Annotated in this window: 50 protein-coding genes, 1 tRNA gene and 1 pseudogene (1 of these 52 running past the window's edge); 24 read left to right on the forward strand and 28 right to left on the reverse strand. The window is 60.5% G+C overall.

Annotated elements, in window-relative coordinates; genetic code table 11:
• Positions 1–83: 83 nt before the first annotated feature.
• Together B2589_RS06725 and B2589_RS06730 are read right to left on the reverse strand one after the other, a co-directional pair.
• Entirely contained in the window at positions 84–1,259 is a 1,176-nt protein-coding gene (locus B2589_RS06725; protein WP_286816012.1) for a type III PLP-dependent enzyme, read from the reverse strand.
• 107 nt (positions 1,260–1,366) lie between these two features.
• Positions 1,367–1,558 (reverse strand): annotated as a pseudogene (locus B2589_RS06730) (hypothetical protein); the annotation flags it as partial.
• A 155-nt stretch (positions 1,559–1,713) separates the two neighbouring features.
• Here B2589_RS06730 and B2589_RS06735 point away from each other — a divergent pair.
• Positions 1,714–2,085: a DUF6746 family protein gene (locus B2589_RS06735; protein WP_273131343.1), complete on the forward strand. Its 372-nt coding sequence runs from the start codon at positions 1,714–1,716 to the stop codon at positions 2,083–2,085.
• Positions 2,086–2,100: 15 nt separating this feature from the next.
• Here B2589_RS06735 and hrpB read toward each other — a convergent pair whose 3' ends face one another.
• From hrpB to B2589_RS06770, 7 genes are all read right to left on the reverse strand, one after another.
• On the reverse strand, positions 2,101–4,575 hold the full coding sequence (gene hrpB / locus B2589_RS06740) for an ATP-dependent helicase HrpB (protein ID WP_286816014.1): 2,475 nt from the start codon (positions 4,573–4,575) through the stop codon (positions 2,101–2,103).
• A 470-nt stretch (positions 4,576–5,045) separates the two neighbouring features.
• Positions 5,046–6,248, reverse strand: coding sequence for a YbfB/YjiJ family MFS transporter (locus tag B2589_RS06745; RefSeq protein ID WP_286816015.1), 1,203 nt, complete (start codon positions 6,246–6,248; stop codon positions 5,046–5,048).
• Between the two features lie 92 nt (positions 6,249–6,340).
• Positions 6,341–7,006 (reverse strand): SCO family protein, encoded by a 666-nt coding sequence (locus tag B2589_RS06750; RefSeq protein ID WP_286816016.1) that lies wholly within the window; start codon positions 7,004–7,006, stop codon positions 6,341–6,343.
• Between the two features lie 36 nt (positions 7,007–7,042).
• On the reverse strand, positions 7,043–7,963 hold the full coding sequence (gene cyoE / locus B2589_RS06755) for a heme o synthase (protein ID WP_022990460.1): 921 nt from the start codon (positions 7,961–7,963) through the stop codon (positions 7,043–7,045).
• On the reverse strand, positions 7,960–9,033 hold the full coding sequence (locus B2589_RS06760; protein WP_199457904.1) for a COX15/CtaA family protein: 1,074 nt from the start codon (positions 9,031–9,033) through the stop codon (positions 7,960–7,962). The genes cyoE and B2589_RS06760 overlap by 4 nt, the downstream gene beginning before the upstream one ends.
• Positions 9,034–9,115: 82 nt before the next feature.
• A complete protein-coding gene (locus B2589_RS06765) occupies positions 9,116–9,757 on the reverse strand; it encodes a hypothetical protein (protein WP_199457713.1) in 642 nt (213 codons plus the stop codon).
• Between the two features lie 62 nt (positions 9,758–9,819).
• Positions 9,820–10,515, reverse strand: coding sequence for an SURF1 family protein (locus B2589_RS06770; RefSeq protein ID WP_286816018.1), 696 nt, complete (start codon positions 10,513–10,515; stop codon positions 9,820–9,822).
• Between the two features lie 60 nt (positions 10,516–10,575).
• Here B2589_RS06770 and B2589_RS06775 point away from each other — a divergent pair, with 60 nt between their 5' ends.
• On the forward strand, positions 10,576–10,779 hold the full coding sequence (locus tag B2589_RS06775; protein ID WP_199457711.1) for a twin transmembrane helix small protein: 204 nt from the start codon (positions 10,576–10,578) through the stop codon (positions 10,777–10,779).
• Positions 10,780–10,787: 8 nt separating this feature from the next.
• Here B2589_RS06775 and B2589_RS06780 read toward each other — a convergent pair whose 3' ends face one another.
• The 4 genes from B2589_RS06780 to coxB are packed head-to-tail and all read right to left on the reverse strand — an operon-like array spanning position 10,788 to position 15,070.
• Positions 10,788–11,675, reverse strand: coding sequence for a cytochrome c oxidase subunit 3 (locus tag B2589_RS06780; RefSeq protein WP_022990455.1), 888 nt, complete (start codon positions 11,673–11,675; stop codon positions 10,788–10,790).
• A 16-nt stretch (positions 11,676–11,691) separates the two neighbouring features.
• Positions 11,692–12,291 carry a cytochrome c oxidase assembly protein gene (locus tag B2589_RS06785; protein ID WP_199457710.1) on the reverse strand — a complete coding sequence of 200 codons (600 nt, stop codon included), beginning with the start codon at positions 12,289–12,291 and terminating at the stop codon, positions 11,692–11,694.
• Positions 12,292–12,304: 13 nt separating this feature from the next.
• Positions 12,305–13,888 carry a cytochrome c oxidase subunit I gene (gene ctaD, locus B2589_RS06790; RefSeq protein ID WP_022990453.1) on the reverse strand — a complete coding sequence of 528 codons (1,584 nt, stop codon included), beginning with the start codon at positions 13,886–13,888 and terminating at the stop codon, positions 12,305–12,307.
• Positions 13,889–13,945: 57 nt separating this feature from the next.
• Positions 13,946–15,070 (reverse strand): cytochrome c oxidase subunit II, encoded by a 1,125-nt coding sequence (gene coxB, locus B2589_RS06795; RefSeq protein WP_036220212.1) that lies wholly within the window; start codon positions 15,068–15,070, stop codon positions 13,946–13,948.
• A gap of 258 nt (positions 15,071–15,328) precedes the next feature.
• On the opposite strand from coxB, the gene B2589_RS06800 reads away from it, so the two are divergent.
• The 3 genes from B2589_RS06800 to B2589_RS06810 all read left to right on the forward strand — a co-directional run bounded on the left by B2589_RS06800 (position 15,329) and on the right by B2589_RS06810 (position 17,911).
• Positions 15,329–16,600 carry an MATE family efflux transporter gene (locus tag B2589_RS06800; RefSeq protein ID WP_286816078.1) on the forward strand — a complete coding sequence of 424 codons (1,272 nt, stop codon included), beginning with the start codon at positions 15,329–15,331 and terminating at the stop codon, positions 16,598–16,600.
• 190 nt (positions 16,601–16,790) lie between these two features.
• Positions 16,791–17,435: a hypothetical protein gene (locus B2589_RS06805; protein ID WP_022990449.1), complete on the forward strand. Its 645-nt coding sequence runs from the start codon at positions 16,791–16,793 to the stop codon at positions 17,433–17,435.
• 89 nt (positions 17,436–17,524) lie between these two features.
• Complete coding sequence (locus tag B2589_RS06810; RefSeq protein ID WP_058342216.1) at positions 17,525–17,911, forward strand: DoxX family protein; 387 nt, start codon at positions 17,525–17,527, stop codon at positions 17,909–17,911.
• A gap of 3 nt (positions 17,912–17,914) precedes the next feature.
• Here B2589_RS06810 and B2589_RS06815 read toward each other — a convergent pair whose 3' ends face one another.
• Entirely contained in the window at positions 17,915–19,630 is a 1,716-nt protein-coding gene (locus tag B2589_RS06815) for a sensor domain-containing diguanylate cyclase (protein ID WP_286816022.1), read from the reverse strand.
• 199 nt (positions 19,631–19,829) lie between these two features.
• On the opposite strand from B2589_RS06815, the gene B2589_RS06820 reads away from it, so the two are divergent.
• A complete protein-coding gene (locus B2589_RS06820) occupies positions 19,830–20,060 on the forward strand; it encodes a DUF1653 domain-containing protein (protein WP_058342215.1) in 231 nt (76 codons plus the stop codon).
• Between the two features lie 114 nt (positions 20,061–20,174).
• Positions 20,175–21,497 (forward strand): Na+/H+ antiporter family protein, encoded by a 1,323-nt coding sequence (locus B2589_RS06825; protein ID WP_286816023.1) that lies wholly within the window; start codon positions 20,175–20,177, stop codon positions 21,495–21,497.
• A 376-nt stretch (positions 21,498–21,873) separates the two neighbouring features.
• On the opposite strand, the gene B2589_RS06830 is transcribed toward B2589_RS06825, so the two are convergent.
• Together B2589_RS06830 and prlC are read right to left on the reverse strand one after the other, a co-directional pair.
• On the reverse strand, positions 21,874–22,125 hold the full coding sequence (locus B2589_RS06830) for a YheV family putative zinc ribbon protein (protein WP_286816025.1): 252 nt from the start codon (positions 22,123–22,125) through the stop codon (positions 21,874–21,876).
• Positions 22,126–22,180: 55 nt separating this feature from the next.
• Positions 22,181–24,226: an oligopeptidase A gene (gene prlC / locus B2589_RS06835; protein WP_286816026.1), complete on the reverse strand. Its 2,046-nt coding sequence runs from the start codon at positions 24,224–24,226 to the stop codon at positions 22,181–22,183.
• A 293-nt stretch (positions 24,227–24,519) separates the two neighbouring features.
• Here prlC and B2589_RS06840 point away from each other — a divergent pair, with 293 nt between their 5' ends.
• Positions 24,520–25,059: a gamma carbonic anhydrase family protein gene (locus B2589_RS06840; RefSeq protein ID WP_286816027.1), complete on the forward strand. Its 540-nt coding sequence runs from the start codon at positions 24,520–24,522 to the stop codon at positions 25,057–25,059.
• Positions 25,060–25,066: 7 nt separating this feature from the next.
• Here the strand turns inward: B2589_RS06840 and aroE are convergent, their stop codons facing one another.
• The 5 genes from aroE to B2589_RS06865 all read right to left on the reverse strand — a co-directional run bounded on the left by aroE (position 25,067) and on the right by B2589_RS06865 (position 29,686).
• Positions 25,067–25,894, reverse strand: a complete 828-nt coding sequence (aroE, locus tag B2589_RS06845) for a shikimate dehydrogenase (RefSeq protein WP_199457703.1) — start codon at positions 25,892–25,894, stop codon at positions 25,067–25,069.
• Complete coding sequence (gene hemF / locus B2589_RS06850) at positions 25,884–26,813, reverse strand: oxygen-dependent coproporphyrinogen oxidase (protein ID WP_199457702.1); 930 nt, start codon at positions 26,811–26,813, stop codon at positions 25,884–25,886. Before hemF ends, aroE begins: the two co-directional genes overlap by 11 nt.
• A gap of 8 nt (positions 26,814–26,821) precedes the next feature.
• A complete protein-coding gene (locus B2589_RS06855) occupies positions 26,822–27,394 on the reverse strand; it encodes an L-threonylcarbamoyladenylate synthase (protein WP_022990437.1) in 573 nt (190 codons plus the stop codon).
• A gap of 46 nt (positions 27,395–27,440) precedes the next feature.
• Positions 27,441–28,586, reverse strand: coding sequence for a DNA-processing protein DprA (gene dprA / locus B2589_RS06860; RefSeq protein ID WP_286816028.1), 1,146 nt, complete (start codon positions 28,584–28,586; stop codon positions 27,441–27,443).
• A gap of 83 nt (positions 28,587–28,669) precedes the next feature.
• A complete protein-coding gene (locus B2589_RS06865) occupies positions 28,670–29,686 on the reverse strand; it encodes a LysM peptidoglycan-binding domain-containing protein (RefSeq protein ID WP_286816029.1) in 1,017 nt (338 codons plus the stop codon).
• A gap of 299 nt (positions 29,687–29,985) precedes the next feature.
• Here B2589_RS06865 and def point away from each other — a divergent pair, with 299 nt between their 5' ends.
• The 11 genes from def (at position 29,986) to B2589_RS06920 (ending at position 42,068) form a co-directional block, all read left to right on the forward strand.
• A complete protein-coding gene (gene def, locus B2589_RS06870; protein WP_058342206.1) occupies positions 29,986–30,489 on the forward strand; it encodes a peptide deformylase in 504 nt (167 codons plus the stop codon).
• 92 nt (positions 30,490–30,581) lie between these two features.
• On the forward strand, positions 30,582–31,517 hold the full coding sequence (fmt, locus tag B2589_RS06875; RefSeq protein ID WP_286816030.1) for a methionyl-tRNA formyltransferase: 936 nt from the start codon (positions 30,582–30,584) through the stop codon (positions 31,515–31,517).
• A 2-nt stretch (positions 31,518–31,519) separates the two neighbouring features.
• Positions 31,520–32,821 (forward strand): 16S rRNA (cytosine(967)-C(5))-methyltransferase RsmB, encoded by a 1,302-nt coding sequence (gene rsmB / locus B2589_RS06880; RefSeq protein WP_286816031.1) that lies wholly within the window; start codon positions 31,520–31,522, stop codon positions 32,819–32,821.
• Positions 32,818–34,221 (forward strand): Trk system potassium transporter TrkA, encoded by a 1,404-nt coding sequence (gene trkA / locus B2589_RS06885; RefSeq protein WP_058342203.1) that lies wholly within the window; start codon positions 32,818–32,820, stop codon positions 34,219–34,221. Before rsmB ends, trkA begins: the two co-directional genes overlap by 4 nt.
• Before the next feature lie 135 nt (positions 34,222–34,356).
• Positions 34,357–35,379, forward strand: a complete 1,023-nt coding sequence (glyQ, locus tag B2589_RS06890) for a glycine--tRNA ligase subunit alpha (protein WP_022990430.1) — start codon at positions 34,357–34,359, stop codon at positions 35,377–35,379.
• A gap of 2 nt (positions 35,380–35,381) precedes the next feature.
• Positions 35,382–37,463 (forward strand): glycine--tRNA ligase subunit beta, encoded by a 2,082-nt coding sequence (gene glyS / locus B2589_RS06895; protein WP_286816033.1) that lies wholly within the window; start codon positions 35,382–35,384, stop codon positions 37,461–37,463.
• A gap of 87 nt (positions 37,464–37,550) precedes the next feature.
• A tRNA-Pro gene (locus B2589_RS06900) sits at positions 37,551–37,627 on the forward strand.
• A gap of 128 nt (positions 37,628–37,755) precedes the next feature.
• The gene (locus B2589_RS06905) at positions 37,756–38,076 is read left to right on the forward strand and encodes a nucleotide pyrophosphohydrolase (protein ID WP_232901969.1); all 321 of its coding nucleotides are present in this window, start codon (positions 37,756–37,758) and stop codon (positions 38,074–38,076) included.
• The gene (locus B2589_RS06910) at positions 38,073–40,283 is read left to right on the forward strand and encodes a DUF2075 domain-containing protein (protein WP_286816034.1); all 2,211 of its coding nucleotides are present in this window, start codon (positions 38,073–38,075) and stop codon (positions 40,281–40,283) included. Before B2589_RS06905 ends, B2589_RS06910 begins: the two co-directional genes overlap by 4 nt.
• 184 nt (positions 40,284–40,467) lie before the next feature.
• The gene (locus B2589_RS06915) at positions 40,468–41,217 is read left to right on the forward strand and encodes a HipA family kinase (protein ID WP_286816035.1); all 750 of its coding nucleotides are present in this window, start codon (positions 40,468–40,470) and stop codon (positions 41,215–41,217) included.
• A complete protein-coding gene (locus tag B2589_RS06920; protein WP_286816036.1) occupies positions 41,214–42,068 on the forward strand; it encodes a DUF3037 domain-containing protein in 855 nt (284 codons plus the stop codon). The genes B2589_RS06915 and B2589_RS06920 overlap by 4 nt, the downstream gene beginning before the upstream one ends.
• A gap of 47 nt (positions 42,069–42,115) precedes the next feature.
• On the opposite strand, the gene B2589_RS06925 is transcribed toward B2589_RS06920, so the two are convergent.
• Entirely contained in the window at positions 42,116–42,634 is a 519-nt protein-coding gene (locus tag B2589_RS06925; RefSeq protein WP_286816037.1) for a lipocalin family protein, read from the reverse strand.
• Between the two features lie 134 nt (positions 42,635–42,768).
• On the opposite strand from B2589_RS06925, the gene B2589_RS06930 reads away from it, so the two are divergent.
• Positions 42,769–43,140, forward strand: coding sequence for a VOC family protein (locus tag B2589_RS06930; protein WP_199457688.1), 372 nt, complete (start codon positions 42,769–42,771; stop codon positions 43,138–43,140).
• Positions 43,141–43,214: 74 nt separating this feature from the next.
• Here the strand turns inward: B2589_RS06930 and B2589_RS06935 are convergent, their stop codons facing one another.
• The 6 genes from B2589_RS06935 to B2589_RS06960 all read right to left on the reverse strand — a co-directional run bounded on the left by B2589_RS06935 (position 43,215) and on the right by B2589_RS06960 (position 52,673).
• Positions 43,215–44,333, reverse strand: coding sequence for an ABC transporter permease (locus B2589_RS06935; protein WP_199457901.1), 1,119 nt, complete (start codon positions 44,331–44,333; stop codon positions 43,215–43,217).
• Positions 44,334–44,335: 2 nt separating this feature from the next.
• Positions 44,336–47,071 (reverse strand): ribosome-associated ATPase/putative transporter RbbA, encoded by a 2,736-nt coding sequence (rbbA, locus tag B2589_RS06940; RefSeq protein WP_286816039.1) that lies wholly within the window; start codon positions 47,069–47,071, stop codon positions 44,336–44,338.
• Positions 47,064–48,062, reverse strand: a complete 999-nt coding sequence (locus tag B2589_RS06945) for an HlyD family secretion protein (RefSeq protein WP_286816040.1) — start codon at positions 48,060–48,062, stop codon at positions 47,064–47,066. The genes rbbA and B2589_RS06945 overlap by 8 nt, the downstream gene beginning before the upstream one ends.
• A 119-nt stretch (positions 48,063–48,181) precedes the next feature.
• Positions 48,182–48,574 (reverse strand): globin domain-containing protein, encoded by a 393-nt coding sequence (locus tag B2589_RS06950; protein WP_286816041.1) that lies wholly within the window; start codon positions 48,572–48,574, stop codon positions 48,182–48,184.
• Positions 48,575–48,720: 146 nt separating this feature from the next.
• The gene (locus tag B2589_RS06955; protein ID WP_286816043.1) at positions 48,721–50,976 is read right to left on the reverse strand and encodes an ATP-dependent DNA helicase; all 2,256 of its coding nucleotides are present in this window, start codon (positions 50,974–50,976) and stop codon (positions 48,721–48,723) included.
• On the reverse strand, positions 50,973–52,673 hold the full coding sequence (locus tag B2589_RS06960) for a VRR-NUC domain-containing protein (RefSeq protein ID WP_286816045.1): 1,701 nt from the start codon (positions 52,671–52,673) through the stop codon (positions 50,973–50,975). Before B2589_RS06960 ends, B2589_RS06955 begins: the two co-directional genes overlap by 4 nt.
• 157 nt (positions 52,674–52,830) lie before the next feature.
• On the opposite strand from B2589_RS06960, the gene B2589_RS06965 reads away from it, so the two are divergent.
• From B2589_RS06965 to recB, 4 genes are all read left to right on the forward strand, one after another.
• Positions 52,831–53,304: a hypothetical protein gene (locus tag B2589_RS06965; RefSeq protein ID WP_014420008.1), complete on the forward strand. Its 474-nt coding sequence runs from the start codon at positions 52,831–52,833 to the stop codon at positions 53,302–53,304.
• A 20-nt stretch (positions 53,305–53,324) separates the two neighbouring features.
• Positions 53,325–53,540: a hypothetical protein gene (locus B2589_RS06970; protein WP_286816048.1), complete on the forward strand. Its 216-nt coding sequence runs from the start codon at positions 53,325–53,327 to the stop codon at positions 53,538–53,540.
• Between the two features lie 135 nt (positions 53,541–53,675).
• Positions 53,676–57,269: an exodeoxyribonuclease V subunit gamma gene (recC, locus tag B2589_RS06975; protein WP_286816050.1), complete on the forward strand. Its 3,594-nt coding sequence runs from the start codon at positions 53,676–53,678 to the stop codon at positions 57,267–57,269.
• Positions 57,266–57,671 carry the 5' portion of an exodeoxyribonuclease V subunit beta gene (gene recB / locus B2589_RS06980; RefSeq protein ID WP_286816051.1) on the forward strand. Its footprint extends 3,320 nt past the window's final position, so only the first 406 of its 3,726 coding nucleotides appear in the window; the start codon lies at positions 57,266–57,268; its stop codon lies off the right edge, out of view. The genes recC and recB overlap by 4 nt, the downstream gene beginning before the upstream one ends.

Genomic DNA, 57,671 nt, shown 5'->3' on the forward strand with positions numbered 1-57,671 from the left:
CGAAGCGAGTTGTTTTTTCCAGAGGAAAGCTCACCCCCGCCCTGCGGCTGGACTCCGAAATAAAGCGGAGCCAGACTCCGAACCTAGATGTAGTAGTCCTTCAACGGAGGAAACCCGTTAAACTCGATGGCACTGTAGGTGGTGGTATAAGCCCCGGTCGACAGCCAGTACATCCGGTCCCCAATCGCCAGGTTCAAAGGCAACGGATACTTATGGTGCTCGTACATAATGTCGGCACTGTCACACGTCGGCCCGGCAATCACACAGTCTTCACCCTCACCGGTCTTCTCGGTCCAGATCGGAAACTTGATCGACTCATCCAGTGTCTCGATCAGGCCTGAAAACTTGCCCACATCGGTAAACACCCATCGGTGCAGCGCCGTGCGGGACTTGCGTGAAATCAGCACCACCTCACTCACCAACACCCCGGCATTGGAAATCAGCGACCGCCCCGGCTCGATAATGATCTCAGGCAGATCGTCGCCAAAATCCTCTTTCAGGAAACGCAGGATCTCCCGGGCATAGACACTCAGCTCGTTGGTGCGAGTCAGGTAATTGGCCGGGAAACCGCCACCCATGTTGATCATCTTCAACTCGATGCCGTCTTCTTCCTTCAGGCGCTCGAAGATCACCTTCACCTTGTTCAGCGCCGCATCCCAGGCACCGATTTCCCGCTGCTGGGAACCGACATGGAACGATACGCCGTAAGGCACCAGGCCCAGATCCCGGGCCAGGATCAGCAGGTCCATGGCCATATCGGTCTGGCAGCCGAACTTGCGGGACAGCGGCCAGTCGGCGGTCAGGGTACCTTCTGTCAGGATACGCACATACACCTTGGAACCCGGGGCCGCCTTGGCAATGTTGCGCAGGTCTGCCTCGGAGTCAGTGGCATACAGACGCACACCCTTCTCGTAGAAGGTGCGAATGTCCTTCGCCTTCTTGATGGTGTTGCCGTAGCTGATGCGGTCGCCGGTGACCCCCAGCCCCATGACCTTGTCCAGCTCATACACCGACGCGATATCGAAATTGGCACCCTTGTCCCGCAGCATGGTCAGAATCTGCGGGGCCGGGTTGGCCTTCACCGCATAGTAGACGCTTGCGTAGGGGAAACCGTCGATCAGCTCATCGTACTGGCGTTCGATGGTCTGGGTGTCGATCACCACAAACGGGGTTTCCTTGCCATCGGCAAAGTCCTTGATCCGCTTGAACGTCTCGGCGCTGTAGTAATCGGCGATATCGGCGTTGGGGGTCTGGTTCATGGGTGGTGTGTCCCTCCACAGGGTAAACGGGCATAAAAAAAGGGTAGCACAGTCTCGCCGTGCTACCCGTGAATGGCGCGATCATCAGGCTTTTTTCTGATCACCACAAATGCGCATATGTACCCATAAATCAGGCATTTCAGGCCGTGCACCAGGGCACTGAGCTGCCAGTATTCGGGGAACAACACCCAGTCTGCTTCCTGCAGCAAAGGCTTGTGGCGCAAAAAATGTTCAGGTTTGAGGAATGTGGTGTCCGGAAAGCCGAGAGTACGGAACACGTTGAAGGAAACAAGGTGCATGGTTATCGCCGCACAGGGTGGAGAATGGCGGCATTTTATACAGCTTCCGGCCACTGGCAAGCGGTATTTTTCCGTTTGTACGCGAATTCCTGTTGCACGCCCAGATATTATTGGTAATAATTCGCATTAACGTTTAACAGTGAAGAGGATGCTCCATGAAAACCACCCTGCAAATTGCCGCAGCCGCTGCGGCCCTGCTGTTCGCCGCCCTCGCATTCGCCGATGACGACTACGAGCATTACAAGGGCGAACCTTCGAAAACCCTCGAACAGGCGGTTGCCAATCTCTCCGAGTACAACAACCGGCTGGAAAAAGTACTTGCCGGCGAGCTGACCCCGGAAGCCATGAACGAAGTGCACCAGCTCACCTACACCCTGGAAAATGCCCTGGGCAAAATGGATGACGAGCTGGAAGACATTGCCGAGCGTCTGGAGCTGGTTCACAAGGCTTCCGAGCGCGCCGACCCGGATACTGTGAAGAAGGAAGGCGCGGTGTACCTGGAAAAGAGCCGCACCATCGTGAAATAACCGTTACGGCCAGGCTCATCTGGCCGGGCGCTTTTTCGTGCCCTGCTGGGCCTGGGCGGTGAGCGGGTCTTCCGGCCATGGATGTTTGGGGTAGCGGCCCCGCAGTTCCTTGCGCACTTCCGGGTAGGCGTTCTGCCAGAAACTGGCGAGATCCGCCGTTACCGCCAGCGGCCGCTGAGCCGGTGACAGCAGGTGAATCACCACCGGTACCCGGCTGCGGGCCACTTTCGGGGTTTCCGTCCAGCCAAACAAAGCCTGAAGCTTGGCCGCCAGCACCGGGCCGTTGTCGGCACTGTAATCCAGGGTCACGTTCTGGCCGGTGGGAATGGCCAGGGCTTTCGGGGCCAATTCATCCAGTTGTTGTTGCTGCGGGTAATCCAGCAGAGAATTCAGGGCCTGAACCAGGTTGATGCTGGCCAGGTCTGACCAGCGCTTCGCCCCTGCCATGAAAGGGCCCAGCCAGATTTCCAGGGTCTCCAGCAAGGCGCTGTCGCTCACCTCCGGCCAGTCACCGGGAAACTGCGCAGCCAGCAATCGCACCCGGGCAACCCACTGGCGGGCACCCGGATTCCAGGGCAGGCTGTCCAGCCCCTTGCGGCGCACCGCATCCAGCAAACCCTGCTGGATCAGTTCCGGGGCTACCTGTTGCAGGGGCTTTTCCGCCAAGATCAGGGCACCGAGTTTGCGAACCTTCCGGGCCACCACGGTGCCGCGTTTGTCGTCCCAGAACGCTTCTTCCCGCTCTTCAATGTGCCCGGCCAGATCCTGCTCCAAATCCACCAGGTCTAACGGCGCCGCCAGGTACATCGTCGCTTCCCGGGCCTTGCCATCCAGGTCTGCCGCCACCAGCCACTCCTGCCGGGCCAGAGGGTCTTCCTCCCGCAATACTGCGCCCTTACCGTTGCTGAGCTGGTAACGGGGTGTTGTGCCCGGTCGGCGGCGGGCAATACGGTCCGGATAAGCCTGGGCCAGCACCCGGCCGACTTCAGTTTCTGCCGGTAGCTCCTGCACAAACCGGCCCCGACACAGCCGCTTCGCCGCCTGCTGAACCGCTTTCAACCGAGCCGGATCCAGCCCCCGGTGACCGCGCTCGCCCCGCAGCACCCGAATCCGCTCATGCAGATCGGCCCCCGAGCCCGGCCCCAGCAAATCCCGCTCTTCCAGCAACGCCGCCAGTTCTGCCGCCAACTGATCCAGACCCAGTGCACGGCCCTTGATCACCATATGGGCAAGCCGCGGATGCAGGCCCAACTCCCGGGCGGCCTTACCATGGTCGGTAATGGCACCCTCGGCATCCAGCAAATCCAGCCACTGCAATAACTCCACCGCCTGCTGCCAGTGCGCCTTCGGCGGCGCATCAATCCAGGCCACCTGCTCCGGCGACCGGGCACCCCACTGGGCCAGCTCCAGCACCAGCGGTGCCAGGTCCGCCTGCTGGATTTCCGGCGGCGTGTAATCCGCCAGCCCGAACTGCTCTGATTCACTCCACAACCGGTAACATACCCCCGGCTCAACCCGCCCGGCCCGGCCTTTACGCTGCTCGGCAGAAGCCTTCGACACCCGGCCGGTGACCAGCCGCGTCATCCCGCTGTTCGGATCAAACACCGCCCGACGCTGCTGGCCAGCATCAATCACCACCCGCACGCCTTCAATGGTCAGACTGGTCTCGGCAATGGCCGTGGCCAGCACAATCTTGCGAGTACCGTCCGGCGCCGGCGAAATCGCCCGGTCCTGCTCCCCGGATTTCAAATTGCCATACAGCGGCGCAAGCACTACGTTATCCGCCAACTGCCCCGCCAGCTGCTGCGCCACCCACCGAATCTCGCCAGCCCCGGGCAGAAACACCAGCAGGGAACCGGTCTGATCCCGAAGCGCCTCCTGAACCACCGCCACCACCTGGTCCACAACCCGGCCATTGCGGGGCAAGGGCCGATACGCCACCTCCACCGGAAACGCCCGCCCCTCCGAAGTAATCACCGGCACATCCCCCAACACCCGGGCAATGGGCGCAGTGTCCAGCGTGGCCGACATCACCAGCAACCGAAGATCCTCCCGCAACGCCTGCTGGCTCTCCCGCACCAGCGCCAGGCCCAGATCAGCCTGTAACGACCGCTCATGAAACTCATCAAACAACACCGCCGCATAGTCTTCCAGCATCGGGTCGTTCTGAATCAGGCGCGTGAGAATGCCTTCGGTAACCACCTCAATCTGCGTGGCCCCGGATACCTTGGTATCCAGCCGGGTCCGATACCCCACGGTCTGCCCCGGCGCTTCCCCCAACTGCTTCGCCATATACCGAGCCGCCGACCGGGCCGCCAGCCGCCTCGGCTCCAACATCAGGATCTTCCGGTTCTCCCTCCAGGGGGCATCCAACAAAGCCAGCGGCACCCTCGTCGTTTTACCGGCGCCCGGTGGGGCCTGCAGCAGGGCTGTGGTGGCCTCGTTCAGGGTTTGTTTTAGCTCTGGGAGTATGTGTTCTATTGGGAGCATGGGTTGTGGTTGGGGTTAGCCTGTTTGTTTCGGGGGTGGCGCGGGGGGTGTTTTAATTTTTTGGGCGAAAAAGAACTCGCTGCGCTCAGACACCTTTATTCGACCAAAAAATTAAAACACCCCCCACACCCTGCGTAACTTTTAGGGTATCTCAAGAGGTTACCATGGTCTGTCTGAGGTTAAGCTGTTTGACCTTTTAACCAGTCAGGTCAGGTTCACCTGCTATTCGCCAAACACCCTTGGAAACAAACCAGTATCAATCTCAAAGTGCTACCGAAAACCATCAGCCCTGAGAATTTCAACCAAACAGTTTTTCAAACCAGCGGAACCGCCGTGGTCAGCTAGAACGGGGTGGTGGGGTATTTTTTTCCGCCGGAAATGAATGTCTGAGCGCAGCGAGTTTCATTTCCAAGGAAAAAAATACCCCACCACCCCGATCAATCCCCCACAACCCACAGTCTGGGGCCACATCAAGACCGCGAGTGCCATACCTCAGGCCGGGGCACAAAGAACGCGAACACCAGGCCAAACACCAGAGCCGCGACACCGATACCAAAAGCGGACACAAGCGTACCGCCACCATCGAGCCACTGCTTGGTCAGCCACGGCCCGACCATCTGGGTGAAGCCGTAGAGGGCCACCATGGCGGCCGACAAACGCGGGCCCTGGTGGGGATGGAGAGCGCGGCCAATGCGTTGGGTGAGGAGAACAGTGCCCAGGAAGGTGCCTCCGACCAGGACCGCGCACAGCACCAAACCGATGGCCCCGGGCCAGAGCACGGCGGCCAGGACACCGGCCAACTGTATGATGAAATTCAACCGCAGCGCCGGCAGGTCGCCCATGATGGCTCCGAGTTTGTTCCAGAGCCAGGGCGCGGGGATGGTGAACAGGGCGACCAGCATCCAGGTGCCATCCTGCAGGAAGTGGCCATCCGGCAATTCGATTTTCGCCAGAAGCGGCAGGAAGGTCATGGGCAGGATGTAGCCCAGGCCGGCACCGGCGTATGAGAGAAACAGCGGGATGCTGGCGCGGTCGATCAGGGGGGTGTTGGTGATGGCCTGGCCGGAATCATCGTGTTCCCGCACCGGCACATCCAGCTTGCGCAGCTGCATGACACCCCACCAGGCCAGCGGGATTGACACCACTGCCGCCGGCCACCAGCGCTGGGCACCTTCGAGGAAATTCGCCGTGCCGGACACCAGGCCGCTGGATACCAGCAGGCCGGCACCGACGCCGATGTACACCAGTCCACTCATGGTGGCGCGGTTGCGCAGGACCAGCCATTCCAGGATCAGCGCCGGAGCCTGTACAAACACCACGCCGTTAGCCACGCCATTGAGCCAGCGGGTGGTGGAGATGACCGTGAGGTTGTCGGTCTGGGTCATGATCAGGGTGGTGAGTACATGCACGGCCAGGAACAGGGGCAGCATGAAACGAATCTGGTCGATGCGATGCCAGCGGATGGCCAGCATGGCGCCCATCAGGTAGCCAAGGTAGTTCCAGGTGGCGACCGCGGCGCCGTCCGGGGCGCTGAACTGGTTGTCGGCCACCAGGTAGGGCAGCAGCGGCGTGTAGATAAACCGGCCAAGGGTGTGCACCACTAGCAGCACCAGGCTGCCGGCCAGCAGTACCGTGAACAGCTGTTTCGGGGTGGCAGTTGGAGAAGACGTCATGAGCACGGCCCGGGTTCTGGTGGCTGGATATCAGAGCCGGGCAGTGTAAGGGAGGCGCAGGGTTTTGTCAGTGGGACCTTGGCCCAAGCCCCTCAGGCTCCCGAAGCCCGGGGGTCGTTTGCCTTCGCCCACTGGTAGATCCGCTCGTAGGCCTGTACCAGTTCTTCCGGCTTGTGGGGAGGCTGGATCAGCGCCTGCAGTTTTCCCTCCGGGTTCAGCAGGGCGAAGTGGCCGCTGTGATCTACCAGCAACTGGCCATCAACCTCCCGGTGCACAAACACCGCGCTGACACTTTTCGCCACTTTCCGAAGGGTATCCAGGTCGCCGGTCAGGCCATGGAAGTTTTCACCGAAGAAGCCGGTATAGGCTTTGAGTTTTTCCGGGGTGTCGTGTTCCGGGTCTGCCGTCACCAGCAGGTAATCCGGCCGGGGCAGTTCCGCCGGCAGCAGGCTGTTGGTTCGGCGCAGGTTTGCCATGGCCGCGGGGCAGATGTCCGGACAGTTGGTGTAGCCCACAAACACAAAGGTCCAGCGGCCTTTCAGGCTGTCCCGGGTCACGGTTTCACCCTGCTCATTGGTGAGGGTGAACTCGGCAAGTTCACGGGGCTGGTCGTACACGTAGGTGTTGTACTGGCTCAGATCCGGTGCCGGCGCGGGTTCGCTGCTGCTGAGGAACACCTGCCGGCCGACGGTCAGTCCAAAGATCAGCACAACAAGTAGTAACAGTACAAACAGCGTAATGCGTAACGACCGCCCCATGGGGCCTCCAACTCAGGTTAGTGCAACCGCCTCTGTTCAGAAAAAGGCGAAGTGATCCACCAGTAACACCACGAACAGCGCCATCAGGTAGGTGATGGAGTATTTGAAGGTGTTCAGGGCTACCCGGCGATCATCCCCTTTCAGCAGGCGGATGGCATATTGCAGGAACCTCAAGCCTAGCGCCAGGGCACCGATCAGGTAAATACCACCAGACATCCCTGTGACAAAAGGTAGCAGGCTCACCGCCAGCAGCATCAGGGTGTACAGCAGGATGTGCAGCTCGGTGTACTTGTTGCCGTGGGTAACCGGCAGCATGGGAATACCGGCCTTGGCGTATTCTTCCTTGCGGTGGATGGCCAGGGCCCAGAAGTGGGGCGGGGTCCAGGCAAAGATGATCAGCACCAGCAGCAGCGCATGGCCTTCCACCTGCCCGGTGACCGCGGTCCAGCCCAACAGCGGTGGCATGGCACCGGCCAGGCCGCCAATGGTGATGTTCTGGGGCGTGGCCCGTTTCAGGAACAGGGTGTATACGCCGGCATAGCCCACCAGCGAGGCCAGGGTCAGCCAGGCGGTCAGTTCGTTCACCTGCCAGATCAAGACAATCATGCCGGCGGCCGCCAGCATCACCGCAAACAGGATGGCATCGAAGGGTGCTATCCGCCCGGTGGCTACAGGACGCTTGCGGGTGCGGGCCATGACGGTGTCGATCTTCTGGTCCACCACGTGGTTCACCACGGCCGCCGCCCCTGCCAGCAAGGCAATGCCCAGGTTACCGAACAGCAAGATGTCCCAGCCCGGCACCCCCGGCGCCGCCAGCAACATACCGATCACCGAGGTCAGGATCATCAGGGCCACCACCCGGGGCTTGGTCAGCTCCAGGTAGTCGCGCCAGGAAATCCGGCCCGATACTGACTTTGCACTGTGCTGGGCCGGCAGCGCCTTTGCTTGCTCGCTCATGCCGTAACCTCCCGGTTTATGGTTGTTGTGTGGGATTCTGTTGACGCAGCCCTGGATGTTTGCGGCTGCGGAAGCTGGTGATGCCGCCAGATCAGGTGGATAACGGACAACAGCAGGCCCGCCCCCATGGCGTTGTGGGCGACCGCAATGGCCAGTGGTATGTGCAGCCAGACGTTGGCCAGGCCAAGGCTGATCTGTAACACCAGTGCCCCGGCCACCAGCAAGACGCTGTTTTCCAGCCGGCTTTCACCCCGCTGCTGCCATAGCCTGAGCAGCAGGAGACCCAGATACACCAGCACTATCAGCGCACCTAACCGGTGAGTGACATGAATGGCCACCCGGCCATCGGCCGTCAGCTGGCCGCCCAGATAATTCGGGCCTACATGCTGGGCAATGTCGAAGCCATGTCGGAAATCCATCCCTTCCGGCCACCACTGGCCCTGACAGGTGGGCAGGTCGGTGCAGGCGACAGCGGCGTAGTTGGCCGCCGTCCAGGCTCCCAGGGCAATCTGCAACACCACCAGTAGCAGGCCGCCATAGAGCCACGGACGAAGCCGGGCAAGGGGCAATGAAGCAGTAGCAACTGCCGGCAGCTCACCCCGGGCCCGTTTGCGCAGGCGCAGGGTCAGTAACAACAGCATGCTGAGGGTCGTGAAGCCTCCGAGCAGGTGCAGGGCCACCACCTGCGGCCAGAGCTTCAGGGTGACCGTCCACATACCAAAAGCGCCCTGCAGCACGATAAAACCGGCAATAAACAGGGGCAGCCGCAACGGCAACTGCGCCCTCCGGTGCCGGATGGCGGCAATTGCCAGCCCAAACACCACCAGCCCCAGGGTACCGGCGGCATAGCGATGGATCATCTCCGGCCAGCCCTTGGACACATCCACCGGAGTTTCCGGGAAGCGGGCATTGGCAATGGCAATGCTGGTTTCACTCTGGGGTACGGTCAGAAAGCCATAGCAGCCAGGCCAGTCCGGGCAACCAAGCCCGGCGTCCACCAGCCGGGTCCAGGCGCCCAGCATGATTACCACCACCGCCAGGCCGCAGGCAAAAGCGGACCAGCGGGCCATGGGCTTGGCAACGGATGGCTTTTTCGCCTCAGGCAAAGACAGCTCGGGATTCAATTCCGGTTTCACGGCCCTGACCTCCCGATCAGCCAATCTGGGACAGCTTCAGCAGGTGTTTAAGGTCTTTGAGCATCTGTTTGCCGGTGTGCTCGGTTCCGTAATGCATCATCACATTACCAAACGGATCGACCAGCAGAATCCGGGGCTCGTTGGCCGGGTTCACGCCTGCAGGCCAGGCCGGTGTTGCTCCGGGAGCCACCCGAAGCCGCTCCATCAGGCTGTATTCCTCGCTCCAGCGGGCTTCCAGTGCGGCCGGGGTGCTAGCAAGGTACGCCGCACGGCCAACCCTCGGGGCATTCTTGCCCAGGGCAATGTTCACCTGCCGGGCCAGGTACAGTAACTGTTCGCAATCCTTCTGGCAGCTGCCGGCGGTAACCAGCATCAGCCACTTGGCCTCCGGCTGGTCTACCCCAAACCGGTCGGCCAGGGGTACGCCACTTCCGGTTTCCAGGTTCAGTGCCTGTACCGGCGCCACGGGCTGCAGCAACTGGCCCTGATTAGAATGGCCGGCGGGGTTCAGCCAGCCGGTATAAAACATGATAGTGGCCAGCACCATGGGGCCAAAGCCCACTGCAAACAGCAACAGTGCGGTACGCCGGCCACGGCGGGTCTGTTCGGGGGTGGGCTCAACACCGGGAGTCACGTTATCAGCCGTTGTCGTTGTCATTATCGGCTCCTGTCTTTCGATTCTTTCGAGGTCTGGCTGTTCTTTTTATAACTCGCCACTTTTTAACTCGCTACTTTATAACTCGCTACTACAGTCAATATAGTCAGCGCTGCGGCAAGCGCAAACCACTGGGCCGCATATCCGTAGTGGGTCTGCGGGCCCATCACATCCGGCACCCGGTCGGCCCGGTAGGCGCCGGGTTGCTGGCTGTCGGCCAGGGCAACAATCATGGCTGCCGGATCAACGCCCTCCCCGGCCACCAGCTCTGCCGGCAATGCCTGAACCCTTCTTGGCCAGGAACCGGATTCCGGCTCCGTAGCTGCCAGCACGGGTGGCTCCGGGTAATCCGCCAGCCGGCCATTCAGGGTGTACAGATCCTCCGGCGTGGTTACCAGCGGTAACTGCTCCCGCGTGCGCGGCGCCTGTATCCAGCCCCGGTTCACCACCACCGGCGGGCCTTCAAGGGGGTGGAACAGCGTCAACACTTCGTAGCCGGGCATGCCGTCCCGGGTACGGTTATCCAGCAGCCAGGTCTGTTCACCATAAAAACCGGTGAGCGACACCGGTTGCCCGGGTTTCAGCGCACCGGCGGACTGTTCTGCCCAGGTCTGGCTGGCCGACTCTGCCTGCCAGGTTTCCAGCAGCGCGGTTTTCTCCGCGGCGCGATTCAGTTGCCACACGCCAAGACTGATCAGCAGGGGCAGAAACAACCCGGAAAACACCAGTAATCGCCAGTCAAACTGCCAGTGGCGAGCCATCAAACAGGTCTACCCATGCTCTGCTATAGTGAGTGAAAGCTAAAAATAACGGGAATTCCCATGCTCAAGATTGCCATCGTTATGTTGCTCGTTGCGGTTATGGCCAGCCTGTTCAGCGGTCTGTTTTTCCTGATCCACGACGGCGGCAAAACCCGGCGCGTGGTGAATTCCCTCGCAGTCCGGGTTGCCCTGAGTGTGCTCTTGCTGGCACTGATCCTGGTCGCTCTCTGGTCCGGGAACATGACCCTGAACCCCACGCCGTAACCGCTCCGTCAGATTACATACACAAAGACAAACAGCCCCAGCCACACCACATCCACAAAGTGCCAGTACCAGGCGGCCGCCTCGAACCCGAAGTGGTTGTCTTCCGTAAAGTGCCCCTTGATGATCCGCACCAGCATGATGAACAGCATCAGGGTACCCAGCATTACGTGGGCGCCGTGGAAACCGGTGAGCATAAAGAAGGTGCTGCCATAGATACCGGATTGCAGGGTCAGGTCCAGGTCGCCATAGGCGTGGGCGTATTCATAGCCCTGCACAAACATGAACACCACCGCCAGGGCAATGGTGGCGGCCAGCCACAGCTTTACCTTGGCCCGGTTACCGGCTTTCAGGGCGTGGTGGGCGATGGTGACGGTGAACGATGAGGTCACCAGCAAAATGGTGTTGATCAGCGGCAGGCCCCAGGGCCCGATCACTTCTTTCGGGCCCTGATAAACCTGGGGGTCCGGGTTGTTGATCAGCGGCCAGCTGGCCTGAAACCCTTCCCAGAGCATGTTGGTGCTGCCCTTATCGCCTTCACCGCCAATCCAGGGCACCACAAACACCCTTACGTAGAACAGCGCCCCGAAGAAGGCGGCAAAGAACATGACTTCCGAGAAAATGAACCAGCTCATGCCCCAGCGGAACGAGCGGTCCATCTGGTCGCTGTACAGGCCGGCCCGGCTTTCGCGGATCACGCTGCCAAACCAGCCAAACAGCATGTAGGCCATGATCAGCGCGCCAATCCAGAACATGAACCAGGAACCGCCGGTGCTCTCGCCCTGATTGCCATTCACCATGATTGACGCTGCGCCATACAGGGTTACGCCCAGGCCCACGGTGGCAACGATGGGCCATTTGCTCTGTTCGGGAACGTAGTAGGTCTGGTGATCCGCCATAGCTGTCTCCGATGGCTTAGCCGTTATTGTTGGTTGTTGTTGCGCCTGCCCTGGCCGAACCGGACACCCTTGCCTGTGGGTCCTGGTCGTAGAGGGTGTAAGACAGGGTCAGCTTGGTAATGTGCTCCGGCAGCTCCGGGTCGACAATGAACACCAGGGGCATTTCCACGCTTTCCCCGGCGTCCAGGGGCTGCTGATTGAAGCAGAAACACTCGGTCTTGTGAAAATACAGGGTGCCTTCGGAGGGCGACAGGCTGGGTACCGCCTGCCCCACCATGGCATGGTCGGTGGGGTTGGCGGCGTAGAAGTTCACCGTAACCGCCTCACCCGGGTGCACCTTCACACTCCGCTGTACCGGCCGGAACTCCCAGCTCATGCCCGGGCCGTTGCTGGCCAGGAACTGCACGGTGACCGTGCGGTTCTCGTCCACCTGGTTCGACACCCCGGTTTCATAGCGCCCGCCGGTCTTGCCGTTAATGCCGGTGATTTCACAGAACACGTCGTACAAAGGCACCAGGGCAAAGCCAAAGGCAAACATGCCCACCACGCCGGCCATGCACCAGGCGATCACCCGGCTGTTACTGCGCTTGCCTTGTTGTGGTTGCTGTTCGGCCATGGTGACCTCCCGGTTATTTCACTTCCGGCGGTGTAGAGAAAGTGTGATAGGGCGCCGGCGACGGCACCGTCCATTCCAGCCCTTCAGCTCCATCCCACGGCTTGGCCGCGGCCTTTTCGCCACCGCGCACGCACTTGACGACAATGAACAGGAACAGCAGCTGGGTAACACCGAACATGAAGGCCCCGATACTGGACACCATGTTGAAGTCCGAGAACTGCAGGGCGTAGTCCGGAATCCGCCGGGGCATGCCCGCCAGCCCCAGGAAGTGCATAGGGAAGAAAGCCAGGTTCATGCCGATAAACGACAGCCAGAAGTGGGTCTTGGCCAGGGTTTCGTCGTACATGTGGCCAGTCCACTTGGGCAACCAGAAGTAAGCCGAGGCGAAGATACCGAAGATGGCACCGGGTACCAGTACATAGTGGAAGTGGGCCACCACAAAGTAGGTGTCGTGGTACTGGAAGTCCGCCGGGGCAATGGCCAGCATCAGCCCGGAGAAGCCACCGATGGTAAAGAGGATGATAAAGGCCACGGCAAACAGCATGGGTGCTTCAAAGCTCAGGGAACCCCGGAACATGGTGGTTACCCAGTTGAACACCTTCACCCCGGTGGGCACGGCAATCAGCAGGGTGGCATACATAAAGAACAGCTGCCCCGCCAGCGGGATGCCCACGGTAAACATGTGGTGCGCCCATACCAGGAAGGAGAGCAGGGCAATGGCGCCCACGGCATACACCATGGAGGCATAGCCGAACAGCGGCTTGCGGGAGAAGGCCGGTACGATATGGGAAATAGCCCCGAACGCCGGCAGGATCATGATGTACACCTCCGGGTGCCCGAAGAACCAGAACACATGCTGGAACAGCACCGGGTCACCACCGCCGGAAGCATCGAAGAAACTGGTGCCGAAGTTGATGTCCATCAGCATCATGGTGACCGCACCGGCCAGCACCGGCATGACGGCAATCAGCAGGAAGGCGGTGATCAGCCAGGTCCAGACAAACAGGGGCATTTTCATCATCTTCATGCCCGGTGCCCGCATGTTCAGGATAGTGGCAATCACGTTGATGGCACCCATGATGGAAGACACACCCATAATGTGGATGGCAAAGATGAAGAAGGTGGTACTCGGGGGCCCGTAAGTGGTGGATAGCGGAGCGTAGAAGGTCCAGCCAAAGTTGGGCGCGCCGCCCTCCATAAACAGGGTCGACACCAGGATCAGGAAGGCACAGGGCAGCAGCCAGAAACTCCAGTTATTCATCCGTGGCAGTGCCATATCCGGCGCGCCGATCATCAGCGGCAGCATCCAGTTGGCCAGCCCCACAAAGGCCGGCATCACCGCCCCGAACACCATGATCAGGCCATGCATGGTGGTCATCTGGTTGAAGAACTCCGGCTGCACAATCTGCAGGCCGGGCTGGAACAGTTCGGCCCGGATCACCATCGCCATACTGCCGCCCAGCAGGAACATGGCGAAGCTGAAGATCAGGTACATAGACCCGATGTCTTTATGGTTGGTGGTCAGCAGCCAGCGGCTGATGCCTTTGGCCGGGCCGTGGTGATGTTCCTGGCTGTGGGTATCTGCAACCGCACTCATGAAAACCCCCGTTACCGCCGTTTTTTATGGCTGGTGATTGTTGTTATCTGGCGTCGATTACTCTTGGTTCTTGTAATCAAAAATCTCTTTCGGCGTGACCATCTCGCCGGTGTTGTTACCCCAGGCATTGCGCTCGTAGGTAATCACCGCGGCCAGGTCCACCTCACTCAGCTGACCACCGAAGGCCTGCATCGCTGTGCCGGACTTACCATTCACGACGATATCGATATGCGCGGCCATGTCCTCTGTTGCGATCTGGCTGCCCTTCAGTGCCGGGAAGGCCGGCGGCATGCCAGTACCATCCGGCTGGTGACAGGAAGCACAGGCACTGGCGTAGGCCTTCTCGCCCCGCTCCATCAGCTCTTCCAGGGTCCAGTCTTTCTCGGTCAGCTGGCGCTCGGCTTCTGCGGCGGCCCGCTGTTCGGCTACCCAGGCGTTGTATTCCTCTTCCGGCACCGCCTCCACCACTACCGGCATAAAGCCGTGGTCCTTGCCGCACAGCTCGGTGCACTGGCCGCGATAGATGCCCGGCTCGTCCACGCGGGTCCAGGTTTCGTTGATAAAGCCGGGGATGGCGTCTTTCTTCACACCGAATTCCGGCACCCACCAGGAGTGAATCACATCATTGGCGGTCAGCAGGAAGCGCACTTTCTTGCCCACCGGAATCACCAGCGGGTTGTCCACTTCCAGCAGGTAGTTCTCACCCTTGGCCTGGCGGTTCTCGATCTGCTCCCTCGGGGTGGACAGGCTGGAGAAATAACCGAAATCGTCGTTGATGTACTCATAGCGCCAGCGCCACTGGTAACCGGTAACCTTGATGTCCACCTCGGACTCGCTGGTGTCGTACATCTCCACCAGGGTTGCCGTGGCAGGCACGGCCATGGCCACCAGGATGGCCAGGGGAATAATGGTCCAGAGGATTTCCACCACGGTGTTTTCGTGGAAATTGGCGGGCTTGGCACCCTGGGATTTACGATGGGCAAAGATCGACCAGAACATGACCCCGAACACCACCACACCGATGGCCACGCAGATCCAGAGAATGGTCATGTGAAGGCTGAAAATCTGGTTGCTGGTACCGGTTACCCCCGGAGCCATATTCATGGTCCAGTCCGCCATGACTACAGCCGGTGACAACAGACCAGCGGCTAGGGCAACTGCCCGCTTGGCATGCACGCGCATACTGTGTCTCCACAGAGTGTTATTCTTGTCGGATTTTGCGTCATCCTCTGCGGTCTGTTCCGAAGCTCGCAACAGCGGAACCACCGAGAGTGAAAGCCTGCTTACGGATACATCAAATGTCAGTGTAGACACAGATCAAAAAAAGACTAAAAAATCATTAAACCTAAAATGGATAAGTAACCCGTTTTGATAAACAGAATTTATAAGGCCGTTCTTCGCCCTACCGATCGCCGCCTGTGGACACTGGCCTGGCCGCTGATGCTGACCAACCTCACCGTGCCCCTGCTGGGGCTGGTGGATACGGCCGTGCTTGGCCACCTGGACAGCCCGGAATACCTGGGCGCGGTGGCGGTGGGCGCCAACCTGTTCACCATCCTGTACTGGACCTTCGGCTTCATGCGCATGGGCACCACCGGCCTGGCCGCCCAGGCCTGGGGCCAGCGGGATGCCTTCGCCCAGGTGGCGCTGCTGCTGCGTTCGCTGTTGCTGGCCGTAGGCATCGGCCTGTTACTGATCCTGTTTCACCGGCCGCTGATTGCGGTGGGCCTGAAGTTGATGAACCCCAGCCCGGATGTTGCGGCACTGGCTGCGGAATACGCTGCTATCAGAATCTGGAGTGCGCCGGCGGTGCTGTGCCAGTACACCCTGGTGGGCTGGCTGATTGGCACCCAGTTCCCCCGGGGGCCCATGGTGATGCTGATCATCGCCAACGGCATCAACATCGTGCTGGACGTGTTCTTCGTGACTGTTCTCGGCTGGAACAGCCGGGGTGTGGCCATGGCCACCGTAATGGCCGAATACGGGGCCACCGCCATCGGTGTAATGATCGTGCTCAAACGCATGCCGGAGAGCCAGCAGCTGACCCGGGAGCTGTTCGGTAAGGTGTCGGATTACCTGCGCATCCTGCAGGTGAACCGCTACATCATGGTGCGTACCATCGCCCTGCTGCTGTGCCTGGCCTTCTTCACCGCCCAGGGCGCCCGGCAAGGGGATATCATCCTGGCCGCCAATGCCGTGCTGATCACCTTCCTGCTGGTGATTTCCAATGCCCTGGACGGCTTTGCCAACGCCGCCGAAGCACTGATCGGTGAAGCCATTGGCAAGGGCAGCAAACGGCAGTTCAGGGTGGTATTCAACAGCGCCCTGCGGTGGTCGCTCTGGGGCGCATTGCTGCTGACCATCGGCTTTGTACTCGGGGGCCGCTGGCTGATCAGCCTGTTGACCGGCATTGAAGACGTACAAACCACCGCCTGGCAATACCTGCCCTGGCTCTGGATGTTACCGTTCGCAGCAGTGTGGAGTTACCTGCTGGATGGCGTCTTCATCGGCGCCACCCGCACCCGGGAAATGCAGGACACCATGCTGTTCTCAGCGCTCGGCGTGTTTTTGCCGGTGTGGTGGCTGACGACCGGCTGGGGCAACCATGGCCTGTGGCTGGCACTGATCAGCCTGATGCTGGCCCGTGCCGGCAGTATGGGTTGGTTGTGCTGGCGCTACACCCGCCAGGATGTGTGGTTTCAGCCACGCTAGGCACCCGGGATTTCGGTTTTCCGCAGGGAATTTTGCCGCCTGCCGGCAGCGCCATAAAAAATATTGGCTACACTGTTTTTAAACGGCAGGCAGTTCAGCTGGCCAGCCCGGCCGACTGCCACTTGGTTGCTCCTGGAGAAGGGGAGGCGCCTTGCGACCTCATTTTGTACCTACATCGGCATCTCCTGACATGACACCACAGGCAGTCCTCGAGATTATTGACCAGGCACGTCGCCAGGAAGCCCGCTCGGGGAGCTTTCTCCGGCAGCTGAAAGACAAGGCGACCAGGCTGCCGTCATCGATCGTAATCGACGGCCAGCCTGCCACCTGCCTGTTCCAGTTTGCCGTGGAATACATCGAAATGGCGCCACGGCTGATCGAGTGCGTAGACACCTGCGCCATCGACGCCGGCACCAAGCCCCTGTTCCAGCCATTCATTGATGCCGCTATCCGCTATTTCACCCAGCCCTCGGTGCTGCTGGTCCGCTATGACGGCCTCGACGGCCTGCTGATCCGGGCCTACCTGTGCCACCGGCTGATGGAAGAAATGCACGACAACAACCGCTCGATCCGGGCCGGCGAGCTGATAGACCTGGAAGCCACCCGGGCCAACCTGCTGGCCCACGAACTGATCGGCGAACCGTTCGCCAACGAGCTGGACGATGCCATCACCGTCACCGTGTTGCAGATTGCCGGCACCCCGGATTACTACGACCTGGACCTTGACCCCTTCGTGGAGCAGTTCAACAACCGGGCCTGGGACTGGATGCGCAATTACTGGGAAAACCTGCTGGAGCGGAACCACATCCGGTTTTCCCTGGGCCCGGCCCTGTAAAACAACATCCTGACCAACAAGTCACTGAATTTCTGTGCAATAACCCTGTATCCTTCGGCCATCCATTCACTGTTCCGGAGGCTTGCCCTGTGCTTGAGAATACCGACCTTGGAAAACTGATTGTCCGGCTCACCCTCGGTGGCCTGCTGCTGTTCCACGGCATCGCCAAACTGCTTAACGGTATCGGTTTTATCGAGGCCCAGCTGGCCAGCCATAACCTGCCGGCAATACTGGCGTACGGTGTGTATATCGGGGAAGTGGTGGCACCACTGATGGTGATTCTGGGGTATCAGACCCGCATTGGCGCGCTGATCATTGTCTTCAACATGCTTGTGGCTATTGTGCTGGTGCACAGCCACCAGCTGCTGTCGCTGGCCGGTAACGGCGGCTGGGCACTGGAACTGCAGGGATTTTTCCTGTTTACCGCGCTGGCCGTGGTGTTTATGGGGCCGGGCAAGTACAAGCTGAAAAACTGAGCCTCAGCCCCGGTCTGCCGGGGCAACAGCCTCATCATGCCACACCTCGACCCGGTTGCGACCGTTGGTCTTGGCGGCATACAGGGCTTCGTCGGCACGGCGCACCAGCTCCTGGCTGCCCGCGCCGATGGCCGGGCGCATGGTGGCCACACCCGCGCTGATAGTCAGCTCCACCGGTGTACCACCCAGCCCGGAAGGGACGGGTTTGCCCGCCACGGCCTGGCGCATGCGCTCAGCCACCTGGCGGGCGCCTTCGCCGTCTGTCGCCGGTAACAACACCGCAAACTCCTCGCCACCATAGCGGGCCACCAGGTCGCTGGCGCGCAGAATCTCGCCTTGCAGGGTTGCTGCCAGCGAGACCAGGCAATCATCACCCACCAGGTGGCCAAAGCTGTCATTCACCTTTTTGAAGTGATCGATATCCAGCATCAGCAGGCTCAGCTCCTGGTCGTGGCGCATGGCCCGGTTCCACTCGATGTCCAGCTTGTCGTCAAAGCGCCGCCGGTTGGCGACCCGGGTCAGGCCATCGGTCAGGCTCATGGAGCGTAGCTGGTCGTTTGCCTGCTCCAGCTCCTCGGTGCGCTCCCGAACCCGGGTTTCGAGCATCAGGTTGGCTTCCCGCTGGATCTCCAGGGCATGCTCCTGGGCTTCCTGCCGGCGCCGGCGCTCCAGGTTGATGCGATAGGCCAGCGCCAGTGACAACACCACCACCTCGATAGCCACACCCACCTGGGGTGCTACCTCGATGGCCCGGTTGCTGGGAATCAACCCAAGCTTGGCCAACGCCAGTAACAGGTGGGCAATCAGCAGCGGTGTCCAGGCCACCACATAGAAACCGGCCAATACCTGCCCGCGCCGCCACACCAGCACACCCACCGCCCACGCCGCTGCCGTCACGAAGGCCGCCAGGGTGCTGATCAGGGCAATGGCGTACTGATAGGAACCCAGCAATCCGTAACCGATGGCGAACAGGCAGGCCATCAGCAATACCTGGAGTAACCGGTAAGCGCCCCGGCTGTATTGCCGCACCGACAGGAATTTCATGGTGAACACCAGGGCCAGCGACAGCCCCAGGGGAACCATAACAGCGGTCAGATACTGGTTGACCACCGGCAGGTCCGGCCAGAACCACTGGAACAGCAAGCCGTTGAAATTCAGCTGAACCAGGCCGGCACTCAGCACCGTGAGGACGTACCACAGATAAGTCGGGTAGCGAACAATGGCGAACAGAAACAGGTTGTACAGGGCCAGCGCCACCACAACACCAACGAACATGGCTTGCCAGCCATAGGCAATCTGCTCGTAGGCGAGGAATTCGGCCGACGGTGTGACTTTCACCGGTATCTGGATGGAACCCTGGGTTTTCACCCGCACCCAGGCGGTCACCGGTTCGGTATTGGAAGGCACCAGGAACACGAAGGTACGATGCTCTATCGGGCGGGAACGGAACGGCAGGGTATCGCCGGTATGCCAGGTTTCAACGATATTCCCGGCCTGCTCCCAATAAACAGATACTTCATCAAGCAGGGGATAGCCTACCTGCAGCAGCCGGTTACGGGGCTCGGGCGGAACCTCGACACGCAACCAGAAGGTACCGTCACTGAACCCGAGGTTCAGTACCGTATCGGCCTCGTGGGCCTGCCAGCGGTGTTGCGGCAGGCTGCGCACCCCGTCGATATCCAGTGAATCATCCGGCACCTCCAGCCATTGGAATCCCACTGGATCTGCCTGCGCTCCACCAGCACCCAGTGCCAGGAAAAGGCACAAAATGATTTGCAGAACAGCAGCGGAAAAGCCTTTCATTCAGGTTCGGAGTCCCGGTTGGTACGGTCAGGTATACTCTTCAGTCTAACCCGAAACCGGCACCGGATCCCTTATCATTAGGGGATAGCTCAGCACTACCACCCGCGAGGACAGCATGTCAGAACGAAAACGCCCTATAGAACCGGGCCGCTACCGGCATTACAAAGGCCAGGATTACGAAGTGATCGGCGTCGCCCGGCACAGCGAAACCGAGGAACCCCTGGTGGTGTACCGCTGCCTGTACGGCGACTACAGCCTGTGGGTAAGGCCCCTGGCCATGTTCCGTGAAACCGTGGAAGTGGCCGGCGAACAGGTACCGCGCTTTGCCCGGGTGGATGCTGACTGACCGTTACACAACCCCTTTGACTGATGCGGTCATTTCCTGCACATTAGCGCACTTTTCGTGCCGCCGGTGCCCAAAAAGTGCCGGTAAACCCAATATTCCTACCCGGAGTCTGCCATGAATGCCGTTGTTGCCGCGGTACTGATCATGCTCGTATTGAGCCTGTGCCGCATCCACGTTGTCGTTGCCCTGATCATCGGTGCCATTTCCGGTGGCCTGGTGGCCGGAATGTCCCTTGAAGACACCATCAATGCCTTCAACTCCGGCCTCGGTGGCGGCGCAACCGTGGCGTTGTCCTACGCCACCCTGGGCGCCTTCGCCGTGGCCATCGGCAAATCCGGCCTGGCCCACGCCCTGGCCGACAAAGCCCTTGCCATGGTAGGCCGCCAGGATGAAGGCGGCGCGGCCACCGGCATCCGCTTCATGATCATCGGCCTGTTGCTGGCCGTCGCCATTTCGTCCCAGAACATCCTGCCCATCCACATCGCCTTTATTCCCCTGGTCGTTCCGCCGTTGCTGTACGTGATGGCCAAGCTGCACATGGACCGCCGGCTGGTAGCCTGTGTACTCACCTTCGGCCTGATTACCCCGTACATGTTCCTGCCAGTGGGCTTCGGCGGCATCTACCTGAATGAAATCCTGCTGGCTAACGTAGCCGACAACGGCGTAGACGCCAGCGAACTGAACGTCATGTCCGCCATGGCCCTGCCAGCCCTGGGTATGTTCATCGGCCTGCTGATCGCGGTGTTCTTCAGCTACCGGGGCGGCCGTGGCTATGACATGAAGCTCATCGAACGCACCGAGCGGGTGGATGTGAAATACAGCCCGAAAACCCTGATCATGGCGCTGGTGGCCATTGTGGTGGCGTTTGTGGTTCAGCTCTGGCTGGGCTCCATGATCCTGGGTGCGCTGGCCGGCTTTGTGCTGTTCAACATTTCCGGTGTGGTGAAGTGGAAAGAAGCCGATGACCTGTTCACCGAGGGCATGAAGATGCTGGCGATGATCGGCTTCATCATGATCGCCGCCAACGGCTTCGCGGAAGTGATGCGGGAAACCGGCGAGATCAAGAGCCTGGTAGAGGGCTCTGTGGCCGCCATCGGTGAGAACAAGGCCCTGGCCGCACTGCTGATGCTGGTGGTCGGCCTGCTGATTACCATGGGTATCGGTTCGTCGTTCTCCACCATTCCCATCATCGCCGCCCTGTACGTGCCGCTGGCCCTGCAACTGGGTTTCAGCCCCCTGGCCATCGTTGCCCTGGTCGGTACCGCCGGTGCCCTGGGTGATGCGGGTTCACCAGCGTCTGATTCCACCCTCGGGCCAACTGCCGGTCTGAATGTGGACGGCCAGCACAACCACATCTGGGATACTGTGGTGCCTACGTTCCTGCACTACAACCTGCCTCTGCTCGCCTTCGGGTGGTTGGCGGCTATGGTGCTCTGACCCTCTACTTTGGAGTTTGCCGTCCTGATCGTAGCCTGCTGGTTTTGGGGGCTGCGATGGGGTGGGTCAGGTTTTTTCCCTTGGAAATGCAACTCGCTGCGCTCAGACATCCATTTCCGGCGGAAAAAAACCTGACCCACCCCCTCACGTCGTACCAATAAGGGGTACGGAAGGAAAAGAAGAAAGAAGAAAAGAGAAAAAAGAAAGAAACCAAACCCTAATCAAACGATTTCCGTGCAGTCTGGCATAGAGGGTACGGGGGTGCTTTTCTGCAGGGAAAAAGATGTCTGAGCGAAGCGAGTTGTTTTTCCCGGAAGAAAAGCACCCCCGTGGCCTCTAACCCACCAAAACTGGCAGGCTAGGGCCCAAGCCAGACCTATTCTCCAGAGTCAGAGCCGGACTTAAAGAACACCACCTGTTTGACGGTATGGTCGTCGGTGTTGCCCTTTTTGTTTACACGCGTTTCGATTTCCGGGGCCTCGGGCTGGTCGGACAACGCATCGGTGTAGCCGCAGGCCACGCATTCGCGAACCTGGTCGCCGGCGTCGGTGGTGAACATGGTGATTTTGTCCATCTCGGCGCAGCGGGGGCACACGGCGCCGGCGATGAAGCGTTTCGGACTTGCCATAACGTTACTCCAGAAGAACACCCGGTTGCCGATACGACAACCGGGGTGGATTGTATCAGGCAGCTTCGTCCGTGATGCCGGTTTGTTTCAGCAGGGCATCCACCTGCGGTTCGCGGCCCCGGAAGGCTTTGAACAGTTCCATGGGCTCCTGGGAGCCGCCTTTTTCCAGGATATTGTGCAGGAAGGCCTGGCCGGTTTCCGGGTCGAAGATGCCTTTTTCTTCGAACAACGAGAAGGCATCCGCTGCCAGCACTTCCGCCCACTTGTAGCTGTAGTAGCCCGCGGCGTAACCGCCGGCGAAGATGTGGGAGAAGCCGTTGGGGAAGCGGTTGAATTCCGGCGACTGCACCACTGCAATGTCTTCCCGCACCTTGCGGTGCATGTCCAGCGGGTTGGTGGGGGCTTCGTCGGTGAATTCCGCATGCAGGCGGAAATCGAACAGCGAGAATTCGAGCTGGCGCACCATACCCATGCCGGACTGGAAGTTCTTCGCCGCCAGCAGTTTCTGCAGCAGGTCTTCCGGCAGGGGTTCGCCGGTTTCGTGGTGGCTGGCGATCAGGGCCAGGGATTCCGGGTTCCAGCACCAGTTTTCCAGGAACTGGCTGGGCAGTTCCACCGCATCCCAGGCCACGCCGTTGATGCCGGATACGTCCATCACCTCCACCTGCGTGAGCATGTGGTGCAGGCCGTGGCCGAATTCGTGGAACAGGGTGGTGACTTCGTCGTGGGTCAGCAGCGACGGCTTGCCATCCACCGGCGGGGTGAAGTTACAGGTCAGGAACGCCACCGGCAGCTGCAGCTTGCCGCGCATATCGCGCCAGCGCACCCGGCAGTCGGCCATCCAGGCACCGCCACGTTTACCCTGACGTGCGAACAGGTCGAGGTAGAACCAGGCGATGGGCTGGCCGTTGCGGCTGATGCAGTAGGCCTTGGCGTCTTCGTGCCAGGTTTCTACATCTGCGTGCTCCTCAATCTGCACATCAAACAACTTCTCCGTCACCCGGAACAGGCCCGGCACCACCTTATCCACAGGGAACCAAGGCCGCAGGGTTTCCGGGGAGATGTCGTACTGCTTCTGGCGCAGCTTCTCGCTGTAATAGCCGATGTCCCATGCCTGCAGGTCGTCCACGCCGTGCTCATCTTTCACAAACGCCTTCAGCTCGGTAATTTCCTTCTCCGCCTGCGGCTTGGACTTGGCCGCCAGCTGGTTCAGGAACTCCAGAACCTCGTCGGTACTGCGGGCCATCTTGGTGGCCAGGGAACGCTCGGCGTAGTTGTCAAAACCCAGCAACTGAGCCAGCGCGTGCCGACGCTTGAGAATCTCCGCCATCACCGGCGTATTGTCCCACGTGGCCGCATCCGGGCCCTGATCGGAGGCGCGGGTGACAAAGGCCTCGTACACCTCCCGGCGCAGTTCCCGGTTGTTGCAGTAAGTCATCACCGGGTAAAAGCTCGGGAAATCCAGGGTAATCACATAACCATCCAGCTCCTTCTGCCGGGCGGCCTGCTTCGCGCCTTCAATAGCCGTCTCCGGCAGGCCGGATAACTGGTCTACATCGGTAATATGCTTGAACCAGTGCTGGGTAGCATCCAGCACGTTGTCGCTGAACTTGTTGGACAACTCCGCCAGCTCCCGGGACAGATCCGCATAACGCTTCTTCTTGTCCTCCGGAAGATCCACACCACCCAGACGGAAATCCCGCAGGATGTTTTCAATAGACTTGCGCTGGGGCTCACTCAGCTCCTTGAAATCGTCCCGTGCAGCCAGCTTCTTATAGGCCTCGCACAGGGCACCATTCTGGCTCACTTCCGTGCTGTACTCGGTCAGCTTCTCCAGGCAGTTCTTGTACACCTTGCGCAGATCGTCGTTGTTCATCACACCGTTCAGGTGGGAAATCACCGACCAGGCGTTACTGAGCTTGTTCTCCAGCGCCTGCATGGGCTGGGCCAGGGTGTCCCAGGTGGGATCCTCCTGCTGCGCCAGCTCCTGAATTTTTACGCGGTTTTCGCTGAGAATCTGGTCAATCGCCGTTTCCATGTGCTCGGTGCGGATGTGACCAAATTTCGGTAACAAATCATCTGTCAAAAGCGGGTTATTCATAGGTCCCCTTCTCAGCTGTCCGGGTTTAGGTTACTTTCAGGCAACTCCAATGCTTGGGGGAGTCTTTGGGAGGAGGGCTTTCCAAAAATGTGCGGAGCCATGGATGGCGGAGCAGAAGCGCCACATGGGCTCAGCCGAGCGCTGATGAAGCGAAGCTTCATGCGACAGCTGAGCGACCGCAATCTGTGATTGCGGGCCGGACCCCGAAGGGGTGCCGAAGGAGCGTTTTTTGGAAAGCCCTCCTCCCAAAGACTCCTTCCCCTAAATTCGAGGCCAGTCAAAAGGTATATGTAATGGCAAATGTACGAACTCACAAGGGTACCACACCACAATTTGGCGAACGCACCTGGGTAGACGAGAGTGCGGTAGTGATCGGAGACGTACAAATGGGCGAAGACTGCTCCGTCTGGCCCATGACCGTCATCCGCGGCGACATGCACAAAATCCGCATCGGCGACCGCTGCAGCATCCAGGACGGCTCCGTACTGCACATCACCCACGCCAGCGACTTCAACCCCGGCGGTTGGCCGCTGATCCTCGGTGACGACGTCACCGTCGGCCACAAAGCCCTGCTGCACGGCTGCACCATCGGCAGCCGCGTACTCGTCGGCATGGGCTGCACCGTCATGGATGGTGCCGTAGTAGAAGACGAAGTCATCATCGGAGCCGGCACCCTGGTACCGCCGGGCAAACGACTGGAATCCGGTTACCTGTACGTGGGCTCGCCGTGCAAGCAGGCCCGGGCGCTGAGCGAGAAGGAAAAAACGTTCTTCAAATACACTGCAGCTAACTATGTGAAACTGAAAGACGAATACCTGAACGCCTCCGAATAACGCCTCATCAGTCGTTACGCAGCTCGTCGATCACGGGGGCGGTCTCCGGCCGCACCCCACGCCATACATAAAACGATTCTGCTGCCTGCTCCACCAGCATGCCCAGCCCGTCATACACCCGGGTAGCACCGTTGTCCTGTGCCCACTGGTTGAAGGTGGTGGTCTGCAGGGAATACATCATGTCATACACCACCGTGTTGCCCCCCAGAATCGACGCCGGCACCGGCGGCAGGTCACCCTGAAGGCTGGCGCTGGTGCCGTTGATCACCAGGTCAAACGCTCCGGTTGCCTGTTCGAAGCCGCAGGCAAAGAGTTCGGTATCACCGGCTTCAGCGGCAAACAGCCGTACCAGCGCCTCGGCCTTGGCCACGGTGCGATTAGCGATGGTCAGGCTGGCGGGCGCTTCCGCCAGAACCGGCCCAAGCACGCCCCGCACGGCACCGCCGGCACCCAATACCAGGATTCGCAGGCCTTTGAGGGCCACGCCGTGGTTGCGGGTGAGGTCCCGCACCAGGCCAACACCGTCGGTGTTGTCAGCCACCAGGGCATCGTCGGCATCCAGGTACAGGGTGTTGGCGGCGCCGGCTTTTTCCGCCCGTGGTGTGCGGTGTTCTGCCTGGGTCCAGGCCTGTTCCTTGAACGGTACGGTTACGTTCAGGCCTCTGCCGCCACGCTCGAAAAAGTGCCGTACCGTACCGGAAAAGTCCTCCAGCGGTGCCTGTATCGCGGTGTACTCCACCGGCTCGCCGGTCTGGCTGGCAAACAGGCTGTGAATACGGGGGGATTTACTGTGGCTGATGGGGTTGCCCACCACCGCATAGAGTTCATTCGTCATCGCTTTGCTCCAGCCAGTTCCGTCCGGTCAGGAAATAATCCGTCAAACGCGCCTCTTCGCTGCCCGGCTCCGGCTTCCGGTCGTAGTCCCAACGCACCAGCGGCGGCAGTGACATCAGGATAGACTCGGTGCGCCCGCCGGACTGCAACCCGAACAGGGTGCCCCGGTCGTACACCAGGTTGAACTCCACATAGCGACCACGGCGGTAAAGCTGGAATTCCCGCTCCCGCTCGCCCCAGGGGGTGTCCATCCGGCGCCTGACAATCGGCTCGTAAGCCTCTATGTAACTGTCGCCCACCGCCTGCATAAAGGCAAAGTCCTGCTCGAAGTTTCCGGTGTTGTAGTCATCGAAGAACAGGCCGCCCACGCCCCGGGGCTCCTGGCGGTGCTTCAGGTAGAAATAGTCGTCGCACCACTGCCTGAACTTCGGGTACACCTCGTCGCCGAACGGCTGGCAGGCGTTACGGGCCGTCTGGTGCCAGTGCACGCAATCGTCATCAAAACCGTAGTAGGGGGTCAGGTCGTAGCCGCCGCCAAACCAGTACACCGGCTCGCCGTCTTTCGGGGTGGCAATGAAAAAGCGCACGTTAGCGTGGGAGGTCGGCACATAGGGGTTCTCCGGGTGTATCACCAGTGATACACCCATGGCCTGCCAGGGAGCACCGGCCAGGTGCGGGCGATGCGCCGTGGCAGAAGCCGGCATGGTATCGCCCATCACATGGGAAAAGTTCACCCCGCCTTTTTCGATCACACCGCCATCGGCCATCACCCGGCTGATACCACCGCCACCCTCCGGCCGGTCCCAGCTGTCACGAATGAAGGAAGCGCGGCCATCCACCGCCTCCAGCCGCTGGCAGATGCGATCCTGAAGGCTCAGAAGGTATTCTTTTACGGCCCGGGTATCCGGCTGCTGTGACATGCTTGCTCCTAACGAAACTGTTTTCCGGTAACGATATCAATAATCCGGCTGGGTTTGCGGTTGCCGCCCAGGGCGCCGGGCACGATGCGGTCGAGCTGATTGCCGAAATAGCGGCGCACCTGCCAGATGTTGCGGGCCGGCTGGCGGCCAGCCGGGTTGCAGGAAGTCGACACCAGCGGCATGCCGGTGGCCTCGCACAGGTCGCGAACCACCGGGTGGTCACTCACGCGCACGGCAATGGTGCTGTGCCGGCCGCGAACCCAGTCCGGGATCTGTTCCAGCACATCCGGCACCAGGCAGGTGATCGGCCCGGGCCAGTGTTGCTCGGCTTCCCATTGCAACACCCGGGGCAGGGGATCCAGCAGGAAGCGTACCTGCTCCACCGAGGCGGCCACCAGGATCATGCCCTTTTCCATGGGCCGCTGCTTGAGCTCCAGGATCCGCTCAACCGCGTCCTGGTTCCAGGGATCGCAGCCCAGGCCCCAGACTGCTTCGGTAGGGTAGGCAATCACGCCGCCGGCCAGCACGGTGCGCCGGGCACAGTGTAATTGCCAGGGATTCAGGGAAGACTTCGCCGCCATAGTGAAACCGGTCAATCCACACAGATTATGGGTGATGATGCACCGGTCAGCCGGCTCTCAGGTAGCCTCCCGGAGCCGAATGGGCCAGCCCTTCCAGTTCCAGTAACAACAGGGACTGCATCAGCTGGTCCGCTGGCAGGCCGGTGAGCTGGCCCAGTGCATCGGTAGATTGCGGATCATACCCCAAAGCCTCGAACACCGCGATTTCCCGGCTATCCAAACCGGCCAGCACCGGCCCTTTATCCACAGCCTCCCCAGCCTCCGGTTGCGCCTGCATGGACCACCAGGTGCCCAGCTCTTCCAGGATGTCATCAGCGGTTTCCACCAACCTGGCCCCCTGTTTGATCAACTGGTGGCAGCCCCGGGCTACCGGGCTGTGCACCGAACCGGGAATGGCGAACACTTCCCGGCCCTGTTCCAGCGCGGTGCGGGCCGTAATCAGCGAACCGCTCTTCAGGCTGGCCTCCACGACCAGTACACCCCGGCTAAGGCCACTGATAATCCGGTTACGCTGAGGGAAGTAGGCGGCCCGGGCCTGAGTGCCGGGCGGGTATTCCGAGACAATCAGGCCGTTTTCGATAATCCGGTGTGCCAGCTGCCGGTGCTGGGCGGGATACAGCCGGTCGAGCCCGCAACCCACCACCGCGACGGTCGGATGACCGGCATCCAGGGCACCTGCATGGGCAGCACCATCAATCCCCAAAGCCAGGCCGCTGGTCACCAGCAAACCCCGCCGGCCCAGCTCGGCAGCGAATTTCCGGGCATGGTCCAGGCCCGTACGGGTGGCGTTGCGACTGCCCACCACACCAATCTGGTCCTGCAGCAACAAGCCGGTATCGCCCAGTGCATATAGCAGCATGGGCGCATCGTGTATCTGGCGCAGGGCTTCCGGGAAGTGGTCATGGTGCTGGCCGATCAGCCGGATGCCGTGCTGCCGGCATTGCGACCGGATTTGCATCAGTTCCGTCAGCACCGGGTGCGACAGGTTTTCGGTTTGCCAGCCATGGATCGCCGACATGGTTTCAGCCGACAGCCCCAGCGCTTTCAGGGTGGCCGGGTTCATCGACAAGACATCGGTCAGGCAGTCGGCATTGGCCAGCACCCGCTCGCGGGCACGGGTGGCAAAGCGGGGTAACAGGGAAAGCAGCAGCCACTGGTTGTCCAGCGACCGGTCAAGACTCGATACAGACATTTTTTCATCCTTGAAAACAACAATGGCCGAACACTCCGGTCCGGCCATTTTACCTCAGCACACAGGCCTGATCAGGCCCCGGCTTAAGGGTTAACTACCTTGTCGCCCACCGCCAGCGGGCGGGTCGCCTTGAGAATCAGGCCGTAGCTCATCTTCTCGTAGGTCTGGAACACCATCAGCAGGCCAGCACGCTCGGACGGAAGCTCGATGGTTTCATTAGTAACCGGGTCACGCACCAGGTTGCCACTCTTGAGAATGGCCATCACGTTGCCAGGCTTCAGGCCTTCACGCTCGCCACGGTTGATCGCCACCACGTTGTACTGGCCAATCTGGTTTACACCGCCGTCTACCGAGATCATCACGCCTTCGATGTCCTGATCCGGAGCACTGGGCACAAAGTTGGTGGTCAGGCGACGGTCTTCGTTCACCAGCAGACGGTCGCCAATGCGCACTTCCTCGCTGGACTTGTTCAGGTTAACGGTCAGGACGTCGCCGTCCTCAGCCGCAACGGTACCGCGGGCAATGCTGCGGGCTTCCAGGCCCAGGAATTCGCCGGTTTCCGGATCACGGAATTCCTTGCTGCGGCGGAACACACCCACGCGGTCGGCGGGCTTCTCGCCACGGGCGTAGATCTTGTCGCCGGCACCAGTAATGATGCGGCTGTCTTCACCTTCCAGCACGTAGGGCGCACCGTTCAGTTCTTCCGGCGACACAATGCGGGTATCGGTCAGGAAGCTGGCAATGGCGTCCAACGGGATGGCAGGAATGGGAGTGTCGATGGCTTCAGAACGCACCTGGGGCGACAGCTTCACCACATCACTGGTGGCTACCTTGGTGATGCGCGGTTTGCCGTCGATGTAGACCAGCGCCAGGCGATCGCCCGGGTAGATCAGATGAGGGTTGGCAACCTGCGGGTTCACATGCCAGATTTCCGGCCAGTACCAGGGATTGTTCAGGAACCGCCCTGAAATGTCCCAAAGGGTATCCCCTTTAACGACAGTGTAACGCTCAGGATGATCAGCCCTGAACTCGGGTTCTGCATGGGCCCAGGAGGTAAACAGCAGCGCCGTGGCTGCCAGAGCGTACAACAGTTTCCTCATTGTCTGTATCCTTGATCGCGTGCCTAGAATCTATACGTTAGGTAATGCCGCTGCGGTAGGCCGGCAGCTTATTACGTTGTTATTCCCGTTACTATAGAAGAAGTCTGGCGATTTGTGATGTTATCTTTTGTTCTTCCAGTGAATTCTTTGGTTTCCCTGAAAGATTTTAGCTATCGACTGATCAGTTTGTACTCAATCGGTAATTTATCGGATAATACAGGCCAAGACGTTACTTCATGATAGGTTCATGAAGAAATTTTGCGCAGACCGCTGTCGCATTTCAGAGAAGCCAAGGCACTATGATTCTAGAAATTCTTGAGTATCCGGATCCCCGTCTTCGCACCATCGCCAAGCCGGTGAATGAGGTGACCGACGAAATCCGCACCCTGATCGACGATATGTTCGAGACCATGTACGATGCCCGCGGCATTGGCCTGGCGGCTACCCAGGTAGACGTGCACAAGCAGATCATCGTGATGGACCTGTCCGAAGACAAGAGCGAGCCCCGGGTATTCATCAACCCGAAGGTGGAAGTGCTGGACGGAGACCTGGAAGCCATGCAGGAAGGCTGCCTGTCGGTACCCGGCTTCTACGAAGATGTGAAGCGTATCGAACACTGCCGGATTACCGCCAAAGACCGTAACGGCGAAGAGTTCGTCCTTGAAGCCGAAGGCCTGCTGGCCGTGTGTATCCAGCACGAAATGGATCACCTGAACGGCAAGCTGTTTGTGGATTACCTCAGCTCGCTCAAGCGCAACCGCATTCGCAAGAAGCTGGAAAAGCTGCACAAGCAGAGCGCCTGAGACAATGGCTGAAGCATCGCCAGCGCAGAACTGAATTCAGACCGGGTTACGACCCGGTTTTTTCGTATCAACGACACAGAGAAGCAACCACCGTGCGCATTGTTTTTGCCGGAACACCGGATTTTGCCGCCATTGCCCTGAAGGCCCTGCTGGAAGCCGGCCATAATGTGGTGGGCGTATACAGCCAGCCCGACCGCCCTGCTGGCCGTGGCCGCAAACTCATGCCCAGCCCGGTCAAACAAGTGGCGCTGGATGCCGGCATTCCCGTGTTCCAGCCGGTCAGCCTGAAGCCCGAAGAGGCCCAACAGGAGCTGGCGGCACTGCAACCGGATGTGATGATCGTCGCCGCCTATGGCCTGATTCTGCCCAAGGCGGTGCTGGAGATCCCGGCCCACGGTTGCCTGAACATCCACGCCTCCCTGTTGCCACGCTGGCGCGGTGCCGCCCCGATCCAGCGGGCCATCGCCGCCGGCGATGCCGAATCCGGTATTACCATCATGCAGATGGATGAAGGCCTGGACACCGGTGCCATGCTGCTGAAAGTGAGCACTCCTATAAACGCCGACGACACCGGCGGCAGCCTGCACGACCGACTTGCCGACATGGGCGGCGAAGCCATCGTGGACGCACTGGCCCGGCTGGCACAAGGGGAGCTGACCGGAGAGCCCCAGGACGATGCCGACGCCAACTACGCCCATAAGCTGTCCAAGGAAGAAGGCCACATCGACTGGAGCCGCAGCGCCACCGACATCGAACGACTGATCCGCGCCTTCAACCCCTGGCCCGGCACCTTTACCGACCTGGGCGAACAACGCATCCGCATTCACCGGGCATCTGCGCTGGAGCAGGGCAGCGGCAAAGCCCCCGGCACGGTACTGAGCCGGGAGCGGGACGGCGTTGACGTGGCCTGCGGCACCGGCAGCCTGAAAATCACCTCGGTCCAGTTGCCGGGCAGCAAAGCCCAGAGCATCAACGACCTGATCAACGGCGGCAAGCAGGTCCTGTTGCCCGGCCAGGAGCTGAACTGACCATGGCCTACCAGCCCCTGCCATTTCGCGCCGTCGCCGCCAACGTGTTGCTGGCGGTGGAAAACGGCCAGTCACTGACACAATGCCTGCCGCCTGCCCTGAACCAGTTACCGCCGGAGCAACGGCCCCAGCTGCAAGCCATCTGCTACGGCACCTGCCGCTGGTTTCACCGGCTTGACGGCGAGCTGAACCAGCGCCTGAAAAAGCCCCTGCGCAAGCCGGACCGGGTTGTTCACCACCTGATGCTGGTGGCCTTATTCCAGCTGCGATTCAGCGAACAAGCCACCTACGCGGTGCTGAACGAAACCGTGGAAGCCTGCCGGGCGCTGGACAAGCCCCACCTGACCGGGCTGGTCAACGGCGTACTGCGGGCGGCCGAAAGGGAAGGGGCGCCGGAGCCGAACGACGACAGCAGCCGCTACAGCCACCCGGTGTGGATGGTGGAAAAGCTGCGCCACAACTGGCCGGAAGACTGGCAGGCCATTCTGGACGCCAACAACACCCAGGCCCCCATGACCCTGCGGGTCAATGCCCTGCGTTTCCGCCGTGAGGAATACCTGGATTTGCTGGCCGAGGCCGGTATCGAGGCCAGGCCAACCCGTTTCGCCCCCCACGGCATTCAGCTGGAACGCCCGGTACCGGTCGAGCGCCTGCCCTGGTTCGAAGACGGCGGCGCCAGCGTCCAGGACGAAGCCGCCCAGCTGTGTACCACCATGCTGGACCTGCAACCGGGCCAGCGGGTACTGGATGCCTGCGCTGCTCCCGGCGGCAAGACCTGCGCCATCCTGGAAGCCTGTGGCGAACTGGATGAAGTGGTCGCCATCGACGAATCCGCCGAGCGCCTGCCCCGGGTGCAGGAAAACCTCGACCGGCTCGACCTGCACGCCACCCTGAAACAGGCGGATGCCGCCGATATCGACAGCTGGTGGGATGGCACCCCGTTCGACCGCATCCTGCTGGACGTACCCTGCAGCGCCACCGGCGTGATCCGCCGGCACCCGGACATCAAACTGCTGCGCCGGGAGTCCGACATTGTGCCCCTGGCCAGTATCCAGCTTGGCCTGCTCGAGGCCATGTGGTCTATCCTGAAACCGGGTGGCCGGCTGGTGTATGCCACCTGTTCGGTGTTTCCCCAGGAGAACCACCGTATAATCCAGCGATTCCTCAAGCAGCAGGAACAGGCAACGCTGGTTCAGATCAATGCCGACTGGGGCCGCGACATGGACACCGGGCGCCAGCTGCTACCAGCCCCGGACAGCCACGACGGCTTTTTCTATGCCGTGCTGGAGAAACCTGACGCATGAAAATCCTGATTCTCGGCGCCGGCCAGGTGGGCGGCACCCTCGCTGAAAACCTGGCCAACGAAGCCAACGACATCACCGTGGTGGACAACGACAGCGTGCGCCTGCGGGAACTGCAGGACCGGCTGGATATCCGCACCATGCACGGCCGGGCCTCGTACCCCACCATCCTGAAAGATGCCGGCGCCGAAGACGCCGACATGGTGATTGCGGTCACCAACAGCGATGAAACCAATATGGTGGCCTGCCAGGTCACCAAGCTGCTGTACAAGACCCCCACCACCATCTGCCGCGTGCGGGCCGGGGCGTATCTGGGCAAGCAGGAACTGTTCTATAACCGGGATACCGAAAAAGAACTGGACCGTTTGCGGGGCTTCCCGATTGATGTACTGATCAGCCCGGAACACCTGGTGACCCAGCACATAACCCGGCTGATCGAATATCCCGGCACCCTACAGGTGCTGGAGTTCTCCAAGGGCCTGGCACGGCTGGTGGCCATTCGGGCGACCCAGGGTGGCCCGCTGGTCGGGCGGGAGCTGTCTTACCTGCGTACCCACATGCCCAAGATCGACACCCGGGTAGCGGCCATCTTCCGCAAAGACCGCGCCATCATGCCCCAGGGCGACACGGTGATCGAAGACGGCGACGAGGTGTTCTTCATTGCCGCCGCCGACCACATCCGCTCGGTGATGAGCGAACTGCAGCCGCTGTCCAAACCCTACAAGCGCATCTTTATCTGTGGTGGCGGCAACATCGGCTACCGCCTGGCCAACACCCTGGAAAGCCGCTACCAGGTCAAGATCCTGGAGCGGGACCACGAACGCTGTGTGATGCTGTCCGAGCGTCTGCAGAAAACCGTGGTGCTGGAAGGCAATGCCGCCAACAAGGACATCCTTCTGGAAGAAAACATCGAAAGCACCGATGTATTCTGTGCCGTTACCAACGACGACGAAGCCAACATCATGGCGTCGTTGCTGGCCAAGCGCCTGGGTGCCCGCAAGGTACTGACCCTGATCAACAACCCGGACTACGTAGACCTGATCCAGGGCGGCGACATCGACGTGGCGATTTCTCCCCAGCAGACCACCATCGGCAGCCTGCTCACCCACGTGCGCCGTGGCGACGTAGTAAATGTTCACTCACTGCGCCGGGGCGCGGCCGAGGCCATCGAAGCGATTGCCCATGGCGATCACCGGTCCTCCAAGGTGGTGGGCAAGCGGCTGGATGAAATCCACCTGCCGCCGGGCACCACCATCGGGGCCATCGTGCGCCATAACGAAGTGCTGATCGCCCACGACCACCTGCGGGTGCAGCCGGACGACCACGTGATCCTGTTCCTGGTGGACAAATCCCGCATCCGGGATGTCGAAAAACTGTTCCAGGTGGGCCTCACCTTCTTCTGATTGACCCCAGACAAAACAACACCCTGGCTGGCACTTAGAAATGCAGCGCCAGCCAGCGTATAATGCGCGTTTTCATTTTTCGGAGTGCTCCGCAAAGCGGGGCGCCACACACAGACTGACCAGCAGGCAAACGTCGTGACAGACAAGGCAACCAACAACTCCGCGCCGGATATCAAGACCTTCCAGGGTCTGATCCTGGCATTGCAGAATTTCTGGGCGCAGCACGGCTGCGTGGTTCTCCAGCCCCTCGACATGGAAGTGGGCGCCGGTACTTTCCACCCGGCCACTTTCCTGCGCTCCATCGGCCCGGAAACCTGGAACTCCGCCTACGTTCAGCCCAGCCGCCGCCCCACCGACGGCCGCTACGGCGAAAACCCGAACCGCCTGCAGCATTACTACCAATTCCAGGTAGTGCTTAAGCCGTCACCGGACAACATCCAGGAGCTGTATCTGGATTCACTGCGCGCCCTGGGCCTGGACCCGCTGGTGCACGACATCCGCTTTGTCGAAGACAACTGGGAATCCCCGACACTGGGCGCCTGGGGCCTGGGCTGGGAAATCTGGCTGAACGGCATGGAAGTCACCCAGTTTACCTACTTCCAGCAAGTGGGCGGCCTGGAATGCTATCCCGTCACCGGCGAGCTGACCTACGGCCTTGAGCGCATCGCCATGTACATCCAGGGCGTGGACAGCGTGTACGACCTGGTCTGGACCAACGGCCCGGATGGCGTGGTTACCTACGGCGACGTGTTCCACCAGCAAGAGGTGGAGATGTCCACCTACAACTTCGAGCACGCCGACACCGAGTTCCTGTTCCACAGCTTCGATGTGTACGAGCGGGAAAGCGCCCGCCTGATCGAAGCCGGCCTGCCGCTGCCCGCCTACGAGCAGGTACTCAAGGCCTCCCACACTTTCAACCTGCTGGATGCCCGCCACGCCATTTCCGTGACCGAGCGCCAGCGTTTCATCCTGCGTGTACGCACCCTGGCACGTTCAGTCGCCCAGGCCTACTTCGAAAGCCGCCGCAAGCTGGGCTTCCCGCTGGCTCCAGAGCATCTCCGCAAGGAAGTACTGGCTGCCGCTGAAGCCGCCGACGCCAAGGCCAGCAAGAAGGGCAAGAAAGCCAACAAGGCACCGCAGGAACAGGGGAACGCATAATCATGGCAAAACAGGATTTTCTGGTCGAACTGGGTACCGAGGAACTGCCTCCGAAAGCCCTCAAGCCACTGTCTGACGCCTTCACCCAGGGCATTGTCAAAGGCCTGGAAGAAGCCGGCGTAGAATTCGGTGCCGTGGAAAGCTTCGCGGCCCCCCGCCGCCTGGCCGTGCGCATCCGTAACCTGGCCGATGCCCAGCCTGACAAGGCGGTCGAAAAGCGCGGCCCGGCCGTAAAAGCCGCCTTCGACGACTCCGGCAACCCCACCCGGGCGCTGACTGGCTTTGCCACCTCCCTGGGCATTACCCCGGACCAGCTCGACACCCTGGAAACCGACAAGGGCGCCTGGCTGGTGTATCGCACCGTCGAAAAGGGCAAGCCCACCGTCGAACTGATGCCCGAGCTGGTGGAGAAATCCCTGGCCGCACTGCCCATTCCCAAGCGCATGCGCTGGGGTGCCGGCAAAACCGAATTCGTACGCCCGGTGCACTGGCTGGTGCAGCTTTACGGCAACACCGTGATTGAAACGCCGGTGATGAACCTGAAGCCCGGCAACAAAACCCGCGGCCACCGGTTCCACTGCCCGAAAGAGCTGATTGTACCGACCCCGGCCGACTACGAAGTGGTGCTGAAGCAGGAAGGCTACGTACTGGCGGACTTCGCCGAGCGCCGCGAGCAGATCCGTGCCGGCGTCAACGCCTTGGCCGAGAAAGAAGCCAACGGCAAGGCCGTGATCGACGAAGACCTGCTGGACGAAGTCACCGCGCTGAACGAGTGGCCGGTACCGCTGATGGGCCGCTTTGAAGACCGCTTCCTGGAAGTCCCGGCCGAAGCGCTGATCTCTTCCATGAAGGAGCACCAGAAGTACTTCCACGTGGTGGATGCCAGCGGCAACATGCTGCCGCTATTCATCACCGTGGCCAACCTGGAAAGTAAAGACCCTTCACAGGTGATCTCCGGTAACGAGAAAGTGATCCGCCCGCGCCTGTCGGATGCCGCCTTCTTCTACGAGACCGACCGCAAGACCAGGCTGGAAGACCGTATCGAGGCCCTCAAGCCCATCGTGTTCCAGGACAAGCTCGGCAGCATTTACGACAAATCTGTGCGGGTAGCAGCCCTGGCGAAGAAGATCGCCGAGGCCATCAACAGCGACCCGGCCCTGGCCGAACGTGCCGCCATGTTGGCCAAGACCGACCTGGTGACCGAAATGGTGCTGGAGTTCACCGACCTTCAGGGCATCATGGGCCAGTACTACGCTGCCAACGATGGTGAGCACGAAGACGTCGCCAAGGCCCTGAACGAGCAGTACATGCCGCGCTTCGCCGGCGACGACCTGCCCACTACCCTGACCGGTTGTGCCGTGGCCATCGCTGACCGTATCGACTCGCTGGTAGGCCTGTTCGGCATCAACCAGCCGCCGTCCGGCACCCGTGACCCGTTCGCCCTGCGCCGGGCTTCCCTGGGTGTGCTGCGCATCATCATCGAGCGTCAGCTGCCGCTGGACCTGCAGACCGTGTGCGAGTGGGCCGAGCAGAACTTCACCGTGCTGACCGAGAACAACACCGCCAGCACCGTAGTGGACTACATGCTTGACCGCTTCCGCGCCCATTACGACGAGCAGGGCATTGGCGCCGAAGTGTACCTGGCCGTACACGCCCGCCGCCCGACCCGCCCGCTGGACTTTGACCGCCGGGTAAAAGCCGTGGAAGCCTTCCGCCAGCTGCCGGAAGCCCAGGCCCTGGCCGGCGCCAACAAGCGGGTGTCCAACATCCTCACCAAGCAGGGTGGCGACAGCATCGGCGAGGCTGTGGACAACTCACTGCTGCAGGATGCCGCCGAAAAGAACCTGGCCGCCAGGGTAGAAGAGCAGGCGCAGAAAGTACTGCCGCTGTTCGAACAGGGCGACTACGCCAGCGCGCTGACCTCCCTGGCCAGCCTGCGCGAGCCGGTAGACACCTTCTTTGACGAAGTCATGGTGATGGCAGACGACGAGGCCGTGCGCAACAACCGCCTGGCCCTGCTGAACCGCCTGCGCAACCTGTTCCTGCGGGTAGCCGACATCTCCCTGCTGCCAACCGCAGGCTGAAGGGCGGCTCCGCAGTTATACGGATAAATTTCCCCACGGATGGGGGTAGTAAAACGGCCGGCAATCCGTATAATACCGGCCGTTGATCGGCGTGTAGCGCAGCTTGGTAGCGCACTTCGTTCGGGACGAAGGGGTCGGAGGTTCGAATCCTCTCACGCCGACCATTTTCCCTCCTTGTTTTGTCTTTTCCTGTTTTAGTTTTCCAACGCTGTTTCATTCCGGGTTCTTACACCCCAAGCCCATGAATTTCTGTATCCTTAGTAAATCTGCTCATGATTAAAGGGGTATTTTGATGAATGAGGCGATCGCCCGGCTACGTCAGTTCCGGGATGACAGAGACTGGAAACAATTCCACAACCCGAAGGACCTGTCACTGGCCCTGAGTATCGAGGCGTCGGAACTGCTGGAGCTGTTCCTGTGGAAATCTCCGGACCAGGCCGATGTCAGCAAGGTGAAGGAAGAACTAGCCGACGTAATTGCCTATGCGTTGCTGCTGGCAGACAGCTATGAGCTGGACGTGGAACAGATTGTTCTCGACAAGATTGCCCTGAACGAAAAGAAATACCCGGTCAGCAAAGCCAGGGGAACCGCGAAGAAGTACACCGAGCTATGAGCCATTCGCCGATGGTGGAGATTCAGCGCTACCCCTTCAGCCGGGATGCCCTGAACGACCTGCGCGATAATGCTTTTGCCGCGGGCAACTGGCCCCTGGTTTACGTACTCAGTGACGAAAAGCGCCGGCGCGCCTACATCGGCGAAACCACCGACACGCTCACCCGCATGAGCACCCACCTCAAGCATGACGAAAAGCAGCTGCTGACTGCGGTTCACCTGATCACCAGCGAGTACTTCAACAAATCCGCCACCCTGGATGTGGAATCCCTGCTGATCAAGTACATGGCCGCCGATGGCAAGTACACCCTGCTCAATGGCAACCTGGGGCTGGCTGACCACAACTATTACCAGCGCGGTGCCCTGTATGAAGAGGTATTCCGGGAAGTCTGGAACCGGTTGATTGCCAAGGGGGTTGTGTCCCGCACCCTGGACCACCTTGATAACTCCGATGTCTTCAAATACTCCCCCTACAAATCCCTGTCCTTCGATCAGCGCCAGGGTCTGCTCACCATCATGCACGAGCTGCTCAACCCCGGTGTGAAGAACATCGTGGTGGAAGGTGGAGCCGGCACCGGCAAATCCGTGCTGGCGATCTTTCTGTTCAAGCTGCTGCATTCGGAAGAACACCAGGTCAATCTGAGGGAATTCTCCGAGGAAGAGGCCGAAATCCACTCTTTGCTCTCGTCGCTCAAGGCCCTCATACCAAAACCGAAAATGGCATTGGTGGTGCCCATGACCTCGTTCCGAACCACCCTGAAGAAAGCCTTCAGGCATGTTGCCGGGCTCAGCCCCGACATGGTCATCAGCCCGTCTGAGCTGACCAGACAACGCTACGATATTGTGCTGGTGGACGAGTCCCACCGCTTGCGCAAACGCAAGAACCTGGGTGCTTACTTCGGCAGTTTCGACAAGGCCTGTACCGCGCTGGGCATGGACAAGCACACCTGCAGCGAAGTGGACTGGGTGTGCCAGCAGGCGGACAAGGCGATCTTTTTCTACGACGAAGGCCAGTCCATCAAACCGTCTGACGCCAATGTTGAGGTGTTTCAGCGCCTGAAAGCTGCCAAGGGTTCAGTGACTCACCGATTACTCTCCCAGTTCCGGGTCAAGGCCGGGCAGCCCTATGTGGAGTTTGTGGATAAGTTACTGAACGGCCGTGTTGATGACGGAGTGGTGTTCACCGCCAAGAACTACGAGTTTGAGGTGTTCGACTCCCTCAAGGACCTGGTCCGTACCATCAACGAAAAGGAGGAGCAGGTCGGGCTGTCACGGCTGATCGCCGGTTACTCCTGGCCCTGGGCCTCGAAGAAGGATAGTGAGGCCTACGACATCGTGATCGACGATGTTCAGCTCCGCTGGAACAGCACTAATACCGACTGGATCAACAAGGATGGCTCACACCGGGAAGTCGGCTGCATTCATACCACGCAGGGCTATGACCTGAACTACGCGGGGATTATCTTCGGAGAGGAGATCCGGTACGACCCGGAAAGCCAGTCCATAGTCATCGAAAAGGATAACTATCACGACCGCACCGGCGGTCAGGGCATCAAAGACCCGGAAGAGCTGAAGCAATACATCATCAACATCTACCGAACCATCATGCTGCGCGGCATCCGCGGCACCTTTGTCTACGCTTGTGACGATACACTGCGCGAATATCTGAAACAGCACATTCCGGTTCATGCTGCTCACGTCGAAAAGCCTGAAGCCACCAACGTGGTGGAGTTGAAACCTTATGTGAACGCCGTGCCGCTGTTTGACCTGCAGGCGGCTGCGGGGGATTTCGGAGCACTCAGTGATGTCACCGACCTTGACCCTACCCAGCACCCAGACTGGGTCGCAGTTCCCGACGGAGTCCGGGTCCGCGAAGACATGTTTGCCTGCCGGGTGATCGGCGAATCCATGAATCGGGTTATTCCCAATGGTGCCCTGTGCCTGTTTCGGACTGACCCTGGTGGTTCCCGAAACGGCAAGACGGTTCTGGTGGAGAGTATGGACAGCATTGATGCCGACTCAGAGTCACGCTACACAGTGAAGGTCTACGAAAGCTTTAAGACTGAAGACAAATACGGCTGGCGCCACACCCACATTCAACTGAAGCCCAACTCTTACGACAGTAGTTTTCGGCCCCTTCTCTTGACGGACGAAGAAGCTCTTCAATATCGGGTGGTTGGGGAGTTTGTTGGTGTTATTGATGGGTAGTATACAGATCAAAGGGGTTTGACAACCCAAACCCACCATATCAGACTTCAAAGCACATCAGCCCCTTGGCAGTAAGCCTCCCTCAACTATCCCGAGAGTGTGCCGAGCCCTTGGGGCTTTTCTGTTTATGGAAAACCACGGCGCTTTCAGCGTCATGGAACATGGGGAAAGGACAATACCCTCTGTGACCAAGGCCTCATCCACCGTTGAAATCGTAGAAGTTATCCGCCGTTCGGAGCACGGGATGACCGAACCCTTTATCTGCCGGGGCGACGATGACAACTTCTACTTTGTAAAAGGCATTGGCGCAGGCAGGGACAGTCAGATCAAAGAATGGGTTTCGGGTAACCTGGCACAGCTCTTCGGTATACCCGTTGCGCCATTCAGAATTGTGAACGTGCCAGAAGAAATTCTGGAGATACTGCCTCCTGGCCATGCAAGAGATCTGGGAGTTGGGCCAGCATTTGGCTCTATAGAGAAACGCCTCACGGAAATAACCATTCCCCAGATTCGAGAGGTTCCGCTAGAGGTCAGAAAAGCCCTTCTGTGTTTTGACTGGTGGATTGGAAACGGCGACCGGTGCTTTTCCGAGAACGGTGGAAATCCGAACCTGTTCTGGGAACCCGGCAAGCGGGAACTGGTCGTTATCGATCACAACCAGGCCTTCGACCCCGAGGTTACTGCAGAAACCTTTTTTCGTGACCACATCTTCCATGATGTGTCTACGGACATTGCGGATGACTTGGTTGAGCGCCAGATCTACACTGACAAAATGGCCAAAGCACTCGACCACTGGGATTCGATCGTTGCCGGGTTGCCAGAAGAGTGGTTATATATCGATCCTGAAATGACGATTGAAGTGGGTCTGAGCACCGAAGAACTTAAAACGCATCTGTTACGTTGCCTGAGCGATGACTTCTGGAACTGGAAATGACTAGGTTTGCTTGTAACTACGCCATTGTGCGATTCATGCCGTACCTCGAAACCGGCGAGTTCGCTAACGTCGGCGTTTTGCTATGGATACCTAAGCAGAAAACCCTGTTGTTCAAACTCCTACGACGTAAGTACGGGAGAATTACCCAATTCTTCGAAGAGCTGGATAAACAGGTCTACCTGAAGGCCATGGCTGATCTGGATGCTGAACTTCACCGAATCGAGAGGCTTCTGCAGGAAGGTGTTGTAGTAACCGCCAATGCAAATCTCGAGTACGGCTTCCATAAGGGCATTTTCGAAGAAATCATCCGCCCCCGTGAGACCATTGTCCGCTTTAGCGAGCAAAGGGCCATTCTGACGGAGAATCCAACAGAAACACTCGCCGCACTCTACGACTACTACGTTGGCCGCAACTTCGTGACCAAGGAGTATCAGGAACAGCTCATGGAGAAAGGCATCAAACGCCTTCTGGATCAGGAGAACCTTGGCAAACGCTATCAAAAACGAAAAGTTCAGGACAAGGTTTACGGTGTTTCCTTCCCGTTTGTAGAAGAGCAGGACCAGAGGGCAGTGCGGGTGATAAAACCATTGTTTCTGGGTCAGGCTGACTCCACAGCCATTATGGAGCACGGTGGACACTGGCGACTGAAAGTTGAACTGCTGCGTAAGCGCCAGTTACTCCATGGCCCAGTTCTGTTTCCTGTGAAGGGGCCTGAGGATGCAAAAGCCGGTGACCACCGCCATGAAGCATTTGAAGAAACCTTGCAGGCGCTTGAAGGTGAAGGCATAGAGCTAGTTGACTATGAGGATCAGAGGACGGTTCTGGACTTTGCGTTGCAGCGTCTACACTGACTAGACCATTTTCGTGGTTCTACGAAAATGGTCATCTTCTTACTGCGTTAGTGCGATTGCTCCACCACAATCAACTCCCCAAGCTCAAACCCCTCAGCCTCAGCCCGCGCCTTAAACGCCTCCAGCACCTCATCACTCACCTCCGGCGTGCGCGACATCAGCCACAGGTAATCCCGGTTATAGCCAGTCAGGTAGGCGGTGGAGTAGTCCTCATCCAGCCCGAACACTACGTAAGAGCCGTAGAAAGGCCCGAAGAAAGAGACTTTCAGGTGGCCCACGTCGCTGTCGCCCACAAACTTTGCCCGGCCTTCGGCTTCTTGCCATTCGCTTTCCTCGGCGTTGTAGCCCCGGTTGATCACTTTGATGCTGCCGTCGTCGTTCAGGGTGTATTCGGCAGTCACCTTACTCAGGCCTTCCTCGAAGGAGTGGTCCAGGCGGGCGATTTCATACCAGGTGCCCAGGTAGCGATCTTTGTCGAAGCCGGTGACCGGTTCAATGCCTTTGGGCAGGCCGGTGCAGCCGGAGAGCAGGATCAGGGCGGAAAGCAGGAGTGTTATCGGTTTCATGCGGCAAGGCTCCGGGCTGGAAGAATCTGGTGCCAACCATAGCAAAGCGGCAAGCAAAGATCCCCATGCGGGTGTTAAGCTCCAAAACGCTGTGGCGCTCGTATACCCAGCGTTAACCAACCAAGGAGTCGAATATGATCGGATACGTAACCATCGGCGTCAGCGATATGAACCGTGCGAAGCAGTTCTACAGCGACCTGCTGGGCGAGCTCGGCGGCAAGGTGCTGCTGGACATGGAACGCATTGCGTTCATTGGCGAGAGCATGGCCAAGCCGATGCTGGCAGTCTGCACCCCGTTCAACGGCGAGCCCAACCATCCGGGCAACGGCAACATGCTGGCCATTCAACCGGGGTCCAAGGAAGCTGTGGATAAGTTCTACAAGAAGGCCATCGACCTGGGCGCTACCTGTGACGGCGAACCGGGCCAGCGTATTCCGAACCAGTTCTACGGCGCTTACGTGCGCGATCCGGACGGCAACAAGCTGGCGTTCTATCACTTCGGCTGATCAGCCGCCGGCAACGGGGCCAGGCACATGCTGTCGGCCCCATTGCCTACCTCATTCCCTACGTTTTTATAGCCTCACACCGACAGATGGCGCCGGAACAGCGCCAGTGCGCTTGAGAAAAACACTCCGCCAATGGCCACCAGCGCCAGCATTTGCGGCCACACCACCTCCAGCCCGGCACCCCGGTACAGAATGGCCTGGGCCATGCTCACGAAGTGGGTAGTGGGGGCGGCCAGCATGATGTTCTGCACCAGGTCCGGCATGCTTTCCCTTGGGGTGATGCCGCCAGACAGCAGCTGCAAGGGCAGGATGGTGAGGATCAGCAGCAGACCGAACTGGGGCATGGTGCGGGCCACGGTGCCGATCAGGATGCCGATGGCGGTGGTGGAGAACAGGTGAATGAGCGCCCCCAGCAGGAACAGCCACACCGAGCCGGCAATGGGTACGTTCAGCCAGCCCTGAATCACCAGGGTGATCGACACAGACGCCGCCAGCAGCACCACCAGGCCGTTGGCCCACACCTTGGACGCCATAATCTCGAACGGCCGCAGCGGCATCACCATCAGGTGCTCCACGGTGCCGTGTTCGCGCTCGCGAATCAGCGCTGCGCCGGTCAGGATGATGCTGATCAGGGTCACCTGGGTGATCAGCTCCATCACACCACCAAACCAGGTGCCATCCAGGTTGGGGTTGAAACTGGCGCGGGTCACCAACGTCACCGGCAGGCCGTCGGTGGAACTGCCCGGCTGCAGGAACTCCGCCACTTCGGTCATGGCGAAGCGTTCTATGTAGCTGGTGCCGATAAAAGCCTGGCTCATGCGGGTGGCGTCTATGTTCAGCTGCAGGCTTACCGGCTGGCCCTGGCGCACCTTGCGCTCGAAGCCTTCCGGGATTACCAGGGCGAAGGTGTGGCTGCCCTTGTCCAGCAAGTCGTCTATCTGGTCATAGCGCACCATGTCTGGCGGCAGAAACCAGGGCTGCTGCAGGGCATTGATGACCCGGCCGGAGAGCACGGTCTGGTCTTCATCCACCACCGCCACCGGGGCGTTGTGCAGCTCCATGGAACCGGCAGAACCTGCGGTGTAGATCATCAGGGTGAAGGCCACCAGCACGAACACCATCAACACCTTGTCCTGCCACAGGCTGCGCAGTTCCTTGATGCCCAGGTGCCAGATGTTACCGAGAGATTCCATCATCAGCGCCCCTGTTTCCGTAGCAGTACCATAGCCAGGCCGGTCAGCACCGGAATAAACGCCGCCAGCGCCAGAAACGCGCCCTGCATGTCGGCCAGAGTCAAACCCTTGGTGAACACGCCCCGGCTGATCTGCAAAAACCAGGTGGCCGGCCAGAAGGGGCCGATCCAGGCGCCGGCACCGCTCAGGGACGACACTGGTTCGGTCAGGCCGGAAAACTGCACGGTGGGCAGAATGGTGAGTATGGCCGTGGCCGCCAGGGCGGCAATCTGGGTGGAGGCAAAGGTGGACATCACCTGGCCCAGGGCGGTGGTGGCGGTGACAAACAGCAAAGCGCCAAAGGTGAGGGTAAGCAGGCCGCCCTTCAGGGGCACATCAAACAGGTACACCGCCAGCAATACCAGGCTGGCGTAGCTCACCATGCTGAAGGCGATGTAGGGCAACTGCTTGCCCAGCAGAAATTCCAGCCGGGTGACCGGGGTGACGTACAGGTTGGTGATGGAACCCAGTTCTTTCTCCCGGACAATGCCCAGGGCCATCAGTATGGCCGGGATGAAGATGAGCAGGATCGGAATCACCGCCGGCACCATGGCATCCAGGCTGCGGAAATCCTGGTTGTAGCGGTAGCGGTCTTCCAGGCTGACCAGGCTCAACGTGGGTACTTCGCCCCACGCCTGCCGGGCCTGTTCGCTCAGGTAGCTGATGTGCATGCCCTGTACGTAGCCGAGGATGGTTTCGCCCCGGAACGGCATGGCGCCATCCACCCACACCGCCAGCTCGGTGTCGCGGCCCCGTTTCATATCCCGGCCAAAGCCGGAAGGAATCTCGATAGCCAGGCTCAGCTCCCCGGAGCGCATGCGCCGCTCCAGCTCCTCCGCCGTCGACAGCGCCGGTTGCTCGACAAAATAGCGGGAGCCGGAGATCGCCGCGATGTAATCCCGGCTCTGGGGCGTCTGGTCCCGGTCCAGCACCGCAAAGGGCAGGTCTTCTACATCCATGGTGATGCCGTAGCCCAGAATCAGCATCAGCAGGGCCGAGCCGATAAAGGCAAAGGCCATGCGGATCGGGTCCCGCAGCAGTTCCCGGGCTTCGCGCCGGCCGTAGGCCAGCAGCCGTTGCGGGCTGAAGGCCCTGGGGCGTTCCGGCTGGCCGCCCTCTTTATTCAGCAGTGTGCCGCTGGTCTGGCTTTCCGGTTCCTTGTCCACCGCTTCCAGGGTGGTCATGAAGGCGCCTTCCAGGCTGTCGCTGCCGGTTTGTTCGATCAGTGCTTGGGGCGTGTCACAGGCCAGTACTTCACCGGCGTGCATCAACGAAATGCGGTCGCAGCGCTCGCCTTCGTTCATGAAGTGGGTGGAGATAAAGATGGTCACCCCGTCTTCCCGGGACAGCCGCATCAGCAGCTGCCAGAACCGGTTACGGGCGCCGGGATCTACACCGGAGGTGGGTTCATCCAGAATCAGCAGTTCCGGCTCGTGCACCACCGCCACCGCTAAAGACAATCGCTGGCGCACCCCCAGCGGCAGTGCGCCGGCCTGGTGGTCCAGCACCTCTTCCAGGCCGAATTCCCCGGCCAGGCTGCTGATGCGCCCGGCAATTTTTGCCTCCGGCAGGTGGAACAGCCGGGCGTGCAGGTCCAGGTTCTGGCGCACGGTCAGCTCGCCGTACAGGGAGAACGACTGAGACATGTAGCCCACCTTGCGGCGGGTGGCCAGGTCTTTGGCATCCAGCGGCTCGCCGAATAACGCCACATTGCCCTCCGTAGGCGTCAGCAGGCCGGTGAGCATTTTCATGGTGGTGGTTTTGCCGCAGCCGTTGGAGCCCAGAAAACCGAAGATCTCGCCTTTCGGGATGGTAAAGCTGACGTCTTTGACCGCGGTAAAGCTGCCGAATTTCAGGGTCAGGTTCTCCGCCACGATGGCCGGAGTGCTGTTTTCGGGAGTGGGCGAAGCTGCCGCTTGTGCCGATACCGGCACGCCCAGCTCCTGCTCCCGGCGGCTGTCCGGCAGCAGGGCGATAAAGGCATCGTCCAGGTTATCGGTGCCGGTTTGCTGGCGCAGCTCGGCGGGGGAGCCGGTAGCCAGCACTTTGCCGGCGTCCATGGCCACCAGCCAGTCGTAGCGTTCGGCTTCTTCCATGTAGGCGGTGGCTACCAGCACGCTCATGCCGGCGCTTTGTCTGCGGATGTTGTCGATCAGGTCCCAGAAGCGTTTGCGGGAGAGCGGGTCTACGCCGGTGGTGGGCTCGTCCAGAATCAGCAGGTCCGGGTTGTGGATAAGTGCGCAGCACAGGCCCAGTTTCTGTTTCATACCGCCAGACAGTTTGCCGGCGGGGCGGTCCCGGAAGGCCAGCAGGCCGGTGGCATCCAGCAGGCGGTCGATCTGCTGCCGGCGCGAGGCGCCAGTGAGGCCGAACAGATCGGCAAAGAAGGCAATGTTCTCGTCCACCGTCAGGGTGTGGTACAGGTTGCCACCCAGGCCCTGGGGCATATAGGCAATGCGCGGGGCCGCCTGGTTGCGAAACCGGTGGCTGGCCATGTCGCCGCCCAGCACCTGCAGTCGACCCTGCTGTAATTCACGAGCCCCGGCAATCAGCCCCAGCAGGGTGGATTTACCCACCCCGTCCGGGCCGATCAGGCCAACCATGCAGCCAGCGGGGAAATCCAGCGTAATGTCGCACAGCGCAGCGGTTTCCCCGTAGCGGTGGCTGATTCCTTCCAGCCGGGCTACGGTGTCAGTCATTGGGCAGGCTCGCCTTCAGGCTATCGGGCCAGGGCAGGCTTTCATCCAGCCGCACATAGGCTTCGCCCGGCACACCGGTTTTTACCCGGTCCCGGTAAGCTTTGAGCAGGTCCGGATTGATGCGGATGCGTACCCGGAACATCAGCTTCTCCCGCTCGCTGCGGGTTTCCACCGATTTGGGGGTGAACTGGGCTTCTGCCGCCACAAAGCTGACCTCCGCCGGCACCACGTAATCCGGCAGGGCATCCAGGATGATGCGTGCTTCCGAGCCTACCCGCACTTTGCCGGCCTGGGCCGTGGGCAGGAAGATGGTCATGTAGACGTCGGTCACATCCAGCACTGTGGCCACCTTGCCGCCGCCAGCCAGTACCTCACCGGGTTCCGCCAGCCGGTATAGCACACGGCCACCCACCGGAGTGGAAAGCTGGCTGTCGTCGATGTTGGTCTGGATTTGCCGGATGACAGCCCGGGCCGATTCAATGCCGGCATCGGCCGAAGCCACCTGTACCCGGGCCGCCTGCAGGGCAGCCCCGGCGGTTTCTGCCGCCGTGCGGGTGCGGTCCAGCTGCTCCCGGGAGGCATGGCCCCGGTCGACCAGGGTTTCAATACGGGCGAGTTCGGCACGGGCATAGCGCTGCTCGCTTTCCCGCTGCACGACGATGGCTTCAGCCAGCAGCCGGGCCTGTTCGGCCTGGTGCAGGTTGGCTTCGGCAGCCGCCGCACGGGCCTTGAGCTCGTCGGTGTCCATCACCGCCAGCAGCTGGCCGGCTTCTACCATATCACCTTCACGCACCTCGAAGGATTCAAGGCGCCCGGGTATGCGGGTGGCGATATCCACTTCGGTGGCTTCAATACGGCCGTTGCCGGAAGCAATGTGCTCGGGGAGTTCGTCGCCGTTCGGCATCAGGTACCAGACAGCAGCCGCTATCACAGCCACAATCAGCAGTGCCAGCAGGAGTTTGGAGGCAGTTTTGGCGCTTTTACCGGCCATATGTCGTCCTTGATCAGATGAGTAATACGGAAGGGAAGTATAGAGAAAAAGTGTGACGATAAGGCTGACAGGAATCAAGATCGCTTCCAATCTATCTGGACTGTCAGCCTTACAGTAAATCAGTAAGCGCCGCGAATCAGGTCGATACCCGGCTTCAGTACTTCACGCCAGGCTTGCTGTAACTCGGGGGTCCACTCTGGGTCGTGGGCCCGCACGGTTTTCAGCAGGGATTGCTCCCACAGGTCGTACCATTCCGGTTTGATGTTGTAGTTGCTGCGGTTATGGCTTTCGCCCAGGTCCCGCAGTTTGCGGTCCGACATACCCCGGGCAACCAGGATAATCTGCATTACGCCGTTACGGAGCAGGTGGCGCTGGGCGGCCATGTCGGTGTCGACAAAGCGGTTGCGAATGGCGTCAGAACTGGACATGAAGAAGTCGTAGAAATCCACGAAGAATTCATCTTTGCGGCAACATCGGCCATAACTCTGAAAAACCAGGTCCGTATTGTTCATTTGCAATGGATGTCCTTGAAACAGGCGGAATGATGTGATGATGGCGCGCATTCTAAGCTTGCGACCGAAAATAGCCATAGCGGCATCCCGCTACTACCAATGGCTGCGACAAAATGCCGCCACATCAGAGGGCCCAGGGCAGGCAATCAGTGGCTGTCGGAAAACCACCAGCGGGGCAGCAAACGATTAACGCCGGGTTGCAGGAAACGGTCGTCAATCAACCAGATCACGCCCCGGTCGTCCGGGGTGCGGATCACCCGGCCAGCGGCCTGGGCGACTTTCTGCAGGCCGGGAATCAGGTAGGTGTAGTTGTAGCCCTCCCCGAAGCGCTGTTGCAGGCGGTCTTTAAGGATTTCATGCCAGGCATCGAAGGGCGGCAGGCCGAGTGTGGCCACGAAGGCGCCGATCAGCTGGTCGCCGGGCAGGTCGATGCCTTCACTGAACACGCCGCCGAGTACCGCGAAGGCTACTGAGCCTTCGGGCTTCTGGAACTCCGCCAGGAACTGCCGGCGTTGCTCCGGGCTCATGCCCGGCTGCTGGGCGCGTTGGGGAATATCCGGTGCTTGCTGCGCCAGCGTGTCACTCACTTCCTTCGCGTATTTAAAGCTGCTGAAGAACGCCAGGTAATGGCCCGGCCGTTCCCGGTATTGCCGGGCGATCAGTTCGGCGATGGGTTGCAGCGAACTCTCACGGTGCACCTGCCGGGTGCTGATGCCGGGGGTGAACTGCACCTGCAATTGTTCGGCACTGAACGGGCTGGGCAGGGAGGTGAAGCGGGCGTCTTCCGGCAGGCCCAGCAGGTCCCGGTAATAGACGCCGGGGCTGAGGGTGGCGGAGAACAGCAGTACCGAGTGGGCGGCCTTGAAGCGTTCAGTGAGGAAATCCGCCGGGACCAGGTTCTGGATGGTCAGGCTGGCGCGGCCCCGGCCTGTGCGCTGGAATTCGCACAGGGAGTGGTCACCGAAGCTGTCCGCCAGCTTCATAAAGGCCACGCTTTCGAACATCACTTCCTGCAAGGCCAGATCCGGCGGGTTGTCGGCCAGATAATCGGTGATCACAGAAACCATGGCCTGCAGTGCACCCAGTAATTGCGGTGGCAGAGTCGCCAGGAACACCGGCTGGGCCTGTTCACCGTGATCCCGGATCAGCGCCTGCCAGGCCCGGGCGGTGCGATCCAGGGCCGCTTTGACCGGTTTTGGAGCGGTCTTTTTCAGCTTCAGTAAGCGCTGTTGTTCCAGTTGCACCGAGTACATGCCCCGGGCCCGGTCTACCAGGTTGTGGGCTTCGTCCACCAGCACGCTGGCCTGCCAGTTGTTCTGGCGGATCAGGCCGTGCAGCAGGGCGGACTGGTCGAATAGCCGGTTCACATCACCTATCACCAGATCGCTCCAGCGGGCCATTTCCTGGGCGAGGAAGTAGGGGCAAATGTCATGCCCTGCGGCGATTGTCGCCAAATTCTGCTGATTTAATGGTTCTTTGCTCTGCGCCGCCTCGGCCCGGGCGTCGGGCAGGCGGTCGAAAAAGCCTTTCGCCAAAGGGCAGGATTCGCCGTGGCAGGCTTTGTCCGGGTGTTCGCAGGCGTCGTCTTTCGAGACCAGTTCCAGGGTGCGCAGGGGCCAGGGCTGCAGCTCATGCTGGGCGGCTCGCAACTTATCCACAGCATCCAGAGCCAGCTGCCGGGCGGTATTTCGGCAGGTGAGGTAGAACAACCGGTCCTGCCTGGCGGCGGGCATGGCCATCAGGGCCGGGAACAGGGTGCCCAGGGTTTTACCCAGGCCGGTGGGCGCTTCCAGCAGCAGGGTGCCGGCTTTGACGGAGTTCTTGTACACCGTTTCCGCCAGTTGCCGCTGCCGGGGGCGAAAGTCCGGGAACGGAAAGGTCAGGGTGGCCAGCAGGGCGTCGCGCTGCTCTCGATGGTGTTCTTCCTGCTCGGCCCAGGCTTGGTAGCGGCCACACAGGGTTCCCAGTTCCTGCCAGAGCTCGTCGGCTTTGGCGGTTTCGGTAAGTACCGTTTCCTTGTCCCGACCGGTGTCGTAATACACCAGGGCCAGCTCTACGCTTTTGCGATTTTCCTGCCGGCACAGCAGGGCGCCATAGGCCCGTAACTGGGCCCGGTGCAGGGCCCGGTGGTGGGGGCGAATGCGGGACACATCGCCCCGGTGGGTCTTGATTTCTTCCAGCCGGTTCTTGTGCGGGTTATAGCCGTCAGCCCGCCCGGAAAGCTCTATTTCCAGGCATTTACCGGTAAGTGAATACTCGCTTTTATAGCCGTAGCCCCGCTTGGCCTGTATGGCCTGATGGCCGGCAATGCCCTCTTCGCTGGTGGGTGCCGGGGTATAGCGGAAGTCCAGATCGCCGTGGCGGGCAGCGAATTCACACAGGGTGCGGACGGCGACTTTCACACGCTCGCCTCATCGCCATCCCAGCGCACATAGCAGACGCTGGCCGGGATGCCTTGCCGGGCGAAAAAGTGTAACCAGCGAACCTGGTGGTCCTGCAATCGGTCGCCGGGGCCTTTTACTTCGATCATTTCATAACGCTGTTCAGGTTGCTCGGCATCCGGCACCAGCCGGATCAGGTCCGGGAAGCCGCTGCGATGTTCCTTGATGTTGTGAAGCAGCCGGCGGAACAGGGCATCCAGGTGGTGGGCGGGAATGCAGTGCAGCGCCAGTTCCAGCAGGGCTTCATCCAGTACCGGCCAGAATACGAAGGGATTGGCGATGCCCTGTTTGGCCTGAAAGGTGTCGCGAATGTGCTGTTTATAGGCATGGGTTTTCAGCAGGCCAAAACGCTCCTCAAATGCCTGCGCGCGTCGGGCGACAAAGTCTTCCCGGGTCAGGTCCGCCGGGCCGATATGGAACGGATGGAAGAAGGCGCCGGGGATGGGTTTGAAGATCACCGGCCAGCACAGCAGGCCGAACAGGGCGTTGATCAGGGTGTTTTCCACATAGACCACCGGGGCTTGTTCGGTGCTCAGGTGCTGAACCGCCGCCAACTCCACGGTGCCGGTGTCTGGCCTGGGCAAGGTGAGGGTGAATTCCCGCAGCGGAGGGTTATCCACAGGCTCGGGTTTGTCGGCTCCCACCTTGGCTGCCAGCCGCTTCAGCAGGCGGCCCAGGCCCTGGGCTTCGGCATCACTCAGTTGTGTAGTCTGCCACTGGCAGGCAATAGCCCAGGCATCGTCAAAGCGCTTCATCCGCTCCAGCAACCGCAGCTGTTTCAGCCGCGCTTCCCGGTGGCCGCTGGCCGCCCATACCTGCAGCGCCAGTTCCCGTTCACCCTGTCGCTCCGCCTGCCGGCCCAGTTCCAGCAACAATCGGTCCCGTCGGCTGGTGAGCCAGGGGTTATCCACAGGCCCCGGAACATCGGGCCAGACGTCCACCGCCGGTTCGCCGATATCGAGCCGTTCCCGGCACTGGTGCATCTGCAGGTAATAATCCACTTCTGCCCGGCGCTGAAAGGCGCGGGATTCCGGGGTGAAGGGCACCGGCTCGAACTGCTGCACGCCCAGTTCCACCAGCACAAAGTCGGTCCAGCTCTGGCGCAGGTTGCCGAAAAACATCAGGCGAATGCGGTCGAACAGGTCCATGTCCTGGAGCTGAACGACTTGTGCAGCTTCACCGTCATCAGGCAGCCAATCCCGCAAGGGCCGTGGTTCGCTGAACGGTTCCGCCAGCAACGCACGCATCTGCGCCTTGCCCAGGGTTTTCGGCTGGCCCTGTTGTTGCAGCCAATTTGCGAACACCGGCCGCAATTCCGCCAGGGTAAACAACCGGAACAAGTCATCCAGGCTCAGATCCGGAGCGCTATTCAGCCAGCTCTCCAACACCAACACCTTAAGCGCTTCGGCCTCCGGCTCCGGCAGTTCCGGATAGCGGAGCTTGTCGGCCCGGAACAGCTCACCGGTGCGCATCACCATGCGCGTTAGTAGAGCCCTTGGTCCAGTCGCCAGATTGGCAAATGCCGCCAGCCGGGCTCGCTCTGCTTCTGTTAACAGGTCAGCGTGGTGGTCCGCTACCCAGGCCACCAGAATATCCATGTTCTCCAGATAGTAGAGTGGATCATCCAGGCTGGCGGGAACCGGTCGGTGCTTGGTCATAGGAATGCAGACGTCGGATTGGCAATGAGGCCACAAACTTTACGCCGGAAGGCGGGCCGGCTCAAACCGATTCCATGCACAAAAATTAATCATCGCGACCCTTGCGAATCTATTTAATGATAACTATTATCATTTGCATCACGACAAGGAGGACGCCATGAAATTTCTCTGCCCACGCCATCGCCAGATCTTCTCCCGCCTTTCTCTCAATGAACAGAACGAGTTATGGCTGTTCTGGATGGAATACGCCTTCACCTTCTGCGAGAACCAGGATGCCGAAAAGATGATTGCCGCCACCGGCAGCGCCTTTGACCTGGCCTGCCTGGCGCGGGCGGAGCACCCGGACTGCATGCATGTGGAACTGACGCTGGCCGCCATTCTGGTGTGCCGTGCCCTACGGGACCGGGGCGAGCACAATGCGGCGGATTATGTGCTGTTCACGGCAGTCGAAAACCTGCAGCTGGCCGAGCCCTGTGTTAACAGCGCCAGCGGCTGCTGCAGCACCGATGATTGCATTGCCGTGCTTCTGGACACCACTCGCCAGGCTGATTTCTTCAGCGAATACCTGAACTGGCCGGTATTCCCGGTGGCTCAATACCCGGCCACCCTCGCCGAAAACGCAATCAACTGAGGACGGGAGGCTCTATGGGAATGGCTCTCTTACACCCCGATCTATCCCGGCAGCATCACTACAATCCGGTGAACTGGCCCGGTGCGACGGATTCCGCTCAGGTCGCCATCTCGATTTCCGCCGACTCCCTGTGCCGGCTTTTGCAAAGCCACCAGCTGCACGTGGAAGACCTGACCTGCCTCGATGCGGAATCGAGGGCCCGGGTGCGGCAAATGCTCCTCGACCTGATGCGTTGACCGAACGCGACCTTCTTTGTCGCAAGTCACAGGTATCCTTTGTTCTGCAACCTGGCGCACCCTCTGCGAATCCGGGAGCGCTTAAGGTAAGCTGTTTGCCATCCATTCCAGCGAATTCCGCAGCTAAGGACACCCATGGCCGCCATTGAACCCGGCTTTCACGCCATCCACGCCAACCACCTGGAAGACCTGCGCCGCGCCGTGGTCTATATCTGCCGGCAGAACCCCATGCCGCCGCTGCAGAGCGAGACCTTTCTGGTGCAGAGTAACGGCATTGCCCAGTGGCTGAAGCTGGCACTGGCGGAAAAGCGCACCGACGATGGTGTGGAAGGCGGCCTGGGCATTGCCGCCGGCATGGATTTCCTGTTTCCTGCGCGCTTTATCTGGCAGGCCTACCGGGCGGTGTTGCCGGACGGCGAAGTGCCGGAGCAATCCCCCTTCGACAAGCGCCGGCTGGTGTGGCGGCTGTACCGGTTGTTGCCGGAGCTGGTGGGGCAGGATGAAGCGTTCACGCCATTGGCACGGTTTCTGGACGGCAGCGATACCGACCTGCGCAACTTCCAGCTGGCCGAAAAAGTAGCCGACCTGTTCGACCAGTACCAGGTGTTCCGCGCCGACTGGCTGGCGGCCTGGGAGCAGGGCAAGGACGTGGTGATCACCGCCCGGGGTGAGGAAAAGGCCCTGGATGCGGAAACCCTCTGGCAGCCGTTACTCTGGCGCAAGCTGGTAGAAGACGTGGGCAGCGAGGCCCACACCAGCCGCTCGCAAATTCACATCCGCTTTATGGAGCAGGGCCAGCGCATCAGCGAGCCGGCCAACCCGGGGCGCTTGCCCAAGCGGATTGTGGTGTTCGGGGTGTCGTCCCTGCCCCGGCAGGCGCTGGAAGCGCTTTACGTACTCAGCCGATTCAGCCAAGTCGTGTTGTGTGTTCACAACCCCTGCCAGTTCTACTGGGCCGACATCATCAGCGACCGGGAACTGTTAAAAGCCGAACGCAAGCGGGGCGCGGCGCACCCGGTATTGTCACAGATTGATGACCCGGACCAACTACACCAGCATGCAAACCCTTTACTGGCGGCCTGGGGCAAACAAGGCCGGGACTACATCCGCCTGCTGGATGAGTTCGACAACCCGGACGACTACCGCGCCAGCTTTCAGACCCCGGGCCAGAAGATCGACATCTTCACCGACCATGGCGATGTGGATAACCCCTGCCTGCTGCACCAGTTGCAGAACGATATCCACAACCTGACGCCACTGCAGGAAATCCGCCAGCAGCACCGCACGGTGGATCTGGCCCGGGACCATTCCGTGGTGTTCCACGACGCCCATGGCCCCCAGCGGGAGGTGGAAATCCTGCACGACCAACTGCTGGCCGCGTTCAATGCCGACCCCACGCTGCGGCCCCGGGATGTGATTGTGATGGTGCCGGACATCAACGTGTATGCGCCGCACATCCAGGCCGTATTTGGCCGCTATTCGCCGGGCCGCAAACGCCACATTCCGTTCACCATTTCCGACCAGGGCCAGCGCCACCACGAACCGGTGCTGATAGCCCTGGAAACCCTGATGTCGCTGCCCCGCAGCCGCTTTGGCGTGAGCGAAATTATCAGCCTGCTGGAAGTGCCCGGCATTCGCGACCGCTTTGATATCAGTGAAGACGAGATCCCCCTGGCCCGGCGCTGGGTGGAAGGCGCCAACATTCGCTGGGGCCTACATGGCGAGCACCGGCAAAGCCTGGACCTGCCGGCGGAGCTGGATCGCAACACCTGGCAGTCTGGCCTTCGGTCCATGCTGCTCGGCTACGGCATGGGCGATGACGAACCCTGGGGCGGGGTAGAGCCCTATGGCGAAATCGGTGGCCTGCAAGCCGGCCTGGCCGGGCGGCTAGGCGAGTTCGTGCACCAGCTGGAAACCCTGTGGCAGGCCCTGCAAGCCACCCGCACGCCCGGTGAATGGGAAGCCCTGTTCTCCGAAATGCTCGAGCAGTTTTTCCACAAGGTGGAAGGCCAGGACCTGCTGTTGCTGAACCGCTTCCGCCGCCAGCTCGAGCAATGGCTGGAAGATGCCCTTGCCGCAGACCTTGATCACCAGCCGCTGCCTCTGAACATCGTCAAGGATGTGCTGCTGCAGGGCCTGGACGAAGGCGGCCTGAACCAGCGCTTCCTGGCTGGCAAGGTGAACTTCGCCACCCTGATGCCGATGCGAGCCATTCCGTTCCGCAAAGTGTGCCTGCTGGGTATGAACGACGGCGATTACCCCCGCTCCCGGCCGCCGGTGGATTTCGACCTGATGGCGCAGGATTACCGGCCGGGGGACCGCTCCCGCCGGGAAGACGATCGCTACCTGTTTCTGGAAGCCCTGCTGTCGGCCCGGGAACAGCTGTACATCAGCTGGGTGGGGCGCAGCATCAAGGACGATTCCGAGCGGCCACCCTCGGTCTTGATCGGCCAGTTGCAGGATCACCTGGACAGCCTGTGGTCTGTGGCAGGACAACCGGAACTTGCGGTGACCAAAGCCCTGACCACCCAACACCCGTTACAACCCTTCAGCCGGGACTACTTCCCGAAAGCCAATGGCCTGGGCGAAGGCGAAGAGGCCCAGCCCAAACCGCTGGCCGAAGTACTGCAGGCCCGCGGCCTGTTTACCTACGAACGGGAATGGCGCAGCGCCCACGCTGTGGATAACTCTGAGCAGAGCCGGGAAGCCCTGCCATATCAGGCTCCTGAAGAACCCATCAGCCTGAACGAGCTGGCGAACTTCCTGAAAAAGCCCATCGACACCTTCTACCAGCGCCGGCTGCAGGTGCGCTTTGAAGACGTGGAAGACGAGGATACCGACAACGAAAACTTTGACCTGAACGGCCTGGACCGCTGGCGCCTGGATAACGAGCTGATCCAGGACAGCGTGCTGAAAGCCGCCAGCGAGGAAGAACTGTACGACCGGCTCGAAACGACACTCGACCGCATGGCCCGGCGCGGCGACCTGGGTATGGGCGTCACCGAACATCGCCTGCGCACGGAACTGGCCGGCCGGTTGCCGGATCTGTTTGACCGCTATCGAGGCGCCCTGGCGGAATGGCCGGAAGTGGTGGCCGAGCCTTTACCCTTCGAGTTTCGCCATACGAGTGACCTCGGTTCGGCGGAAGTGGCGGACCTGATCGACAACCTGCGCTACAACCAGCAAGGGCAGCTGTGCCGGTTGGTTATCGCCAGTTCCGGCCTGCTCACCGGCTCCGGATCTTCCAAAAAAGTACGCTACGCCAACCTGCTGCGAGACTGGCTGATCCACCTGGCCGGGCAACTCAGCGGCCAGCCCTTTGAAACCCTGATTCTGGGTAAGGAAGAAGGCCGAAAATTCCACTTCCCGGTGATGGCACCCGAACAAGCACAAAAACATTTCGAAGCCATTCTCGGCCGCTGGATGGACGCCACCACCCGGGCCCTGCCCATTCACTGCGAAGCCGGCTTTGCCTGGATCACCAGTTTTTACGGTGGCAAAAAATACGTGGGCGACCACGAGCGGGCCATCAGTGAAGCGGAACAGGCCTACACAACAGCCCTGGAACGGGACACCGGCTACCTGCGCGGTGCCTTTGAAAGCCCCGAAGCGCTGATGGCCAGCGGCGAGTTCGAGGCCTTGCTGCACCAGCTTTACGTGCCTTTATGGGAAGCGGAGCAAGGCAAATCAGCCGCCGAGCAGGTGGGTTACCAGGAGGAACAGGCATGAGCCAGACAGCCGCTAACCGCAACCCGAACCTGGACCCGCTGGCGCTGCCCCTGAACGGCAGTGCCCTGATCGAAGCCAGCGCCGGCACCGGCAAAACCTTCACCATCGCCATCCTGTATGTGCGCCTGGTGCTGGGCCATGGCCAGAACGAAGACAGCCCGCTGCAGAACCTGTTGCCACCAAACCTGCTGGTGGTGACCTTTACCGACGCCGCCACCAAGGAGCTGCGGGATCGCATCCGCACCCGGCTGACCCAGGCTGCCGAGGTGTTTTCCGAGGCCGCCGACAGCCTGGAACCCACCCCGGAAACCGCACTTATCCACAAGCTGCGGGATGACAGCTATCCGGACCCGGCCAGCTGGCCCGACTGCCGCAAGAAACTGTTGCTGGCCGCCGAGTGGA

This window comes from Marinobacter sp. UBA3607 (assembly GCF_002375525.1).
Lineage (GTDB): Bacteria > Pseudomonadota > Gammaproteobacteria > Pseudomonadales > Oleiphilaceae > Marinobacter > Marinobacter vinifirmus.

Bases quoted from the DNA above. Each gene is read 5' to 3' on its own strand.
- B2589_RS06725 (WP_286816012.1), bottom strand. From the start codon at position 1,259: ATGAACCAGACCCCCAACGCCGATATCGCCGATTACTACAGCGCCGAG.
- B2589_RS06735 (WP_273131343.1), top strand. From the start codon at position 1,714: ATGAAAACCACCCTGCAAATTGCCGCAGCCGCTGCGGCCCTGCTGTTC.
- hrpB (WP_286816014.1), bottom strand. From the start codon at position 4,575: ATGCTCCCAATAGAACACATACTCCCAGAGCTAAAACAAACCCTGAAC.
- B2589_RS06745 (WP_286816015.1), bottom strand. From the start codon at position 6,248: ATGACGTCTTCTCCAACTGCCACCCCGAAACAGCTGTTCACGGTACTG.
- B2589_RS06750 (WP_286816016.1), bottom strand. From the start codon at position 7,006: ATGGGGCGGTCGTTACGCATTACGCTGTTTGTACTGTTACTACTTGTT.
- cyoE (WP_022990460.1), bottom strand. From the start codon at position 7,963: ATGAGCGAGCAAGCAAAGGCGCTGCCGGCCCAGCACAGTGCAAAGTCA.
- B2589_RS06760 (WP_199457904.1), bottom strand. From the start codon at position 9,033: ATGGCCCGCTGGTCCGCTTTTGCCTGCGGCCTGGCGGTGGTGGTAATC.
- B2589_RS06765 (WP_199457713.1), bottom strand. From the start codon at position 9,757: ATGACAACGACAACGGCTGATAACGTGACTCCCGGTGTTGAGCCCACC.
- B2589_RS06770 (WP_286816018.1), bottom strand. From the start codon at position 10,515: ATGGCTCGCCACTGGCAGTTTGACTGGCGATTACTGGTGTTTTCCGGG.
- B2589_RS06775 (WP_199457711.1), top strand. From the start codon at position 10,576: ATGCTCAAGATTGCCATCGTTATGTTGCTCGTTGCGGTTATGGCCAGC.
- B2589_RS06780 (WP_022990455.1), bottom strand. From the start codon at position 11,675: ATGGCGGATCACCAGACCTACTACGTTCCCGAACAGAGCAAATGGCCC.
- B2589_RS06785 (WP_199457710.1), bottom strand. From the start codon at position 12,291: ATGGCCGAACAGCAACCACAACAAGGCAAGCGCAGTAACAGCCGGGTG.
- ctaD (WP_022990453.1), bottom strand. From the start codon at position 13,888: ATGAGTGCGGTTGCAGATACCCACAGCCAGGAACATCACCACGGCCCG.
- coxB (WP_036220212.1), bottom strand. From the start codon at position 15,070: ATGCGCGTGCATGCCAAGCGGGCAGTTGCCCTAGCCGCTGGTCTGTTG.
- B2589_RS06800 (WP_286816078.1), top strand. From the start codon at position 15,329: ATGCTGACCAACCTCACCGTGCCCCTGCTGGGGCTGGTGGATACGGCC.
- B2589_RS06805 (WP_022990449.1), top strand. From the start codon at position 16,791: ATGACACCACAGGCAGTCCTCGAGATTATTGACCAGGCACGTCGCCAG.
- B2589_RS06820 (WP_058342215.1), top strand. From the start codon at position 19,830: ATGTCAGAACGAAAACGCCCTATAGAACCGGGCCGCTACCGGCATTAC.
- B2589_RS06825 (WP_286816023.1), top strand. From the start codon at position 20,175: ATGAATGCCGTTGTTGCCGCGGTACTGATCATGCTCGTATTGAGCCTG.
- B2589_RS06830 (WP_286816025.1), bottom strand. From the start codon at position 22,125: ATGGCAAGTCCGAAACGCTTCATCGCCGGCGCCGTGTGCCCCCGCTGC.
- prlC (WP_286816026.1), bottom strand. From the start codon at position 24,226: ATGAATAACCCGCTTTTGACAGATGATTTGTTACCGAAATTTGGTCAC.
- B2589_RS06840 (WP_286816027.1), top strand. From the start codon at position 24,520: ATGGCAAATGTACGAACTCACAAGGGTACCACACCACAATTTGGCGAA.
- aroE (WP_199457703.1), bottom strand. From the start codon at position 25,894: ATGACGAATGAACTCTATGCGGTGGTGGGCAACCCCATCAGCCACAGT.
- hemF (WP_199457702.1), bottom strand. From the start codon at position 26,813: ATGTCACAGCAGCCGGATACCCGGGCCGTAAAAGAATACCTTCTGAGC.
- B2589_RS06855 (WP_022990437.1), bottom strand. From the start codon at position 27,394: ATGGCGGCGAAGTCTTCCCTGAATCCCTGGCAATTACACTGTGCCCGG.
- dprA (WP_286816028.1), bottom strand. From the start codon at position 28,586: ATGTCTGTATCGAGTCTTGACCGGTCGCTGGACAACCAGTGGCTGCTG.
- B2589_RS06865 (WP_286816029.1), bottom strand. From the start codon at position 29,686: ATGAGGAAACTGTTGTACGCTCTGGCAGCCACGGCGCTGCTGTTTACC.
- def (WP_058342206.1), top strand. From the start codon at position 29,986: ATGATTCTAGAAATTCTTGAGTATCCGGATCCCCGTCTTCGCACCATC.
- rsmB (WP_286816031.1), top strand. From the start codon at position 31,520: ATGGCCTACCAGCCCCTGCCATTTCGCGCCGTCGCCGCCAACGTGTTG.
- trkA (WP_058342203.1), top strand. From the start codon at position 32,818: ATGAAAATCCTGATTCTCGGCGCCGGCCAGGTGGGCGGCACCCTCGCT.
- glyS (WP_286816033.1), top strand. From the start codon at position 35,382: ATGGCAAAACAGGATTTTCTGGTCGAACTGGGTACCGAGGAACTGCCT.
- B2589_RS06905 (WP_232901969.1), top strand. From the start codon at position 37,756: ATGAATGAGGCGATCGCCCGGCTACGTCAGTTCCGGGATGACAGAGAC.
- B2589_RS06910 (WP_286816034.1), top strand. From the start codon at position 38,073: ATGAGCCATTCGCCGATGGTGGAGATTCAGCGCTACCCCTTCAGCCGG.
- B2589_RS06920 (WP_286816036.1), top strand. From the start codon at position 41,214: ATGACTAGGTTTGCTTGTAACTACGCCATTGTGCGATTCATGCCGTAC.
- B2589_RS06925 (WP_286816037.1), bottom strand. From the start codon at position 42,634: ATGAAACCGATAACACTCCTGCTTTCCGCCCTGATCCTGCTCTCCGGC.
- B2589_RS06930 (WP_199457688.1), top strand. From the start codon at position 42,769: ATGATCGGATACGTAACCATCGGCGTCAGCGATATGAACCGTGCGAAG.
- B2589_RS06935 (WP_199457901.1), bottom strand. From the start codon at position 44,333: ATGGAATCTCTCGGTAACATCTGGCACCTGGGCATCAAGGAACTGCGC.
- rbbA (WP_286816039.1), bottom strand. From the start codon at position 47,071: ATGACTGACACCGTAGCCCGGCTGGAAGGAATCAGCCACCGCTACGGG.
- B2589_RS06945 (WP_286816040.1), bottom strand. From the start codon at position 48,062: ATGGCCGGTAAAAGCGCCAAAACTGCCTCCAAACTCCTGCTGGCACTG.
- B2589_RS06950 (WP_286816041.1), bottom strand. From the start codon at position 48,574: ATGAACAATACGGACCTGGTTTTTCAGAGTTATGGCCGATGTTGCCGC.
- B2589_RS06960 (WP_286816045.1), bottom strand. From the start codon at position 52,673: ATGACCAAGCACCGACCGGTTCCCGCCAGCCTGGATGATCCACTCTAC.
- B2589_RS06965 (WP_014420008.1), top strand. From the start codon at position 52,831: ATGAAATTTCTCTGCCCACGCCATCGCCAGATCTTCTCCCGCCTTTCT.
- B2589_RS06970 (WP_286816048.1), top strand. From the start codon at position 53,325: ATGGCTCTCTTACACCCCGATCTATCCCGGCAGCATCACTACAATCCG.
- recC (WP_286816050.1), top strand. From the start codon at position 53,676: ATGGCCGCCATTGAACCCGGCTTTCACGCCATCCACGCCAACCACCTG.